Origin of the sequence: Pedobacter heparinus, from assembly GCF_032678725.1 — a bacterium.
In the GTDB taxonomy this organism is placed as follows: Bacteria; Bacteroidota; Bacteroidia; order Sphingobacteriales; family Sphingobacteriaceae; genus Pedobacter; species Pedobacter heparinus_A.
Window position 1 is genome coordinate 1 of sequence record NZ_JAVTSC010000020.1, and the last position, 57671, is coordinate 57671.

General features: G+C 42.3%; 42 protein-coding genes (1 of these 42 running past the window's edge). 27 read left to right on the top strand and 15 right to left on the bottom strand.

Features of this window, described 5'->3' with window-relative positions; translation table 11 throughout:
* Positions 1-21 precede the first annotated feature (21 nt).
* From R2Q85_RS22825 to R2Q85_RS22865, 9 genes are all read left to right on the top strand, one after another.
* Complete coding sequence (locus R2Q85_RS22825; protein WP_316814120.1) at positions 22-1875, top strand: RagB/SusD family nutrient uptake outer membrane protein; 1854 nt, start codon at positions 22-24, stop codon at positions 1873-1875.
* Positions 1876-2176: 301 nt separating this feature from the next.
* On the top strand, positions 2177-3157 hold the full coding sequence (locus tag R2Q85_RS22830; RefSeq protein ID WP_316814121.1) for an amidohydrolase family protein: 981 nt from the start codon (positions 2177-2179) through the stop codon (positions 3155-3157).
* A 57-nt stretch (positions 3158-3214) separates the two neighbouring features.
* The gene (locus R2Q85_RS22835) at positions 3215-3937 is read left to right on the top strand and encodes a DUF1080 domain-containing protein (protein ID WP_316814122.1); all 723 of its coding nucleotides are present in this window, start codon (positions 3215-3217) and stop codon (positions 3935-3937) included.
* A gap of 12 nt (positions 3938-3949) precedes the next feature.
* A complete protein-coding gene (locus R2Q85_RS22840) occupies positions 3950-6703 on the top strand; it encodes an MGH1-like glycoside hydrolase domain-containing protein (protein WP_316814123.1) in 2754 nt (917 codons plus the stop codon).
* A 423-nt stretch (positions 6704-7126) separates the two neighbouring features.
* Positions 7127-9667: an ATP-dependent Clp protease ATP-binding subunit gene (locus R2Q85_RS22845; protein ID WP_316814124.1), complete on the top strand. Its 2541-nt coding sequence runs from the start codon at positions 7127-7129 to the stop codon at positions 9665-9667.
* Positions 9668-9887: 220 nt separating this feature from the next.
* A complete protein-coding gene (locus R2Q85_RS22850; RefSeq protein ID WP_316814125.1) occupies positions 9888-10853 on the top strand; it encodes a formylglycine-generating enzyme family protein in 966 nt (321 codons plus the stop codon).
* A gap of 32 nt (positions 10854-10885) precedes the next feature.
* Positions 10886-12214 carry a Gfo/Idh/MocA family oxidoreductase gene (locus R2Q85_RS22855; protein ID WP_316814126.1) on the top strand — a complete coding sequence of 443 codons (1329 nt, stop codon included), beginning with the start codon at positions 10886-10888 and terminating at the stop codon, positions 12212-12214.
* A 6-nt stretch (positions 12215-12220) separates the two neighbouring features.
* Positions 12221-13231 (top strand): FAD:protein FMN transferase, encoded by a 1011-nt coding sequence (locus R2Q85_RS22860; protein ID WP_316814127.1) that lies wholly within the window; start codon positions 12221-12223, stop codon positions 13229-13231.
* 32 nt (positions 13232-13263) lie between these two features.
* Entirely contained in the window at positions 13264-14202 is a 939-nt protein-coding gene (locus tag R2Q85_RS22865; RefSeq protein WP_316814128.1) for a hydroxypyruvate isomerase family protein, read from the top strand.
* Positions 14203-14210: 8 nt separating this feature from the next.
* Here the strand turns inward: R2Q85_RS22865 and R2Q85_RS22870 are convergent, their stop codons facing one another.
* The 9 genes from R2Q85_RS22870 to R2Q85_RS22910 all read right to left on the bottom strand — a co-directional run bounded on the left by R2Q85_RS22870 (position 14211) and on the right by R2Q85_RS22910 (position 23654).
* Complete coding sequence (locus R2Q85_RS22870; RefSeq protein WP_316814129.1) at positions 14211-15284, bottom strand: PA0069 family radical SAM protein; 1074 nt, start codon at positions 15282-15284, stop codon at positions 14211-14213.
* Positions 15285-15336: 52 nt separating this feature from the next.
* Positions 15337-16155: an enoyl-ACP reductase gene (locus tag R2Q85_RS22875; RefSeq protein WP_316814130.1), complete on the bottom strand. Its 819-nt coding sequence runs from the start codon at positions 16153-16155 to the stop codon at positions 15337-15339.
* Positions 16156-16212: 57 nt separating this feature from the next.
* A complete protein-coding gene (recN, locus tag R2Q85_RS22880) occupies positions 16213-17874 on the bottom strand; it encodes a DNA repair protein RecN (protein ID WP_316814131.1) in 1662 nt (553 codons plus the stop codon).
* Between the two features lie 92 nt (positions 17875-17966).
* Positions 17967-19766 (bottom strand): M56 family metallopeptidase, encoded by a 1800-nt coding sequence (locus R2Q85_RS22885; RefSeq protein WP_316814132.1) that lies wholly within the window; start codon positions 19764-19766, stop codon positions 17967-17969.
* Position 19767: 1 nt separating this feature from the next.
* Complete coding sequence (locus tag R2Q85_RS22890) at positions 19768-20151, bottom strand: BlaI/MecI/CopY family transcriptional regulator (RefSeq protein ID WP_316814133.1); 384 nt, start codon at positions 20149-20151, stop codon at positions 19768-19770.
* 97 nt (positions 20152-20248) lie between these two features.
* Positions 20249-21157 (bottom strand): DUF4835 family protein, encoded by a 909-nt coding sequence (locus tag R2Q85_RS22895; protein WP_316814134.1) that lies wholly within the window; start codon positions 21155-21157, stop codon positions 20249-20251.
* Complete coding sequence (coaBC, locus tag R2Q85_RS22900; protein ID WP_316814135.1) at positions 21154-22353, bottom strand: bifunctional phosphopantothenoylcysteine decarboxylase/phosphopantothenate--cysteine ligase CoaBC; 1200 nt, start codon at positions 22351-22353, stop codon at positions 21154-21156. The genes R2Q85_RS22895 and coaBC overlap by 4 nt, the downstream gene beginning before the upstream one ends.
* Before the next feature lie 45 nt (positions 22354-22398).
* Entirely contained in the window at positions 22399-22728 is a 330-nt protein-coding gene (locus tag R2Q85_RS22905) for a DNA-directed RNA polymerase subunit omega (protein WP_410478908.1), read from the bottom strand.
* Positions 22725-23654, bottom strand: a complete 930-nt coding sequence (locus R2Q85_RS22910; protein WP_316814136.1) for an outer membrane protein assembly factor BamD — start codon at positions 23652-23654, stop codon at positions 22725-22727. Before R2Q85_RS22910 ends, R2Q85_RS22905 begins: the two co-directional genes overlap by 4 nt.
* 311 nt (positions 23655-23965) lie before the next feature.
* Here R2Q85_RS22910 and R2Q85_RS22915 point away from each other — a divergent pair, with 311 nt between their 5' ends.
* Complete coding sequence (locus tag R2Q85_RS22915) at positions 23966-25078, top strand: sialidase family protein (RefSeq protein ID WP_316814137.1); 1113 nt, start codon at positions 23966-23968, stop codon at positions 25076-25078.
* Positions 25079-25466: 388 nt separating this feature from the next.
* Positions 25467-26363: a DUF4886 domain-containing protein gene (locus R2Q85_RS22920; protein WP_316814138.1), complete on the top strand. Its 897-nt coding sequence runs from the start codon at positions 25467-25469 to the stop codon at positions 26361-26363.
* Positions 26364-26392: 29 nt separating this feature from the next.
* Here the strand turns inward: R2Q85_RS22920 and R2Q85_RS22925 are convergent, their stop codons facing one another.
* On the bottom strand, positions 26393-27928 hold the full coding sequence (locus R2Q85_RS22925) for a chloride channel protein (protein ID WP_316814139.1): 1536 nt from the start codon (positions 27926-27928) through the stop codon (positions 26393-26395).
* Between the two features lie 398 nt (positions 27929-28326).
* The gene (locus tag R2Q85_RS22930; RefSeq protein ID WP_316814140.1) at positions 28327-28821 is read right to left on the bottom strand and encodes an SRPBCC domain-containing protein; all 495 of its coding nucleotides are present in this window, start codon (positions 28819-28821) and stop codon (positions 28327-28329) included.
* A 203-nt stretch (positions 28822-29024) separates the two neighbouring features.
* Here R2Q85_RS22930 and R2Q85_RS22935 point away from each other — a divergent pair, with 203 nt between their 5' ends.
* Positions 29025-29417, top strand: a complete 393-nt coding sequence (locus tag R2Q85_RS22935) for a hypothetical protein (protein WP_316814141.1) — start codon at positions 29025-29027, stop codon at positions 29415-29417.
* A 253-nt stretch (positions 29418-29670) separates the two neighbouring features.
* On the opposite strand, the gene R2Q85_RS22940 is transcribed toward R2Q85_RS22935, so the two are convergent.
* Positions 29671-29913 carry a hypothetical protein gene (locus R2Q85_RS22940; RefSeq protein WP_316814142.1) on the bottom strand — a complete coding sequence of 81 codons (243 nt, stop codon included), beginning with the start codon at positions 29911-29913 and terminating at the stop codon, positions 29671-29673.
* A gap of 282 nt (positions 29914-30195) precedes the next feature.
* Here R2Q85_RS22940 and R2Q85_RS22945 point away from each other — a divergent pair, with 282 nt between their 5' ends.
* The 4 genes from R2Q85_RS22945 to R2Q85_RS22960 all read left to right on the top strand — a co-directional run bounded on the left by R2Q85_RS22945 (position 30196) and on the right by R2Q85_RS22960 (position 37758).
* Complete coding sequence (locus R2Q85_RS22945; protein ID WP_316814143.1) at positions 30196-33255, top strand: TonB-dependent receptor; 3060 nt, start codon at positions 30196-30198, stop codon at positions 33253-33255.
* A 25-nt stretch (positions 33256-33280) separates the two neighbouring features.
* Complete coding sequence (locus tag R2Q85_RS22950; protein ID WP_316814144.1) at positions 33281-34804, top strand: RagB/SusD family nutrient uptake outer membrane protein; 1524 nt, start codon at positions 33281-33283, stop codon at positions 34802-34804.
* Between the two features lie 26 nt (positions 34805-34830).
* The gene (locus tag R2Q85_RS22955) at positions 34831-37155 is read left to right on the top strand and encodes an arylsulfatase (RefSeq protein WP_316814145.1); all 2325 of its coding nucleotides are present in this window, start codon (positions 34831-34833) and stop codon (positions 37153-37155) included.
* A 147-nt stretch (positions 37156-37302) separates the two neighbouring features.
* A complete protein-coding gene (locus R2Q85_RS22960) occupies positions 37303-37758 on the top strand; it encodes a hypothetical protein (RefSeq protein ID WP_316814146.1) in 456 nt (151 codons plus the stop codon).
* Between the two features lie 67 nt (positions 37759-37825).
* On the opposite strand, the gene R2Q85_RS22965 is transcribed toward R2Q85_RS22960, so the two are convergent.
* Both R2Q85_RS22965 and R2Q85_RS22970 read right to left on the bottom strand, forming a co-directional pair.
* Entirely contained in the window at positions 37826-38548 is a 723-nt protein-coding gene (locus tag R2Q85_RS22965; RefSeq protein ID WP_316814147.1) for a hypothetical protein, read from the bottom strand.
* Between the two features lie 163 nt (positions 38549-38711).
* Positions 38712-39722, bottom strand: coding sequence for a LacI family DNA-binding transcriptional regulator (locus R2Q85_RS22970; RefSeq protein ID WP_316814148.1), 1011 nt, complete (start codon positions 39720-39722; stop codon positions 38712-38714).
* A 113-nt stretch (positions 39723-39835) separates the two neighbouring features.
* On the opposite strand from R2Q85_RS22970, the gene R2Q85_RS22975 reads away from it, so the two are divergent.
* Both R2Q85_RS22975 and R2Q85_RS22980 read left to right on the top strand, forming a co-directional pair.
* The gene (locus R2Q85_RS22975) at positions 39836-40852 is read left to right on the top strand and encodes a pectinesterase family protein (RefSeq protein ID WP_316814149.1); all 1017 of its coding nucleotides are present in this window, start codon (positions 39836-39838) and stop codon (positions 40850-40852) included.
* A 12-nt stretch (positions 40853-40864) separates the two neighbouring features.
* On the top strand, positions 40865-42538 hold the full coding sequence (locus tag R2Q85_RS22980) for a glycoside hydrolase 43 family protein (RefSeq protein ID WP_316814150.1): 1674 nt from the start codon (positions 40865-40867) through the stop codon (positions 42536-42538).
* On the opposite strand, the gene R2Q85_RS22985 is transcribed toward R2Q85_RS22980, so the two are convergent.
* Positions 42530-43567 carry a LacI family DNA-binding transcriptional regulator gene (locus R2Q85_RS22985; RefSeq protein WP_316814151.1) on the bottom strand — a complete coding sequence of 346 codons (1038 nt, stop codon included), beginning with the start codon at positions 43565-43567 and terminating at the stop codon, positions 42530-42532. The two genes, R2Q85_RS22980 and R2Q85_RS22985, sit on opposite strands and share 9 nt — an antisense overlap.
* A gap of 243 nt (positions 43568-43810) precedes the next feature.
* Between R2Q85_RS22985 and R2Q85_RS22990 the strand changes: the two genes are divergently transcribed.
* The 9 genes from R2Q85_RS22990 to R2Q85_RS23030 form a co-directional block, all read left to right on the top strand.
* Complete coding sequence (locus R2Q85_RS22990) at positions 43811-45499, top strand: sodium/sugar symporter (protein WP_316814152.1); 1689 nt, start codon at positions 43811-43813, stop codon at positions 45497-45499.
* Between the two features lie 327 nt (positions 45500-45826).
* Positions 45827-49078 carry a TonB-dependent receptor gene (locus R2Q85_RS22995; RefSeq protein ID WP_316814153.1) on the top strand — a complete coding sequence of 1084 codons (3252 nt, stop codon included), beginning with the start codon at positions 45827-45829 and terminating at the stop codon, positions 49076-49078.
* A 10-nt stretch (positions 49079-49088) separates the two neighbouring features.
* Positions 49089-50918: a RagB/SusD family nutrient uptake outer membrane protein gene (locus tag R2Q85_RS23000; RefSeq protein ID WP_316814154.1), complete on the top strand. Its 1830-nt coding sequence runs from the start codon at positions 49089-49091 to the stop codon at positions 50916-50918.
* Positions 50919-50928: 10 nt separating this feature from the next.
* Positions 50929-52512, top strand: coding sequence for a DUF5123 domain-containing protein (locus R2Q85_RS23005; RefSeq protein ID WP_316814155.1), 1584 nt, complete (start codon positions 50929-50931; stop codon positions 52510-52512).
* Between the two features lie 5 nt (positions 52513-52517).
* Positions 52518-54008 (top strand): pectate lyase, encoded by a 1491-nt coding sequence (locus R2Q85_RS23010; RefSeq protein ID WP_316814156.1) that lies wholly within the window; start codon positions 52518-52520, stop codon positions 54006-54008.
* Between the two features lie 29 nt (positions 54009-54037).
* Positions 54038-54796, top strand: coding sequence for a rhamnogalacturonan acetylesterase (locus R2Q85_RS23015; protein ID WP_316814157.1), 759 nt, complete (start codon positions 54038-54040; stop codon positions 54794-54796).
* A gap of 1 nt (position 54797) precedes the next feature.
* Positions 54798-55565, top strand: coding sequence for a rhamnogalacturonan acetylesterase (locus R2Q85_RS23020; protein WP_316814158.1), 768 nt, complete (start codon positions 54798-54800; stop codon positions 55563-55565).
* Positions 55565-56518: a pectinesterase family protein gene (locus R2Q85_RS23025; RefSeq protein ID WP_316814159.1), complete on the top strand. Its 954-nt coding sequence runs from the start codon at positions 55565-55567 to the stop codon at positions 56516-56518. The genes R2Q85_RS23020 and R2Q85_RS23025 overlap by 1 nt, the downstream gene beginning before the upstream one ends.
* Before the next feature lie 115 nt (positions 56519-56633).
* Positions 56634-57671, top strand: partial view of a glycoside hydrolase family 28 protein gene (locus R2Q85_RS23030; RefSeq protein ID WP_316814160.1) — the 5' portion only. Its footprint extends 636 nt past the window's final position; 1038 of the gene's 1674 nt are visible here — the first part of the coding sequence; its start codon is at positions 56634-56636; its stop codon lies beyond the right edge, outside the window.

Below are 57671 nucleotides of genomic sequence, written 5' to 3' on the forward strand. Positions count from 1 at the left end.
GTAATAATTAGTAGAAATTATATGAAAAAGATATATTTAATCATAAGCATTCTGATTGCTTTTTGTACATCCTGCAAAGACGCAGAAGATTTCCTGGACCCAGCGGGCAGCACAGGATTAAACAAGGAAATTGTTTTTGGCAATGCCCGCAATTCTGAAGCATTTTTAATGGATGTTTACCGCCAGATACTGCCTGTATTAATGCGGACTGATAATGCAGGATCACGCTGGAGAAACCAATTGCTTTTGGAAACCGGGACAGAGAATGGTACGTCCAACAACCCTGCCGCTGGCCTGAATGTTCGTGATTTTAATTCAGGCTCATTTACACCCGGTAGTACAGGTATGTTCTGGCAGTCTGACTGGAGAGAATATTATGCAGGTATCCGTGCATGCAATATGTACTTGGAAAATGTTGACAACATCCCAGATGATTCGACAATTCCGTTTACGGCAGCTACACGGAAAGTCCGCAAAGCGGAAGCTAAATGGATAATGGCCTTTTTCTATGCAGAACTTGCCAAACAATTTGGTGGGATGCCCATTGTCACAAGGGTAATAGATGCATCAGAGAATGTGGAGGTTGCAAGAAGTACCTTTGATGAAACGATTGCATTTATTGTTAAACTCTGTGATGAGGCTGCAGTTGATCTCCCTGTACAACCACTTGTGGATCCTACTCCTGATCCTGACTTAGGCAGAGTAACTAAAGGCGCTGCCCTGGCTTTAAAGGCACGTATGTTATTATATGCTGCCAGCCCTTTGTGGAACGATCCGGCAAACCCTGTTGCTTCACATGAAAACGGTAAATACGATGAAAATAAATGGCAGCTTGCTGCGCAAGCTGCCCAAGATGTAATAGCTTTAAATAGATATAGCCTTCATCCAGATATTTCAACACTGTTTAATACGCGTACCAATAATGAGATTATTTTTTCCCGTATGCAAGAGCCCATGGCTTATTTTACTTCTACTCACGTTCCATTTAAATTGTTTGTAAATAGCACACCCTATGTTATTGGTGGAAATAACCAGGTAACATATAATATGGTCAAACAGTATGAAATACTCAATGGAGGTGTTGCGTATACTGTTGACGATCCGACATCATTATCCGGCTATAATGATCAGGATCCGTTTAAAAGGCGGGATCCGAGATTTTATCGCGACAATATATATAATGGTGCTAAGTTAAGATTAGCGAACACGGACCGGGTAGCTGAATTTGGTCGTGTGGCCGCCGGGGTTGCCAAATCTCCGGCTCATAATACGCTGGAAAGTCCATACGATAGCTTTGTGTATAGCGTGAAATTCTGCGACCTTACGCTTAATATTACCACTGATGCGCGTAACCCAAGCGCAAATGGGAAAACAAATCAGAATTATCCATACCTTAGGTATGCTGAGGTTTTGTTGAACTATGCAGAAGCCGTGAATGAAGCATACGGACCGGACATTGTTCCACCCATTGCCGGGGCTACAAAAACCGCCAGAGCTGCGCTGAATGAAGTACGTGTAAGAGCACAATATCCAGCAAATACAGCTACATCTAAAGTAGAATATATGGGTTATACTGGTGGTATGCCCCCTATTGTAGGAGGCACCGACAAAGTTTCTTTCAGAACGAAGTTACAGCACGAGCGCCGGGTTGAATTTTGTTATGAAGAACATTGGTTCTGGGATTTTCGTCGTTGGAAACTTACTCCGGAGACAGTTATTAAAGTGCAGATACCGGTTTGGACATCACCGACTACGGTGAGATACGATATTAATACTATAGAGACCCGCTTTTGGAATCCTAAGATGTATCGTATGCCAATACCAGAATCCGAAGTATTGGCAAATCCTAAGATGGTTCAAAATTCGGGCTGGTGATGATATTTCGATCAATTTTCGGCTGGTCATCATTATTTGTAGAACAAACATTAATGTTTAAAGTTAAAATATCATTTTATGAAAAAGATCTTTTTGAGCACAGTTTTACTGATTGTTGAGTTGTTGGTAGCTATGTGATAATAATATCAATTCCAATTGTCTGGTTCCAACTATATTACTTGGATCAGACAATTGGATTTTCAATTTGATAATACAATTCATCGAAATTAACAAGAAATGATGCAATGGCCTATAGCTAATATGATCTTGAATTCAGATCTTTATAATAAACAGGTTTAAAATGAAGAATAATGAACTAACAGGCGAAAATGCCCATAAGGGAAGCTCACGCCGCAATTTTATAATAGGATCGGGCCTGCTTTTTGCGGGCTCGGTTTTAAAGGTTAATGGTGCAGGGTTGCTGGATGTTCCTGAACCTATCATTGACATTCACCAGCATACTGATTTCAGTGGACGTACTCAGGAGCAATTAATTGCGCACCAAAGAAAGATGGGCATAACTACAACTATTCTCTTGCCTGCGGGGAGACCTTTAAATTATGGTTCTACCTATTACGGTGTTGCCAACGGTCTGCAGGTAAAAGCTACCGGCAACGAAGTCTGTTATAAACTGGCACAGCAATATCCAAAAGAATACAGGTTTGGGGCAAATGAGGTGCCAGATTTTCCTGACGCAATCCAGGAAATTGAGAAATATCTGAAACTAGGCGCTCCGGTGATTGGTGAACTGAAATTTGGCGTGGAATGTGATTCTCCGGGAATGCAAAAGATCTATCAGCTTGCCCAGGCTTACGATGTTCCTGTGCTGATGCACTGGCAATACAATATGTTTAACAGGGGATTTGAACGCTTCTACAAAATGCTGGAAAAATACCCTAAAGTAAATTTTCTTGCACACTCACAAACCTGGTGGGCTAATATTGGCAAAGAACATAAAGACGAAAACATTCTTTATCCAAAGGGTAAGGTAGTTCCAGGAGGGTTAACTGATCAGTTATTGAGAAATTATCCAAATGTATATGGTGATCTTTCAGGTTTTTCTGGTCTGTATGCGATGACGAGGGATGAAGACCATGCTCGTGGATTTTTAGAAAGACATCAGGACAAGCTGCTCTATGGCAGTGATTGTTCGGATATATTTGGTAGCGGAGAGGGATGTACAGGTGCCCAGGCCATTGCTGCTATCCGGAAATTTTCGGCAACAAAGGAGATAGAAAGGAAAATACTATTTAATAATGCTAAAAAATTATTACGATTGTAAACGCTGATTAATCGTTTAATTTATATATTCGTGTACGTTAACGAAAATATAATCAAGATGAAAAGAATTGTCTTCTTTACTGTTGCTATAAATATAATCGGCAGTATGGCGTTTGGAATGCCCGGGTACCTTGCTAAAGTTATTCCTCCGGCCAGAAAGGCCGGATGGATAGTGTTGTTTGATGGGAAAAGCTTGACGGGCTGGCATTTGTTTAACAAAACCGGCGAAATTGAGAACTGGAAAGTAGAAGACGGCGCTTTAGTATGCCACGGATTTAAAGGCCCAAGTGGTGCAGGCGACCTGGTGTCGGACCAGCAATTTGAAAATTTTGAACTGAGCTGGGAATGGAAAGTAGATAAAGGAAGCAATAGTGGTGTCTTTTACCACATTTTGGAAGGACCGAAATTCAAACGGGCCTCGGAAACTGCTCCTGAATACCAGATCATTGATGATGTTGGATTTCCGGCAAAACTGGAAGAATGGCAAAAAACTGGTGCAGATTATGCGATGAATGTGCCTAACGACAAAAAGAGATTAAAACCAACAGGAGAATGGAATACCGGTAAAATCGTATTCAATAAGGGCCATGTTGAACATTGGCTGAATGGAAAGAAGATCCTGGAATTCGATGCCTGGACAGAGGACTGGAACAAGCAAAAAAAAGAAGGAAAATGGAAGGATTATCCTGACTATGGGAGCGGAAAAACAGGGGCCGTTGGTTTTCAGGACCATGGAAATAAAGCCTATTTCAAAAACATAAAGATCAGGCAAATAAAATAACACGAAGTATTTATGAGGAATAGTCTGATGATATGGTGTCTGTTGATACCGGCAATGCTTGTTGCACAGAAAAAGAAGCCGGGAAAATTTGAGCAGTTAAATGATACACACGATATGCTGCTTTCTCCCTGGGGGCCGTATTCAAAAAAGTATGCAGGTATATCACATATTCCTGAATTTAAGTCAGGGATTCGCTTTGATTTTTCGGTGTTCCCTGGCTTATACAGGTATAAGCCATCGGTGCCGCATGTGCTGCTGCAGTCGGACTATTTCCCCTGGGAATCGAATAACGATTTAACAAAATATACCTTCAGGAACGAACTGTTGTGGAAGGACGAGGCGTATTCGGACGTAACTTACCAGGTGATAGATTCATCAACCGTGTTGGTTGCGGTGCGCTGTGTAAACAATACAGCGCTACCCCAATATATGGATGTGAACCTGATGTCTTATCTGGATTATCCGGAGAATTATCCTTTAAACACAATGCACCTGGGCGGAAGGTCGATATGGAAAAATGCAGTTGATTACCAATTGCTCAATTTTGCAAAAAAAGGTCCGAGGGACAACCTGGTAGTTGATGGATGGATTGCAGGTGAAGTGAGGAATGCAGATTATATTGATGGAAGAGCTATAGGGCCTGTATTTGGAAACACAAAAGGAAATAAGCTTACCTATCAGCTCAGCTTAAAGCATGACCAGCTACAGGGCAGTATAAACGTGCTGTACAAAATGAAAGCTGGCAGCAGCCAGGTATTTTATACAAGCGGTTTGAGCGCTGAGCCACTCAGGTTAAAAGGCAGTGGTAAATTTGAGCAGGTAAGTATTCCGTACCGCGCGGTTAAAGCGGGTACACAGTTGTTGTCATTCGAATCCGAAGGTGGTGATGCTGTAGAATTGAATGGCTTTTCTGTAGTTCCTGAGGGGGAAGTGCTACCTGCGGTTGTCACCATGGAAAAGAAATTTAAGCCTGAGGTAACAGAAAATCCGGGGGCAAAAAATATAATCCTGAAATACAAGGAAATTGCCGGTTATTACGGCGTCAGCTGGGAAGATGAACATGCTGTTGTCAGGGAGTTCCGTAGTGACGAGTTGGATTATTTTTTTAAAAGGCACGTGAACAACCAGACGCATAAAACATTTATCAATAATGACAAAGGGAACTTCGCCAACGTGTACATCAGACCGGTAGAACTGGACGCTCATGATGAAAAAACCATTTATGCGCTGATATGCACAGGCAGCTACGAAAATGTTAAAAAAAGGCTGGGTGATTTAGGAGAAGTAAAACGCAGAGCGCTGAATGCCGAAACTAAGTCTGCACCTGCAGCTGCTGTACTTCCTGAAGGAGAAAAATATGAATTTAGCCAGAAGATACTGAAGGCAACCTTGCTCACCAATATCATGTACCCGGTATATACTTCTAATAGTTATATCAGGCATTTTACACCAGGAAAATGGTATAATTCCTTGTACACCTGGGATTCAGGTTTTATTGCGGTAGGTTTAAATGAGATCAGCGCTGACCTGGCAGCAGAATGTATCAATGTATATACTACTCCTGAAGGGGACAGAAATGCCTTTATCCAGCATGGCACCCCATATCCTGTACAGATCTATGCATTTTTTGACTTGTGGAACAAAACCCAGTCAAAGGATGCTTTAGCATATTTTTATCCCCGGCTGAAGAAGTACTATGAGTTTATGGCCGGGCGATATGGAAGTTCTACTACAAGACGGCTGAAATCAAATATGCTAACCTCATGGGATTATTTTTACAATTCAGGTGGCTGGGATGACTATCCGCCACAGGTAACCGTGCATGAACAAAAGCTTACTAAAACTGTAGCTGCAGTGGCTAATAATTCTTATAGCATCCGTATTGCTAAAATGCTGAGGATGGCAGCCAGTGCCCTGAAAAAAGAAGAAGATGTACTGGCTTACGATAAAGACATTAAACTCTTTACTGATGCTTTACAAAAATATTCCTGGAACGACACCGCAGGTTATTTCAGCTATGTTGTACATGATGATCAGGGTAATCCAACCGGTCATTTTAAAGATCCGCTAAGTGGTAAAGACCATAATATGGGCCTGGACGGCGCTTATCCTTTGCTTGCTGGCATTTGTACACCTGAACAGGAAGAAAAACTGATAGAGAAAATCTTCTCACCACAACACATGTGGACACCTTCAGGGATTTGTGTGGTCGATCAGTCTGCCCCTTATTTTAAACCCGTAGGTTATTGGAACGGCTCGGTATGGATGCCCCATCAATGGTTTGTGTGGAAAGCGATGCTGGACCTGGGAAGGACAGATCTGGCCAGAAAGATTGCATTAAAGGCCCTTGATATTTTTAAGAATGAGGTAGATAACTCCTATGCTACTTTTGAATATTTTTCAGCAAAAACTGGCAGAGGTGCTGGCTGGCACCAGTTTGGCGGACTCTCTGCACCTGTGCTTTCCTGGTTCTCGGCATACTTTAAGCCGGGTACAGTTACTGCAGGATTCGAAATCTGGATAAAAGACCAGACTTTTAATCCTGAGCAATCTGAATACAAGGCCAGTCTTTCTTTAGATCAGGCTACTGCGGCCCGCCAAAGAAGCCTGCTGGTCTGCATGAATCCTGCCTATAAGTACCAGGTGAGGTTAAATGGTAAAAATATCGATGCAGATTCACCGTATCCGGGCCTGCTCCAAATCACCTTGCCAGCTTCAAATAAGGATGTTTCTCTAAACATCATACCATTAAAAGAAGCGAAATGATATTATTTTAATTAGTAGCTTTATTAGGAGATAACAAAGATATTACCTTTAAGAAAAACTAAACAGGTTTAAGACACGTTTGTTTATTAAAGATTTTCTGCCATTTTGCTAGGTCTGCTTAGGATTAAACACCATTTTTGACAGGTAGAAAAAAGGAGACATAATGATTACAATTTGGGGACAATTCAAATTCAATATCATTGCAGGCTATTTTAAACTGGGCCTAGAGGTTTTAAAATCTTTTTGTTTTAAAGGCGTTTCCGCAAATAGCGTCAAAACATAGTAAGTTTTCTGAAATAATGGCAGTTACAACATCTATTTCCACTGCTGTGGCGTAATTGTTGATAAAATAATAAAAATGTGGGTGCTCATTTATAAAACAAATTTTATAGTTTAGAGCATTCCCGATTTAGAAAGGTATATATGGAAGCTAAATTTTCTCCACAAGTAAAAGACGTGATATCTTTTAGCAGGGAAGAAGCCCTGAGATTAGGTCACGATTACATAGGCGCAGAACATCTTTTGTTAGGCCTTATTCGCGAAGGCGATGGTATGGCCATTAAGATATTAAAATCACTAGGTGTTGATACTTCAAAACTTCGTCGTTCGATAGAAGATTCGGTTAGAGGTACGTCTAGTGTAACGGTTAACCTGGGAAATATCCCTTTGACCAAACAAGCAGAAAAAGTTTTAAAGATCACTTATCTTGAAGCAAAGATTTTCAAAAGCGATTTGATCGGTACAGAGCACTTGCTGCTTTCTATCCTTCGCGATGACGATAACATTGCCTCACAGATCTTATTACAGTTTAACATCAATTACGAGATATTTAAACAGGAGGTTGAAGTGAATAAGAACGGTTTTAGAGACGAAACGCAGAACAGTGCATCAACAGGTGGAGATGATGACTATCGCGAAGAAGAATCATTCAGCAGCCCTAAAAAGGTATCCGATATTAAATCTAAAACCCCGGTTCTGGATAATTTTGGAAGAGACCTCACCAAGGCAGCAGAAGAGGGCCGTTTAGACCCAATTGTTGGCCGTGAGAAAGAAATTGAGCGTGTGTCTCAGATCTTATCCCGTCGTAAAAAGAACAACCCGATCCTCATTGGTGAACCTGGTGTTGGTAAATCTGCTATTGCTGAAGGGTTGGCATTGCGTATTGTGCAGCGTAAAGTTTCGAGGGTGCTTTTCAATAAACGTGTGGTTACTTTAGATCTGGCTTCGCTGGTTGCCGGTACGAAGTATCGCGGACAGTTTGAAGAGCGTATGAAAGCCGTGATGAACGAGCTGGAAAAATCTACTGATGTGATCCTGTTTATTGATGAGATCCATACTATTGTGGGTGCAGGTGGAGCTTCAGGCTCCCTGGATGCATCAAATATGTTCAAACCGGCATTAGCCAGGGGCGAGATCCAGTGCATCGGGGCAACTACCCTGGATGAATACCGTCAGTACATTGAAAAGGATGGCGCACTGGACCGTCGTTTCCAAAAAGTAATGATCGAGCCTGCCTCACCGGATGAAACCATAGAAATCCTGAACCGTATCAAAGAGAAATACGAAGATCATCATGGGGTAACTTATACTGATGAGGCGATTCATGCCTGTGTGGCACTTACATCAAGGTACATTACTGACAGATTTTTACCGGATAAGGCGATTGATGCACTGGATGAAGCAGGTTCGAGGGTGCATCTAACAAATATTCATGTTCCTGATAATATCATTGCCATTGAGAATAAGATTGAAGAGATCAAGCTTGAAAAAAATAAGGTAGTAAAAAGTCAGAAATACGAAGAGGCGGCTAAATTGAGAGATACTGAAAAGAATCTTTTAGAGGAGCTGGATCGTGCGAAAGCGGAGTGGGAAGCTGAAACTAAGACCAAACGTTATACGGTTACCGAAGATAATGTAGCGGAAGTGGTTTCGATGATGACGGGTATTCCTTTGCAGCGTGTTGGACAAACAGACAGTATTAAACTGTTGAACATGTATGATACGGTTGCAACCAAAATTATTGGACAGGATGATGCGATTAAAAAGTTAACCAAAGCCATTCAGCGTACAAGAGCAGGATTGAAAGATCCTAAAAAACCGATTGGTTCATTTATTTTCTTAGGCCCAACCGGTGTGGGTAAAACCGAACTGGCCAAGGAACTTGCACGTTTCATGTTTGACAGTGACGATTCGCTGATCCAGATTGACATGAGTGAGTATATGGAGAAATTTGCGGTATCACGTTTAGTGGGTGCGCCTCCGGGATATGTGGGTTATGAAGAGGGTGGACAGCTGACCGAAAAAGTACGTAGAAAGCCTTATGCAGTAATTTTACTGGATGAGATCGAAAAAGCACACCCTGATGTATTTAATATCCTTTTACAGGTATTGGATGAGGGGCAGCTTACAGATAGCCTGGGTCGTAAGGTAGATTTTAGAAATACGATCATCATTATGACCTCTAATATTGGTGCACGTCAGCTTAAAGATTTTGGACAGGGTGTAGGTTTTTCTACCACTGCAAAAAGTAACCAGGCTGATGCCCATTCAAGAGGGGTGATAGAGAATGCTTTGAAACGTGCGTTTGCACCTGAGTTCCTGAACCGTGTGGATGATGTGGTTGTATTTAATTCATTAGGTAAAGACGAAATCTTCAAAATTATTGATATAGAATTGAAATCGTTATTCGGTCGTGTACATAATTTAGGTTACGAGGTTAAACTTACTGAAAAAGCAAAAGAGTTTATTGCCGATAAAGGTTTTGATTCTAATTTTGGTGCAAGGCCGCTTAAACGTGCGATCCAGAAATATCTGGAAGATCCTATTGCCGAAGAAATCCTTAAAGGAGAAATTCACGATGGGGATATCCTGGAGATCGATTACAATAAAGAGCTTAATGAAATAGTTGTGGAGAACAGAAGTCCAGGTAAGAAGAAGAAAAAAGAAGAAGGAAGTATAGAATAATACGCCGGAACAATGCATATAACCCCAGTTGGCTAAAACGCCAGCCGGGGTTTTTTTATGATACGATTTTGGCAGTATATGATGCGATATTTACACTTAGTGTGATTTTTACACATTTTAGGAAATTATATGGCTATAGATTTTGGTTTTAACATAAATGCCTCTATTTTAGATAGAAAATAGGTTAGTTTAAAATATCAATTGCATCAATACTTAAAAAATGGAGTCTAAATTATTAGCAGTGCTATTCTTTGTTTTTCTGGCCTTTCAGGTGCCGGCCCAGGAAAAACATGAAGCTTATACGCAGCAAATCAACGGAACTAAGCTGAGCTTTGAAATGAAAGCCATTCCTGCCGGAGAATTCTTAATGGGCAGTAAAAAGGGTAAGGCCGATGAACAGCCGGTACATTCTGTTAAGCTTGCTCCTTTCTGGATGAGTATTTTTGAAGTTACCTGGGATATATTTGAACCTTTTTTATATAAGGATTTTGAAAGCAACCACAGTACCGGCCCTATCCCAGCAAATGTAGATGCGGTAACCAGGCCAACAAAACCCTATCTGGACATGACTTTTGGTATGGGGAAAGAAGGTCAACCTGCTTTGGCCATGACACATTATAATGCCATTCAGTTTTGTAAATGGCTGTATGCCAGAACTGGGGTGTTTTACCGCTTGCCAACCGAAGCCGAATGGGAATATGCATGCCGTGCAGGTACTGCAACCGAGTATTCCTTTGGAGACGAAGCAGATAAACTTGGTGAATATGCCTGGTACAAAGATAATTCAGAAGGTAAAACACATAAGGTTGGTACCAAAAAGCCAAATGCCTGGGGTTTGCATGACATGTATGGCAATGTAGCGGAATGGACCTACGATCAGTACATCCCTGATTTTTATGCAAAAGTAAAAGGTGATAAAATGAATAATCCGGTAGCTGTGCCCGATAAATTATATGCACATGTGATCAGGGGCGGATCTTATGAGGATGTTGCTAAGGATTCCCGCTCGGCTTCCAGGTTACCTTCTGATCCTGTTTGGAAGCAGCTGGATCCTCAGATACCAAAAAGCAACTGGTGGTTTCCTGAAGCGCCTTTTATAGGCATGCGCTTGGTTAGGCCTGTTAATGTGCCTGAAAAAGAAGCAATTGACGCATATTACAATACTGCGCCTTTAAAAGACTATTAAAAACACAATAAGAACCATATAACCTAAATTAAATGAACAATGAAGAAATGCGTGGCCAGCGTCGCGAATTTTTAATAACTTCGGCATTTGTTGCCGGAGGTGTAATGCTAAACGGAGTTGCCTTTGCTGTTGGCGGCGCCCATTCATCTGTTGACGATACCATTAAAATTGCGCTCATTGGTTGCGGTGGGCGTGGCGCAGGTGCTGCAAGTCAGGCGCTAAGCACCAAACAGAATATAAAACTGGTGGCTATGGCCGATGCTTTTCAGGATAGGCTTGATGAAACGTATCAGACCCTGTCTGCAAAATTTGCAGCTAAAGTTGATGTACCGCAGGATCGCAGATTTGTTGGGTTTGATGCTTATAAAAAAGCCATAGCCTTAGCCGATGTAGTATTGCTGGCTACGCCTCCGGGTTTCAGGCCTATGCATTTTGAGGAAGCCATAAACAAAAATAAACATGTGTTTATGGAAAAGCCTGTAGCAGTTGATTCTCCGGGTATCCGTAAGGTCCTTGAAATTGCTGAGCTTGCCAAACAAAAGAAACTAAATGTGGTGGTTGGTTTGCAACGCAGGTACCAGGCGAATTACAGGGAAGCCCTCAAGCGCATTCAGGATGGTGCCATTGGCGAAATTACTGGTGGACAGGTATACTGGAACAGTGGCGGCGTTTGGGTTAAACCACGCAAGGCTGGCCAAACCGAAATGGAATACCAAATGCGTAACTGGTATTATTTTAACTGGCTTTGCGGAGATCATATCGTGGAACAGCATGTGCACAACATTGATGTGGCAAACTGGGCGAAAAATGCTTACCCGGTTTCTATACAGGGAACAGGCAGCAGGGCCTGGAGAACTGGAAAAGATTATGGTGAGATCTATGACAATCACGCTGTAGAGTTAACCTATGCAGATGGTGCTGTAATTTATAGCCAGTGCCGTCATTTTGAGGGTACTGCTAATCGGGTAGATGAAACTTTTCAAGGTACCAAAGGCCGTACTTATCTGGCTGCTGGTGGTAACAAGGCTGTCTTGTGGGACCATAACGGTAAAGAAATATACAATCATCCTACAAAAGACAATCCTAACCCTTACCAAATAGAACATGACGAATTGTTTGCTGCAATTGCAAAAGGCGAATTTAAATTTGCTGATGCAGAACGTGGTGCAAAAAGTTGTCTTACTGCCATTATCGGCAGGTATGCCACTTACTCCGGACAGGTCATCAAATGGGATGCGGCCTTGAAAGCGGACAATAATTTATTTCCTGAGCAATTGAGCTGGGATGCAAAGCCGAGGTTAATGCCTGATGCAAATGGTTTGTACCCTATTCCTACTCCAGGACAAACCAAAGTGATTTAACCCGCCGTGTTTGCTGCAGGTAAGTATATCGTTTTATTTTTGCTCCCGCTGGTCTGTTTCTTCTTTGGAAAGCCTGATTTGCGGGAGTATACCATTAAGGGTTATGCCCAGGGAACAGATTACACTATTAAGTATTTTGCTGCAGACAGCATCGTTACCAAGGGAGCTGTTGATCGTATCCTGAGCGTGATAGATTCTTCCATGTCGCTTTACAAGCCTTATTCCTTAATCTGCAGATTTAATGCAGCTGACGATGGTTTACAGCTGGATCCGCACTTTGTTAAAGTGATGCGCAGGTCATTCGAGATCTATAAAGATACCCGGGGTAAGTTTGACGCTACAGTACAACCACTGGTGCAAGCCTGGGGATTTGGGGCTAAGTCAATCACTAAGTTTCCCGACAGTGCCGAAGTTAAACAGCTGTTGGCCTGTGTTGGCATGCATCACCTGAGTTTAAAAGGTAACTATCTGAAAAAAAGTAAATCTTGTATTAAAGTAGATTTGAATGGGATAGCGCAGGGCTACAGTGTGGATGTTATTGCGGATTACCTGAACAGTAAAGGAATAAAGTCTTATGTGGTAGAAATAGGAGGGGAACTGAGAATGAAAGGTCCAAAACCTGATGGAACTTCACTGCGTATTGGCATTGAAGGCCCCGCAATCTCGGCAGATGCTGAACCGGTGATCAGACATGTGATCAGCATCAATAATGGCGCAATAACCACTGCTGGCAATTATCGGAAATACCTGCAAAAGGGGGCAAAAAAGATCGCGCACCTCATAGATCCTAAAACCGGCTATCCTTTGGATAATGCTTTGATCAGCGTAACTATTTATGCAAAGGATGCGATTACAGCTGATGGCTATGATAGCCCGATCATGGCGATGGGGCTTGAAGAAGCCCTGGATTTTGTAAATGCGAAGAAGGGAATGGAAGCCTATATCATTTATCATAAAAAAGATGGTAGTGTGGCAGATACCTTAACCAATGGTTTCAGGAAAATGATTGTGAACTGATCTTATTAATTTATATACCAAATAACCAACATATGAACAGAATAGATTTTATAAAAAACAGTTTGGCAGCAGCAGGAGCGATTGTTGCGGGCAGCGCTATTCCTGCAATTGCAGCTGAAAGGACGGTGCTTAAAGATAGCTCAGCATTAGCCGGTAAAACATTTAACCTCGACTATGCACCGCACCAGGGAACGTTTAAACAAAATGCCGGTGATAATTTTCTTGACCAGATCAGGTTTATGCATGATCAGGGCTTTCGTTCCATCGAGGACAATGGCTATTTAAAAAGAAGTACTGACGAGCAAACGAAGATAGGTGAACTGCTGGCTAAGCTAGGAATGAGAATGGGGGTATTTGTAGTGGATGGTGGCGACAATTGGAAAACCTCCTTAACAACAGGAAAGAAAGAATTTAAAGACAAATTTGTAGAAACATGTAAGCTTTCTATTGAGGCCGCTAAAAGATGTAATGCGAAATGGCTAACAGTTGTACCTGGCTTTTATGAGCGGAAATTACCTTATGGCAACCAGTTTGCAAACGTTGTGGATGCCATGCGTGCGGGAGCAGAACTATTTGAACCCCATGGCCTGATCATGGTACTGGAAACGCTAAGTGATACCCCAGAATTGTTTTTACAGCAAACGCATGAAACCTATGCCGTATGCAAAGCTGTCAGAAGCCCGTCCTGCAAAATTCTTTACGATATATACCACATGCAGAAAACGGAAGGACAGCTGATGGTGAATATGGACCGATGCTGGGAGGAGATTGCCTACATACAAATAGGTGATAATCCGGGTAGGAAAGAGCCTACAACCGGGGAGATCAATTATAAAAACCTGTTTAAGCACATTTATGAAAAAGGTTACAAAGGGGTAATGGGAATGGAGCATGGCAATTCCAAACCAGGCAAAGAAGGAGAGCTGAGGGTGATACAGGCCTATAGGGAATGCGATAACTTTCTTTCCTGATCATGGAGTTAAAATAAATCCAGCTGGACTTTAGGTACTTTAAAAAGACCGGAGTCCAGTGTTGGTTTGACCTCATTGAGGTGGTTAAGGCGGCAATGGAGTTTAAAATTATCTTTAATCAATTTAGCGATATTTCCATCTCCTCTCATCCTGTCGCCAAACCTGCTGTCATTTACGTTTCCCCCATGACAAGATTGGATCGCATGCCATACTTTTTCAAAGCGGTCCGGGTAGTTTTTCCGTAGCCAGTCTTCAAATATACCGCCTATCGCACCGTTTAGCCTTACTACCGTATAGCCTGCAGCTATCGCCCCGCAACCCGCTATGGTTTTTAGAATGACAGGAATCTCATGGTCACTTAAGCCCGGAATCAATGGGGCAACCATTACACCCATAGGGATACCCGCACTACTCAGTTGTTCTACAATTTTAAGGCGTTGTTTTGCCGTGGTTGTCCGGGGTTCCATTTTCTCGCGCAATTTTTCATTCAAACTATTGATCGATACGTACACCATGCAAAGGTTCAGTCTGGCCATTTCCGTAAGCAGGTCTATGTCTCTCAATATCAGTGCGTTTTTGGTAATCATGCCAATGGGTTGCCGGTACTCCAATGCAATTTCCAGCAGTTGCCGGGTAATACGGAATTTTCTTTCGGCGGGTTGGTAGCAATCAGTATTGCCTGATAAGGAGATAACAGAAGCATCCCAGCCTTTGCGCTCAAGGAATTTTCTAAACAGTGCAGGTGCATCTGTTTTCACAATGATCTTGCGTTCAAAATCCAGCCCTGCACTAAAACCCCAGTACTCATGTGCATTGCGCGCATAGCAATAGGTACAGCCATGTTCACATCCCTGATAAGGATTAAGAGAATAGGCCATACCCACATCCGGGCTATCCACTTTATTGACTATGGATTTTGATTTGCCAAAAATGAAAGTCGTTTTCTTGTCTTCTTCTTCCCATTCGTCAATACCTTCATCATGTTCTTTCACATAGTCATTTTTTGCAAAACGGTTATGCGGATTGAACTGTGCACCTCGGCCTTTGACGTAACTATCGGGTATTTCGTTGTCTAATATCATTAGTTAAAATTGCTAATAATATTAGTAATTTGCAATAGTTGTTCTAAAGATATTATTTTTCCTCAATCCCCATTTTCTGCATCACTACATCACTTACCCCAGTTGAAGAGTAACCTCCATCATGGAAAAGATTTTGCATGGTAACCATACGCGTAAGGTCAGAAAATAGCGTAATACAGTAGTCTGCGCAGGATGCTGCATCTGCATTACCCAGGGGGGCAATGGCGTCTGCATAATCGTAAAAATCGCCAAAGCCCGTAATTCCTGTGCCGGCAGTTGTTTTTGTTGGTGACTGAGAAACGGTATTGATGCGTACTTTTTTCTCCAATCCATAATAGTAACCAAAGCTGCGGGCAATGGATTCCAGCATCGCTTTAATATCGGCCATATCCGTATAAAAAGGATAAGTACGTTGCGCGGCCATGTAGCTTAAAGCCACTACACTACCACCTTCGCTGATGGCATCAAGTTTTTTGGCTACCGCAAGCATTTTATGAAAAGACAAGGCAGAAACGTCAATACCTTTCATAAAATAGTCATAATTTGACTCCGTATACGGGATTTTTTTACGGATGTTTACACTCATTCCTATAGAGTGCAGTACAAAATCTATTTTACCACCTAATATTTCTTGTGATTGAGTAAACAGGTTGGTCAGGTCTTCAGCGCTTGTTGCATCAGCCGGAACAATCTGTGCATTCGTTTTTTCTGCCAAAACATTGATCTCTCCCATACGCATGGCAATCGGGGCATTAGTCAGCACAAAAGTTGCCCCCTCTTCGTGTGCTTTTTCAGCAACTTTCCACGCGATTGAATTCTGGTCTAAAGCGCCAGTGATGATACCGCGTTTACCTTTTAATAAGTTATACATAGTATATTCTGTTTAAAACGGCGCGAAGTTAAGGAATTTTTGAGGTAGCGTCTGCATTTAGTTTTTATAGTCCAACAGCTCCCGGGCATTTTCCATGGCAGATGCACCGGGTTTTTTGCCACTCAACAGTTCTGCAATAACGTTTACACGCTCCGTAGAGTTCAGCTTTCGGATGCCGGTTGTAGTACGTTCCGTTTCTTCGTTTTTATAAACAAAATAGTGCGCGTCTCCCTTGGCTGCAATTTGTGGAAGGTGTGTAATGCAGATCACCTGCATGTTTTTCTCCAGTTCACCAATTACTTTTCCGACACGCAAAGCGGTTTCTCCCGAAATGCCTGTATCTATCTCATCAAATATTAAGGTAGGCAATGAGGTATGTTTAGCCATAATGGATTTGATGGCCAGCATTAATCGGGAAAGCTCGCCTCCCGAAGCAATTTTTCCCACGGGTGCCGGCGCCTGACCGCTGTTGGCCGAGAACAGCAGGTTGATGAGGTCTTTTCCATCCTTGTTCAATTCCGCACTTTGATGTTGTTCCAGTTTAATCTTAGCATTGGGCATACCTACCTGTTGTAAAATTTTGCCCACCTGATTTTCCGTACTCATGATCGATTGACTGCGGTTTTCAGATAGCTTTGAAGCCATTTGCTCTAATTCAGCATAGCGTGTTTCCTGGGCTTTGACCAAGCGTTCAATCTCTTCATCGCCACTCAATAAACTGGCCAGGTTATCAGACAACTGTCTTTGTATCACGATCAGTTCATCAATACTATTTACCCTGTGCTTTTGCTGCAGCGTATAAATAAGGTCCAGACGGTCATTGATCTCTTCTATCCTTGATGGATTGAAAACAATATTTTCTTCCAGTCCTGAGGTTTCTCCGGCAATATCTTTAAGTTCTATCAATGCTGAGCGTAAACGATCGTTAAGTATACTGTACGCAGGGTTAAATTGCTCCACGCTTTGCAGCTGGTTAACTACCTCTTTCAGGATAGGAAGTACAGCCGTTTCCTGTTCACTCAATAAGTGATACGCAGTTAACAGGCTTCGCTTGATGCTTTCCGCATTGTTCAACATTTGCAGTTCTGTTTCCAGTTTTTCCTGTTCATCAGCCTGCAGATTTGCATTTTCCAGTTCATTGAACAGAAACTGTTCGTAATCCTGCTTATTGCGGGCCTCAATGATCTTAGCCTGCAACACGTCCAGCTGTCTTTGCTGTTGTTTGTATAACTTAAACTGTTTTCGGTAATCACTAAGCAAAGACTGATGTCCTGCCAGGGTATCCACTACAGATAGCTGGAACTCCGGATCATTAACTTCCAATGTCGCATGCTGCGAATGGATATCGATCAGCCCTTCTCCGATCTGTTTCATTACCGTCAGGGTTACCGGCGTATCGTTGACAAAAGCCCTGGATTTTCCATCTGTCGAAATCTCTCGCCTTAAAATACTTTCCTTGTGAAAGTCAAGATCATTTTCTTCAAACAGGGGTTGGAGCTGAGTATTGCTCAATAGAAACTGTCCCTCAATGATGCATTTCTTATCCTGGTTAAAAAAATACCTGGTTTCGGCTCTTTGACCTAGTATTAAAGATAATGCACCAAGCATGATTGACTTACCGGCGCCGGTTTCACCAGTGATGATGTTTAAACCTTTGTCAGGTTCCAGCTCAACACTGTCTATCAAAGCATAATTACGGATGGAAAGTTTTTGTAGCATATACATTGCTAAATTAGGAAAACTTAGCGATGAACAACAAAAAAGGCAGAAGATTATCTACTGCCTTTTTGAGGTACGGTTTGTTGGCTGTGTTATAATGATGTACTGTCTGTTTTAAGCGTTTTTTTCTTTAGCGTTTCCACGTCTTCATCAAACTTTTTTTTCAGCTCCTGGTATTCCTTAGAACGCTCCAGCGTTTTTGCGGCTTCTATTTTCTTTTTAAGATCAGGAGCAATGTAATGAAGACGGATCTTCTGTTCCAGTGATTTAGCGTTGTCGGGTTTTGTTTTAAACTCAGGTGAACTAAATGCCAATTCAATTTCTTTAATGTGGTTAGCCATCTGTTTCCGCTCTTCTTTCCATTCATCCGACTTGAAATATTGCGTTGCTTTTTCTGCATTCTTTTTAATGTCAGCTTCCTGTTTTTTCCAGTCTTTTGAATTGAAGAGAGCCCTTACTTTCTCCGCATTTTTCCGAAGCGCTGTTTCATTTTTTTTCCATTCCACAGCATTGAATTGTCTGTGCAGGTTTTCAGACATTTTTTTGAAATCCGAATGCCATTCTGGAGATAGCTTTAAGGTTAGGGCCTTGTTTATCGTTGAGTCAATTTTGAAGTTGAAATCAAAATTGTCTCTGCTAACAAAAGTATCTTTGATCACTTCCTTTCTCAAGCTGTCCGGCATTTCTTTTACCGAATTGTATTCCTGTTTGCGACCATTGGCATCAATAGTCACAATTTTAAACTTGTGTTTTTTTCTGGTAGTGTCTTGTCTTAAAACAGGTAACGGCGCAGCGGGTGGAGCTGGTAAAATAATTGCATTTGGGCTTTTGGGTGCCAGGGGTACCAAAGTCTCCTGCTGATGCACCAACCTTTGTTTTACTGTTACTGGTTGAGTTTTCTCCGGGCTGATCCAGGCCAGTGAAGCAACAGTGACAATAGTTAAAGTAATGGCAAAGATTTGCTGTTTTACATTCCTGTAATTTGTTTTCATATCTGTAATTCTTTTGATGCGCTGGTACAAGTGCTGATTGTTTCCATTTGCTGCCATAGATAAGGCAGGTGTTGTTTTGTCTTTAAGGATTTCTAATTTCAATAATGCGTGCGCATAGGTAAGCGGTGTTCCGGTAAGCTTAAGCACCAGGTCGTCACAGGCATGCTCACGTTCTATATTGATGAATCTGCTGCTCAACCAGATGAAAGGGTTAAAGAACATCAGGGTTTCAATTGCAGTTTTAATCAGGTTTAGCAGGTAATCGTTTCTGCGGATATGCGAAAGTTCATGGATCAGTATGGCTTCGACCTGTTTGATGTCAAGTTGTGCGACTAGCGCAACCGGAAACAGCACTACGGGTTTAAAGTAGCCGATAACGAGTGGTACATTTACTTGATCAGAAAGGAAGAAGCTGATGGGCTGCTTAAGCTCAATCTTTGTTAAAATGGCAGCGAAAATCTTTTTCCAGGCAGATGGTACCTGTATTTTGTCCGATTCCTTGAGTCTTTGTAGTTTTTTATAGCCTACAGCCAGGATCAGGAGCTGACACAACAGGCCAATGGCGTAAACATTTACAAGGTAGGGGAACAGCTGTTCCGCTTTTTGCTGGATACCATCAGGAAAGCTCGATGCGTATTGCAGCAATACCATTTCTTTATCATCAGCATTAAGTGGCAAACCATCATTTGGGAGTTTAAAAATAGAGAAAAAGGTAATGCTGAATCCTGCAAACATAAGGCATATGGCTCCGTATGCCAGATTGTGCTTCAGTTTCGCTGTCATCTTTGGAAAAACTGCTACCAGGAGGAGCAATACACCATAAATAATTGCAGCTTGCCATAAGGAATGAAAAATACTCCAGCCTATGGCTTTGATCAGGTTGTTTACAATTGCTTCCATTTTATTGATTACTTAATTCATCCAAATATTTTTTTATCGAATTGATTTCATCTTTACTGGCTGTATGGTTACCCAAGGCTTGCATTATCAGGCGTGCGGCAGATCCATTAAAAACATTATCGATCATTTTATTGACCAAATGTTGCTGGGTTTTCTCCTGATTTACCAATGCCCGGTAAATGTGTGTTTTAGCAGATGCATCGCGGGCTACTAAACCTTTCTCCAGCATGATCTGCATCAGTTTCAATGTAGTCGTATAACCAGCGTCCTTGTTCTTTTCTAAAACTTCATGCACATCCCTTACAGTGCAATTCCCTTTTTTCCATAGAATTTGCAAAATTTCAAGTTCACTTTCTGTTGGTTTTAAATTTGCTGCCCCTGTCATTATATCTTTGTACGAATTGTTTCGTAATCAAATATACGAATCTATTCGTAGATGCAAAATATTTTAACAAAAAAATTAAAGGGAGATTGATCAGCGTTTAACGGGTAGTTCTTAAGGCTTCATATTTGTTGATGTTTGCCGGATCAACTTCCGCTAATAAGTTATAGGCTTTAATTTTATCTTGCGGATCAGGAAGTGTGGAGATCACATTTACCAGCTCGTCGGCTTTAGTGGCCAGATACATATTCGGAAAAATAGAACCTAGTTTTTGTTTGTCCATTTGTTTTAAGCCTGAAAGGAGGCTAATGATTTTTTTGGCACCTTTAGCCGGATCTTCCTGCATCTGGTCTAGCCCGGTATAATGGTATTCGTAGATGAACTGTCTCAGTTCTTCAAAGCCTTTGTTCTGTAAGTTCTCATTTAACCAGTACCTGTTGCGCAGGCCATCAAAAGCTTTCCATCCTTTGTTTCCCGATACCTGGGCAACATTTAAGATGTTCTGCGCTTTATTATAAAAAATAGTGCCACCGAGTTTGCTAAAGCTGTCCTTGTCCAGGCCAATAATAGTATAAGCATAAAAACTCAATAGGGAGCTCAGGTTAGAGATGAAGTTCTGATCAGAAAAATCCAGCGATTGCCCTTCATTATAATTAAAATCAAAGTCCTTATCACTGATATTTAATAAAGTACTGCTGTAAGCGGTATTGTAAACCGGTCTGCTCGATTGGATCTGTGCTTCGGCTTTATAGGCTGAACTTCCATCCCAGGCTGTTATCGTGATCACGAAATTGCATTCGATACGTTCTGCCGGCGTATAAGTTTCGTTACTCCATTTATTGTTGTTTAAAAATTCCCTGACGGTATTTTGTAAAACCTCCAAATTCCTTTTGTTGATATTTGGAACGGTTGGGGCCATCAGTTGCACCCTGGTGTTTAATTCCTGGGCAAAAATAGCAGAGCAGCAGAAAAACAATAAGACAAAGGTAAAAGAGCAGCGTTGCTTCATACATTAATCAGCTTTAGTATTTCATTACAAATATCTTTAGCTACTTCAGTTTTTGACTTCATCTCAAAAACGCTTTTTTCAGCAGTTTTGTTAAAGATAGTGATTTTATTGGTATCCTTTTTAAAGCCCGCACCCTTATCGTTTAAAGAATTGAGTACAATGAGGTCCAGGTTCTTTTTAATCAGCTTTTCTTTTGCATATGCTTCCTCATTTTGCGTTTCAAGTGCAAAACCCACCAGTATTTGTTGTGTTGTTTTATGCTTGCCCAGGCTGGCCAGAATATCTGTTGTTTTTTTGAGTTCCAGGCTAAATTCGCTGCTCGTTTTTTTGATCTTTTGATCGGCCCTGGTTACAGGTGTGTAATCGGCCACTGCTGCACTCATTATGGTAATGTCTGCTTCCTCAAAATTGGCTGTACATGCCTTCAGCATGTCGGCTGCGCTTACTACATCAATGCGTTTCATTTCGTAGCTGCTTTTTTCGGCAGTAGGACCGGTAATCAGGGTTACTTCGGCGCCCAATGCCGCTAGCTGGTCTGCAATGGCAAAACCCATCTTACCGGAAGAATGGTTGCCTATAAAACGAACGGGATCTATTGCCTCGTAAGTCGGGCCTGCAGTAACCATGGCTCTTTTACCCAGCAAGGGCAAGGATAACCGAAGCTTCTCCTTAAAAAAAGCAACAATTTCTTCGGGTTCCGCCATGCGGCCTTCACCAAATAGACCGCTGGCCAGTTCTCCGCTGCCAGGCTGGATTACCTGGTTACCATAGGATTGTATTTTGTCAATATTCGTTCTTGTACTTTCATGTTTCCACATGTCCAGATCCATTGCAGGCGCAACATACACAGGGCATTTGGCCGACAGATACACAGCAGTAAGCAGGTTATCGCATAAGCCGGTTGCCATTTTGGCCAGCGTATTGGCGCTTAGGGGTGCAATTATCATAAAATCAGCCCAAAGGCCTAATTCAACGTGATTGCTCCAAACACCAGTCTCTTCTTCGAAATACTGGGTGTAAACTGGATTTTTAGAGAGGGTAGCCAGGGTAAGCGGCGTAATGAAGTTGGCCGCATCTGCCGTAAGAACTACTTTGACGTTTGCGCCAGCCTTTACCAGTAGCCTTATCAGTATAGCTGATTTGTATGCTGCAATGCTGCCGCAAACGCCAAGAATGATCTTTTTATTTTTAAGCATGGTTTTAAGGAATGCAAGGATGCAATTTAATACCTATGCGCAGTTTTATTGTTGCTCTTTAGCAGGATTTCTGTAATAGATCTTATCGTTCAGAAACTCATCAATAGCGATTAAGCTAGGCTTAGGCAAACGCTCGTAATGCTTGCTGATTTCAATTTGTTCCCTGTTTTCGAAAATCTCTTCCAGGTTGTCGTTAGAAGAAGCAAACTCGGCCAATTTACCGTGTAACTCTTCTTTCATATTGTTAGAGATCTGATTGGCCCTTTTAGAAATAATTACCAAAGATTCGTAGATGTTTTGTGTTTTTTGATCTAAATCATTCACATTTCTAGTAACCGTAGTATTCGGTACAGCGGGTTTATTCGTGTTCATCATTTGATGGGGGTTTTTATGGTAGTTGAGGTACTGTCTGATCTGGCGTCCTTTGCCATTAACGCTTTATATTTTTCCTGGTTTTTAGCCACTTCAGCCAAAAAGCGTTTTGCATTTTCAATGCCTTGTTCACTGTCTTTTTTTAATCCGTTTGCATCTGCAACCAATTTGCTTTGCGGATGAGCTTCTATAAATTCGTTTGCATAGGTAATCGCTTCATTATAGCGGTCTTCCTGGCGTGTCTCCAAACTGTTTTTTGCGTAGGCAAACTGAGATTTGATGATCAGGAAATCCATTTCTTCCGCATATTTAATATCAGGGAAATCAATCTGGGCATTTTTAAGTGCTATAACGGCTGCTTTATAATTGGTTACGTCATAACCGCCAAGATCATAATATAGCCTTGCATTGTTATAGGCTTTATCTTCCAGTTTAGTACGTAAAAGCCCAATGTATTTGGCGGCATCTTTTGCACGTTCACTTTTAGGATAAAAGTTGATGAACAATTGCAAAGCATCAATTGCCTTGTAAGTGTTTTCCTGGTCAAGACTTGCTGCCGGCGAATCCAGGTAATAGCAGTAAGCACCCATGTACCTGCATTCTTCCGCATATTTACTGGTCGGGTAGGTGTCGGCAAATGATTTAAACTGGTATCTTGCAGTAGTGTAATCCCTTAATTTATATAAAGTTAAAGCATAGTGATAGTTTAATTCTTCAGCTTCAGCCCTTCCCCTGTATTTTTGGGATAGATCTTCAAATAAGATTAATGCTTTAGCGTAATTTTTCTTGTTATATAAACGCATAGCCTCCTGGTATTTTTTGGCTACATCATTGCTCAGTCTGATTTTTTCAAACTGGCTTTTGCAGCCCGCAATGGTCAGGGCTATAATGGTGAAACTTAGTAAGAGTACGTGTTTAATTTTAAACATTCTGCAAAGATAAGGTAATAATACGATAACGTCAATTAAAAATAATAGGATGCTAAACTATGTAAAGGCTTTGATGTAGGCAAGGAGTTAACATAATTTAACATAATAGCTAAAATTATCTGCTCTGAAGAGGCTGCATAATCGTGTCAGCGTTCTTGGCCTCTTCGTTGGTGAAAATCGGGGGCGGGCGTATTGCAGAATGAAGGGACAAATGGAAATAAAGTTGAATCATTTATATATTCGTAGTACATAATGATTTATTTTGTATAAATAGCTGTTTTTATAAGTAACTGATTGAATAAAATATTACAATGATGGTAAGGTATCATAAATTCAAAATAATAATCGCATTGCTGCTAGCCTGCTTTTCTACCAAAGGGCAGGATACTGTAAACAGGACGATATTATGGAAAGCCAATGAGGATGGGGTTTTCGCTCATTTTGTATATGGGTTAACTGTTACTCAAAGAGGAACTATTCTTGCTTTTGCCGAAGCGCGGATTAATGACGGTACTGACGAAGGAGCGCATCATATTGTTTTAAAACGGAGTGTTGACAAAGGCGATAGCTTTTCAGCCTCAACAATTATAGTAAAAAGTGAAAATGGGCAATGCTGGGCTAACCCGACTGCTGTTCAGGATCGTAAAACTGGAAGGCTATTTCTTTTTTATGCATTAAACCAACGTAATGCAGGCACAGCTGTTTTTTATAAATGCAGCAATGATGATGGTGTTTCCTGGTCAGAAGCCACAGCTGTGACTTTTTTGTTCGACAACAACCCTTATAATTGGACCTTTCATTTACCTGGTCCTGGTCACGGCATTCAATTGAAAAATAAGCGGCTAATGGTTTCGATTTGGCATAGAAGGTCTATTTCCTTCAGCGTTGCTGAACGACAGTATGGTGTTAACTGTATATATAGTGATGATCAGGGTAAAACCTGGAAATCTGGTGGGTATACCCCGGTCGGAGAACTTAATGAGTCACAGATTGTAGAGCAGGCCAATGGCAATATTTTCTTAATTGGAAGAACAGTAACCGGCGTTTCTGGTTCGCGGCAGGCTAAGGTTTGGAGTAAAGATAAGGGCGAAAGCTGGACACAGGAGCTGGATTATGATAGTGCATTAAAAGGCAGTGCATGCGACATAGGACTGGTCCGTTATAGTTCAAAGCCCAATGTTATCTTGCTTTCGCAGCCAGCAGGTCTTAAAAAAAGAAACGACCTGACCATCAGGATGAGCAAAGATGAAGGTAGAACCTGGCCCATAAGTAAGTTGTTGCAGGAAGGAGGGGCTACCTATTCAGATCTTGCTGTGTTACCCGATAAAAGTATCATTTGCCTTTACGGACACGGAGGATCCAAACACATGCCTGAAGCCGTTTCGTTGGCCCGTTTCAGGTTAAAGTGGTTGCTGGAGCGTTAACAGAGTATGGGAAAAGGTAACATTACAGACTGAGATTCTAGTGTTTTTATTAATGGTTCGCGTAAGATATTATTGCTTTCACGTAATAAAATTGGGTGAAAGCCAGGTTTTAAATACGTTTGAAATGTAACGGTAAATATCCCTATTCGTAGCTTGATAAATGGATGTTTTCAAGTATCCCTTTTACCGTTAATCTATTAAATGCCCTGCTTTAGCAGGGCATTCTTTTTGATATGTATAAGAACAGCGTTATGCCGAAAGAATTTGTATTTTACCCGCTTGTAAATTTTAAGCGAAATAGGTTTTTTCGAACTTATTGAGTAATATTAGCCCGGATAATCCAGCAGGTTGTCTTATCCCCATTGAGCATAAAATTATAATGACTAAAATGAAAATGTTAATTAAAACAAAACTTGTTGTAGTACTGATATTGACGATGTGTTTGCAACTGAGTGCCCAGCAGGCCGGCAAGACTTTAAGGGTATTGATGATTGGCAATAGTTTTTCACAGAATGCTTCACGTTATCTGCCTCAAATGGCTGAAGAAGTGAAGGTAAATCTTGTTTTAGGTAGGGCAGAAATGGGCGGCTGCTCTTTAAAACGTCATTGGGATTCGGTTCTGGTAAATGACATAGATACCAATAGGGGTAAAGCTTACAAAGGCAAATCTTTAAGGCAACTGTTGTCATCTCAAAAATGGGATATCGTTACCATGCAGCAATACTCTCTATTGTCAGGTGATGAAACCACGTACCAGCCCTATGCTAAAAATATTTACGATTTGGTTAAAAGTTACCAGCCAGATGCCCAGATATTTGTTCATCAAACATGGGCCTACCGTGCAGATGCTGTGAACTGGGGAAAGATAGAAGGCGAAAAACGGGCAAAAAATAATCAGGAAATGTGGGAAAAATCAAGGGCTGCCTATCACCACCTGGCAAAGAGCCTTGGTAATTTACCAATCATCCCATCTGGCGATGCATTTTATCAGGTTGCTACCGATAAAAAGTGGGGATTTAAAAAAGATACTGCATTTGATTATGTAAACGCAGTTTATCCCGCTTTACCTTCTCAGGAAAACTCAATAAATGCAGGATACAGCTGGGGAACAGACAAGAAGTTAAAGTTCGACCCCAATCATGCAAATGAAGCCGGATGCTACCTGGCAGGTTTGGTATGGTACAGCCATTTGTTTAAGGGGAATCCGACTCAATTAAAGTTCAAGCCAGAATCCGTATCGGATGAATTTGCCGGGTTTCTGAAAGAAACCGCTTTGAGGAATTAAAACACAGCGCAATATTTCACATTCGTGAATTAAGAATACTCTTTTAGGAGTTGCCTGTAATTCATTAAAACTGCTGATTTTGATATGAATCCAATAAATTCATCCCGATCATTTATAACCGGTAGGTGCCATGCACCCGTCTCATCAAAAGTTTTAATAATTGCAGGCATTTGATCGTTGGGATGAATTACTGCTACTGGTGGTCTAATGATTTTTGATACATCTAACGAAGCTTGTAAGTCGGTGGCAAAAAGAAATGGACGCATATCATCCAGGGTAAGTATCCCAACCAGATGCCTTTCAGCATCCAGAACGGCAAACATATTTTTCTTTCCATTTTTTATGACTTCCAATAGGTCAATTAAGGGGGCGCCTTTTTGGACTATCTGTGGGTTTCTGTCAATCAGGTCTTGGGTATGAAGTAGCGTAAGGAGGTTTTTGTCATGTTCCCTGGTGAAAATTTTTCCGTCATCAGCCATTTTTTTCAATTCTGGTGAAACAGGGGAGAACCATTTTGCGATGAGATAGGCAATAACCGATACAATCATAAGTGGAATAAACAGGTCATAACCTGAGCTGGATTCTGCAATTAAGAATATGGCTGTTAAAGGTGCATATAATACCCCACTCATTACGCCGGCCATGCCCACCAATACCAGGTTGGTAACTGGAACCTCAGGTAGCCCAAGGTAGGAACAGACCGTGGCAAATAAAAATCCCAGCGTACCACCGGCAAATAATGCCGGGGCAAAGTTCCCACCGTTACCACCACTGAAAATGGTGACAGAGGTTGCAAAAGCTTTTAGCATGCAGATCAATCCAAGAAATATGATAACCGACCATTCCTTAAAATCCAGATATCTGAATAAGCTATTGTGAAGAATTTTTTCGGCATTTCCGTTAGTGAAAGATTTAACAGTTTCATATCCTTCTCCAAATAAAGGTGGAAAAAGTACGCACAGCAGTGATAAAATAAGGCCACCAATGGCAGCTTTTTGCAACCTGGAAAACTTTAGTTTATGAAAAAAATGTTCTACCCGTTGAGAAACCACAACAAAATACCGGGCATACAATCCGGTAAGTAATCCTAATAACAGGTAGTATATGATGTTATGGTAATTGAATGCCTCACGGGCCTGAAAACGAAACAGCACATCTTCCTGAAGTGCAATTCTGGAAATTAAACTCCCGCAAACTGCCGCTACAACAAGTGGAATAAAGTCTGAAAATACAACCCCGGTAAGAAGGATCTCAAACGCAAACATCATTCCTGCGATTGGTGCATTAAATGCCGAAGCAATACCTGCAGTAGCGCCTGCAGCCAACAGCAGGGTGCGTTCCCTGTAATCCAGTTTATAGGTTTGTGCGAAATTAGACCCGATAGCAGACCCTGTTACTGCAATCGGACTTTCTAAGCCCGCCGATCCCCCCAGGCCCACTGTAACGGCACTTTGTATAATTTGGGAATACATCTTTACAGATGATACAATACTTGAATTGCGTGCGATCTCATGTAATATAGCACCAATGCCTTTGCGGTCCTGGCCTTTAAATACGGAGAGCACGATACTTGTAGTAAGAACAATACCCAGGAAAGGAAATACAATATAAAAGAGAATTTGATATTCAAAATGTACTTTGCTGGTAATTATATAGTTTATATAGTGGACAAGTGATTTTAGCAACACCCCTGCTAATCCAGCTGTACAACCGACCAGGATGCCTGATAAAATTAGAAATTGATTGCGGCTAAGCCTGCTTTTTAGCCAGTGTAAAATGATTTCATAACTTCTTACTTTTTTTAGGCTATATTTTTGAAAATCTCTTTTGTATTTGAGAAAACTATGATATTTTTTTCTGTTGCTGATTCTCACGCTTTTGTTCTGGATAGAAGGTTGTGCTAAATATAGAAAATTTCAGTTCGTCTTCAATTTTTTCCATACGGTAACAGCAGATTAGGCCTTTAATTATTGATCATAACGTGTAATTGCTCATCTTTATTTCTCAAATCTAATCCACCTTCGTAAACAGACTTTAAATTGATCAGATAGAAGGTCCAGCCTGATGCACAACCCAATCGGATATACTGTTTAGATTCATCGTCTGTCGGGATGTTTTTATGGGTGAGTTCGATCAATGTATAGTCACGATCTGTTGTCAGCTTTACCTCTACAATACATTCCCCCTCAAAAGTAAATTGGAAAAAGTCCTTTCCGTTGGCTTCTAATATTTTACCCTTCATGATATCATCATAAAGATGCCATCTCCATTTATAGGTAAAATCGTTTTCTGCAGGGACCTGTTTACCTGTTAAATTACCGTCCCTGTCATAAAATTTTACTTCCTCCAAAAACCACCGCTCCAATTCTTCAGCTGTGGTCCAGGCAGCATAAATTGAATGAAGTGGTGCTTTTATAGCTATCTTTTTGGTATAACGTGTCCAGTCGAAATTCTTCATATTCAAATTAATATTTGGTGATGTAATTTAAGCAAATTATTTTTCTCCGAAAGGCCAGATGTCAAAAATTTGATTTGCCTGAGTAGGTAGTGGTTGTGTAAATCCTCTACATTTATATTTATAAAGATCCTTACTTTTTCACCCTTTATTCATCAAAAAATTGTAAAATAGCACAACAAATTATTTTGACGAGCATAAAAAAGATGGATAATAGAGAAAGTCCGGTGGTGAAAAATTATTTGGTGCGTATTGGTGTGCTGTTAATGGACATGAAGCGGGCGTTGGATTTCGAGGTTGATAATGACCAGCTTGTTTTTCTGGAAGGGGAATTTGAGCGGATACAGACTGCAATTGCAGAGATTTGGGCCGATAAGCCAATAGGATTAGCTTACTTTCTTGAATTCCATTTGGCAGAAGCCAGGCGATTGAAAGGTCAGATCAATCTGAAGGCGCTGATTAAAGAGGTAGATAAAATGACCGATGCGGATATTTTCAGGATCAATATTTACACGCTGTTAAAATACAACCTGAACGATTTGATTACCTTGTTAAACAAATTGATAAAGGGCGAAGGGATAAATATAACAATACCCTAAATTACTTTTATCTGTTTTGATTGCATTTAGACCCTGGCTTTGAGTAGCTGGTAGAAAGCAAAAACGCGCAAGGTTCTGTCATTCCCTAAGTCTTTTCATTCCCCATGAAATAGTTTTTTATATTAAAAACTATTTTATCTACCAATTTAATAGAATTTATTATATCTTCGCTTTATATTTTAACAAAAACATGAACAGTCGTCTCATTAACAGGTTTTTATCGCTCTCCTATTTGTCGCGTGCAACCTTCAGCCTAGCTTGTTGCTGTTGTTGTAACAGGCAATAATCTCTCTATAATTAAAAATACGATTATATAAATTCTGTTTTTACCCAGTGGTACATTTCTCATGATGAAATCAAGTTTCAAAAAGATGGCGGTCTTTTTTTTGGTTATCGGTATAGCTTTTATGTTTTTTAATTTCAAAAAAAGAAACAAATCAGCTGTAAAACCTGCACCGGTTAAAACTGCCGTTGCCTTTTGCTGTTCTGCCAGCATACCAAACAGGTTTGGTATCAAAACCAGTACTTGTTCTGGCTACAGGGTTTCGCGTAGAATGAAAACATCGGAAGACAGCAGTCTTGAACATCTGGGATTCAGGTGTGTGAAAGATAAATAACAAAAGTTTAATAATTAACTAAAATATAAAACATGATCTGTAAAAAATGACAAAAAAACAGGGAGAAACAATTGTCCCTCCCTAAGCATTAAATTATCAAAACAGGTTCTCAATGTGGCGTTGGCACCTGAATCAATTGCAACTTAATCCTTAACAAAATTATGCAAAATTTCTATGAAGTTGGTGCTATAGGTACTGCTTTGAAAAGAATAACATGGAAATATTACAGTTTAATATTTTTATCCTTCCTGTTTGTGCAGCATATCCAGGCACAAACTACACCCCTGATTAATTCTACTCTTACGGGTACCATCCGGGATGCAAAAACCAATGAAACCCTGCCGGGTGTTAATGTGCGCATTAATGGCACCACCCATGCTGCGCTAACCGACAACAATGGTATTTTTAAATTTGTCACCGGTCAGAAATTTCCCTATACCCTAACCATTAGCTTTGTAGGCTACAAAACCATACAGGTGGTTGCTGAAGGCAGCCCGATCGAGCTAAAACTGGAAGAATCGGTTAACAACCTGAACAGCATAGTGGTTGTGGGATATGGCACGCAGAAAAAAAGTGATTTTACAGGTTCGCTTTCTTCTGTTCCCACAGAATTAAAAGGGTTGCCTGTTTCTTCCCCTGACAGACTGATACAAGGTGCAGTGGCTGGTGCCCAGGTTACCCAATCCAGCGGTCAGCCGGGTGGTGGAGTTTCTATCCGTGTAAGGGGCGGAACTTCTATCAATGCAGGTAATGAACCGCTATATGTAATTGACGGTTTCCCAATATACAATGGTGATGCCTCTGTTGATGCAGGTATTACCAACGGCCCTGCCATCAATCCGCTTTCAGGAATCAATCCTGGGGATATTGAATCAATTGATGTGCTTAAAGATGCATCTGCTACGGCGATTTATGGTTCAAGAGGTGCGAATGGGGTAATTTTGATTACCACAAAACGCGGTACCAAAAATAATTTTTCAATTAACTATAATGGTTATTACGGCACACAGCAGGTGGCCAAAAGAATTGAGCTGCTCAATGCCGAACAATGGGGCTCCTTAAAAAATGATGCACTAAAAGATGCTGGTAAAGCACCATTTTATACCCAGGATGAACTGAACCAGCTGGGTGAAGGTACCGATTGGCAGGCAGCCGCTTTCCGAAAAGCATCCATTCAAAACCATAGCCTTTCGATTTCATCAGGAACAGAAAAGACGAGTATCTTATTTTCAGGAAACTACTTTAAGCAGGAGGGAGTGGTCATCAACACAGGTTTTGACAGGTATGCGGGAAGGTTAAATCTGAACCATGAAGTGAACACTAAATTTAAGATCGGTGTTTATTTAAACGGAAGTGTGACCAGTGCTGTGGTAGCCCCAGGTGGGGTTGTTGCCAATATCCTGTCCATGGTACCAGTGCTGCCGATACGTGATGAAAATGGAAACTATACAGCCAACAGCAGTTTTGGCTCAACAGTAGCCAATCCCATTGCTACCCTCGCTTTGCAGACCAATCAAACCAAGACCACAAGGTTTCTGTTCAACAGCTTTGGGGAATACCAGATCATTGAGGGGCTGACGGCAAAAGTATCTTTAGGTACAGATATCATCAACAATAAGCAAAACAGGTATTTACCATCCACACTTTATGAAAGTGCACCCGGAGGAACGGCATCAATTGGTGCATTGTCTACCTTGAATTGGTTAAATGAAAATACCCTTAACTACAAAAAGACCTTTGGTGAAAAACATAGCCTGGATATACTTATCGGAAATACCCAGCAAAAATCGAATACAGAAACGGTGACAGCGGGCGCTTCAAATTTTGTCAGTGATGCCTTCACGTATAACAATATCGGATCGGGAACGGTGCTGCTGATCCCATCCTCATCTAATGTGGAATGGACACTTCAATCTTACCTGGCCAGGTTTAACTATGGTTATGATAACCGCTATCTGCTCACACTGACAGCCCGTGCAGACGGCTCTTCAAGGTTTGGTAAAAACAACAAGTGGGGCACATTTCCGTCCGCGGCGGTGGCCTGGAACGTATCCAACGAAGGTTTTCTGAAAAATGTGAAACAGATCAGCGCCTTAAAGCTTCGCTTCAGTGCCGGGGTAACCGGTAACCAGGAAATTGATCCTTACCGTTCGCTTTCCAGATTGTTCAGTTACCGTTATTCATTTGGAAATACTTTGGTAAACGGCCTGGCAACCGGCAGTTTTGCAAACCCAGACCTGACCTGGGAAAAAACAGCACAGTATAACTTTGGTATAGACCTGGATTTGTTTACCAACAGGATACAGCTCACCTCAGATATCTATTATAAGAAGACCTCGGATCTGTTACTGGAAGTCCCGGTACCTTTTTCTTCCAGTTTAACCAGTGCTTTTCAAAACCTGGGTGTGGTTAGGAACAGGGGAGTGGAACTGGGGCTAAAAACTTTAAACCTGACTGGTGAATTTAGCTGGAGCAGTAACCTCCTGTTTTCAGCAAATAGGAACAAGATATTGGACCTGGGCGGTGCCGGTTATTTTTTTGTAACCGATCCTGCGAGCCCGACCACATTACCTACCCAGATCATTAAAGTAGGCGAATCGGTAGGGGCATTTTATATGTATGAAGCGGATGGGGTAGACCCGGCTACGGGCTTGCAGAAGTACAAAGACCTTAACGGAGACGGGGCGATTACGCAGGATGCTGACCGGAAAATAGTGGGCAGCTCACAGCCTAAATTCCTAGGCAGTTTTACCAATACCTTTAAATACAAAAATGTGGATGTATCCATTTTCCTGAACGCTTCGTATGGCAATAAGATCTTTAACTGGACACGGGCCAACCTGGAAACGGGTACGGGTTATACCGGTGCTGTTGCAACATTACTGAATCGATGGACACCAGCAAATACAATTACCGATGTGCATAAAGCCATAGAAAATCCGGCGGTAACGATCTCCGACCGCTTTGTTGAGGATGGCTCTTTTGTGCGGCTGAAAAACGTTTCGATAGGCTATACCATACCAAACAGCCTGCTCTCAAAACTGAAGTTGAGTGCGGTAAGGATTTATGTTTCCGGCTCGAACCTGCTTACCTGGACCAACTATACCGGTTTTGACCCTGAAGTAAATACCAACGGACAAAATTCCATCAGTACCGGAATGGACCGTGCGGCGTATCCGAATGCCAGATCCATCCAGGCTGGCATCAGTTTAACCTTATAGTTTCTGTCAATTAGATTTTATGACTATGCAAAAAATATATATTATCCTCGCTGTAATGCTTATTGGCTTGTCCGCCTGTGTTAAATTGGACGAGAAGCCAACCTCTTTTATTTCGCCGGAGGAGTTTTACAAAACCGCAAATGATGCCGTTTCGGCGGTGAACGCGATCTATTATCCGCTTGTTGATAATAGTACAGGTGCGCAGCCCATTTATAACAGGTTGTTTTATACCGGACTTGATTTTTTAACGGATGACCTGGATGCAGGTCCGGGGTCGCCAAATGCCGAAGTAAGGGCGCTGGCAAAGTTAACCCATGCTTCCACCAATTTGCGCATCCAACAGATTTGGACGGAACACTACGAAGGCATTAACAAAGCCAATATCGCCCTGGAAAGAATTCCGGCAATAACCATGGACACAAAATTAAAGAACCGCCTATTGGGCGAAGCGAGCTTTTTAAGGGCCTTTTATTATTTTAACCTGGTCCGTTTGTATGGGGATGTACCTTTATTGCTGGCAGATCAGACCCGTTTGAGCCTTGCAGAGCTGCAGGTGCCAAGAACACCTAAGGAAGCTGTTTATACACAGATCATCAAAGACTTTGCAGATGCTGCGGGCTTGTTCAAAAATGGTTCGGCGGGTGATGCCGGACGTGCTGCGGAAGGTGCGGCAGTGGCCTTACTTTCTAAAGTATACCTGACCAGGAGAGATTGGGGCAATTCGGTAAAATATGCTGAGGATGTAATCAATGGTCCCTACGGTTATGGGCTTTTTGACGATTACTCGCAGGTATTTTTGCCAGCATTTAAAAATGGCAAAGAACATATCTTTTCGGCCCAGATAAAAGGCAGCATCATCAGCACCGGACATCTGATCACCTCCAGTGATATTCGTTCTGGTGTTCCCGGACTAAAGGGGTCCTATGGTAACCAGCTGACTTTTTACAAAGTAGGCAACGATAATTTTTTTAGCCTTTATAAGCTCTATTCCAATAAAGACAAAAGGAAAAGGGTGTCCTTTACTACCTTCTACATCAGCCCTACAGATGGCAAAAAATATGCAACCATCAATGTTCCCGGAGATTCGGTCCCATTTATCAACAAAAACTGGGACCCAAATTATGCGGCAACCGGACAATCGGATGCCAATATGAACGTATTGCGTTTTGCCGAGGTATTGTTAATTCATGCGGAAGCGGAAAATGAACTGAACGGACCAACTCCAAAAGCTTACGGATCCTTAAACAAGATCAGAAAAAGGGCCGGTCTTGATGAGCTGACAACAGGACTTACAAAAGATCAGTTCCGCGATTCTGTATACCTGGACAGAAGGTTGGAACTGGTAGCGGAATGCCACAGGTTTTTTGACCTGATCCGCCAAACCGGCACCGAAGTTACCGGTGTAGGTCCTGAAGGCAAGGGCATTTTGCTTAAAAACCTGAAACTGGTGGGGAAAACCAATGTAGCCCCAAGGCATTATTTATACGCCATACCACAGGGCGAAATAGATCGTAATCCAAAACTTACCCAAAACCCCGGATGGGAATAAACAATCAAAAACCAATAAATAAACAGATGAAAAGAATATCTTTTTTAACAGGAAGCATGGCCGTTCTGGCCACTTCCTTATTGATGAACGCCTATGGCCAGCAGCCAGGGCAGTTAACCTCTGATAAAAACTTTAAAGGAAAAGTAGGCCGTACGGTTGCAGAATCCGTTCCCTATATTCCTGAAAGAAAAACAGCCCCTGCAGGAGCCCCCAATGTGGTGGTATTTTTAATTGATGATGCAGGTTATGGCACATCCAGCGCATTCGGCGGATTGATGGAAACCCCGGTGCTGGATAGTCTGGCCAATAACGGACTGCGCTATACCAATTTTCACTCTACGGGTGTTTGCTCGCCTACCCGTGCGGCACTGCTAACCGGTCGCAATCACCATTCGGTACATATGGGAACCCTGAACTATAGTTCGAGCGGTTATCCGGGCTATGATGCCATTATGCCCGCAGATAAGGCAACTATTGCCGAAGTGTTGCACGAAAATAATTACAACAGTTTTGCGGTAGGCAAGTATCACGTAGCACCCCTTGATGAAATAACGGCAAATGGCCCGTTTGACAGATGGGCAGTAGGCCGTGGTTTTGATCATTTTTATGGTTTTCAGCTTGGCCATACCGATCAGTATCATCCAAATTTGTATGAGGATACTAAAGTGATCGATATTGAACCCAATAATAAGCATTTAAGTACTTTATTGGCCGATAAAGCCATCAGTTACATCTCCAATCAGAAATCAATTGCACCGGAAAAACCATTCTTTCTCTATTTTGCCACGGGAGCCATTCATTCGCCACACCAGGTTGATAAAAAATGGAGCGATCTCTATAAAGGGAAATTCGACAAAGGTTGGGACTGGTATCGTGAAGAGGTATTTGCCCGCCAGAAAAAACTGGGTGTAATACCGGCAAATGCAGTTTTGCCAGATCGCGACCCCACTGTTAAAGCCTGGGACAGCCTGACTCCTGAGCAGAAAAAGGTATATGCCCGGTTTATGGAGGTTTATGCTGGTTTCATGACCCATGCAGATTATGAATTTGGTCGTATTGTAAACTACCTTAAAGAAATCGGACAAGCAGAAAATACGGTGATTTTGGTAAGTATTGGTGATAATGGTTCTAGTCATAGCCCTCAAAACGGTAGTTTAAATGGTTACATCAGTGCTTTAGATGAAGAAAAGCAGGTGGCCGAGCTGTATAAAAACATTGATAAACTGGGTACTGAGCATTCTTTCTCTGATGCCCCGGCGGGTTGGACACAAGCCAGCAATACGCCATTCCGTTTATGGAAAGCCGATCCGAACAGTGAAGGAGGCACACATCAGCCTTTGATCGTTTATTATCCGAAAGGAGGACTAGACAAAGGTGGCATTCGTGGACAGTATGGCCATGTGATAGATATTGCCCCAACGATTTATGAGCTGGTTGGCGCTAAAGTTCCGGAGGTCATAAAAGGACATAAGCAGGAACCTATTGAAGGTACCAGCCTGGTTTATTCATTAAAGGATGCAAAAGCAGCCAACCGCCATACCGTACAATACTATGAGCTTTTTGGCAAAAGGGCAATTGTTAAAGATGGCTGGAAGGCTTCTGTTTTTCATCAGCCAGGTACAGATTTTTCAAAAGACGTATGGGAGTTGTATAACCTGAACGAGGATTTTAATGAGCGCATCAACCTGGCTGCTAAACTTCCTGAAAAGGTAAAAGAGCTGCAGGCCGTATTTGATGAGGAGGCGATAAAATACAATGTATTTCCACTGGCTGACCGTGCTATAGGACATAGTGCAGGCGGCAGAGAAAGAAGTCCCTTTGGCTTGAAAAATAAGGTTGTCCTGTATCCGGGGATTGATCAGTTCCTTACCTATAGCGGGCCACAATTTCAGGATGATCCCTTTACCATTACTGCCGATGTGGAACTGAAATCAACTGCAGATGAAGGCGTGCTTTTTGCCGCAGGTTCTGAATTTGATGGGTTAAGCCTGTTTGTTAAACAGGGCAAATTTGTGGTTGCCCACAATACAGGAAGTATCGTTAAGCACCTTGAATCTAATATCTCAGTGCCTTCAGGCAAGTCCAAACTGAAATTTGAGTTCAATTACATTGCGCCGGCAAAAGGTAAGGATGGAAAAATAAACAGAAATGCCCCGGCTGGAACGGAATCGATCTATATCAACGACCAAAAAGTAGGAGAGCGGACAATCGTTGCGGCAGAAGGTAGAATTGCGATATATAAAGATGGCATTGATGTAGGAGCAGACCGGAATTCCCCGGTATCAGCTCAATACAAAGCTCCGTTTAATTTTACAGGAAAGCTAAATCACATCACGATTGATTATAAATAATAGATTTAAAAAAGCTGGCAGATTAATCTGCCAGCTTTTTTAAATCTATTATTCCTGCAGTTCGTCTACTAATTTTCTACTTCTTGTCTGGTTCCCTTAACATTGTGATGAGCAATTGATTAAATCTTTTCACTTAAAATTAAAGTCATGAAACACATCACATTCTATTCTGCGTTTATTAGGTTATTTACGCTGATTACATTATGCTTCGCTGGATTTAGTTTCGGCAATAATTTAGGATTGGACAGTTACGAGGTATACCTCAATAACAAGCTTATCCTGAAACAGTCGGTAAACCAGCCATTGAATTTAAGGGTACTGCAATTAGGTAAGGCAAATGATAAAGACCAGTTGCGCATCAATTACATGCACTGCGATGTAAAAGGGGCCGGTACTGAAAGGAGTATTGTGTTGAAAGATGAGCAGGGAAATATATTAAAAAAATGGGGCTTTGCAAATCCCTCTACTTCCAATTTAAGCATGGAAATATCGGTAAAAGAGCTGCTGCAGTTGGAAAAAGCCAATGCGAATCATAAACTGAGCCTATATTATATCGCAAATGGGCTGCCAAAGGGCGAAATGCTTGGCTTGCTCCGGTTTTAATTCAAAAAAAATAAAGAGACAGGCCATAATCATTCGATATGGCATGCCTCTTCTATTTAAGCATTAACTATTTAGTAATATCCAGTATGTTTGTGGCCGCATAATAAACGGACTTATATTCTTTATTGTTCAATGTGCCTGGCGTTTTGGCCCTGTAAACAGCTTCAATAAAATAGGTTCCTTTATCCAGGGCGGTGAATTCTGCCTTTCCATTGGCATCTGGTTTTACATCCAGTTTCCAGCCAGAAGGGCTAAAAATACTGATCACCACTTTAGAAAGATCGATTTCCTGATGTTCAACAGCTACAGCAACAGGCTGGTGTGCAGTTACACCTTTAGCAAAAACATTGAGTTTATACCCACCTGTTTCAGCTACAGCATTTTCAGTTCCTACCTGTATAAGCGCACTTGCATAAAACTCTATTCTCAGCGAGCCTGAAGGATATTCGAAAACGTCTATGGCATCATTTTGTAAGATAATGCGATATTGTCCATTTTGTTCAGGAGTGAAACTGGCCTTATAATGATCTTTTGCAGCAGTGGTTTGCAGTTTGATCTTTTCTTTTCCAGGTATCAACAGCCATACAGAGAAGTTTTTTACATTGGCCACTTCCTTGCTGTCCAGCAGTTCTGGTTTTTCAGCAGGTTCTGCATAAAATATCTGTACTTCGTGTGCCTTTCCTTTTTTTCCGGAAGGATTCGTTTTAAGCCAAAAAGCATGCGCAAAAGCACTGTTTACACCAATGGTCATGAGGATGAGCAGGGCCCATATTTTTAAATTTGTGATCATATTATATTAAAGTTTGTAAGTAAAATTCAGCAATAGTCGGCTTGTTATTTAGACTGTATCTTAATAAGTGGTAAAGCTAATATTTTATTACAAGTTTTAATAAGAATTATTCTAAATAATTTATGTGACCTAGTTTAATCTGATTTGAGCCCGGAAGGAAGAATCAGCGAATAAAAAGTTTGGTATCGATCACCTTATTCTCAAATTCTGTTACCGGTCTTTTACTTTCTATCAGTTGCAGCAGCATGGTTGTGGCAATCTGTCCCATTTCAAATGCGGGCTGTCGTACAGAAGTAAGTGGGTATTTGAGTAAATCTAACATATCTGAATTGCTGAACCCTGCAATGGCGAGTTCGTCCAGGGCATCCGCACTTAATCCTTTAAAAACAGTGAGACAGCCCATAGACAACCGGTCACCCGCGACAAAAATGGCATCTGGTTTTTCTTTAAGGTTAAGTAGTTCTAAAACAGCTTTTTCCGTTTCTTCCTGAAACATTCCACCATGCGGGCAATTTTTAATATAATCAGGGTTAAGGGCAATTCCATATTGGTTAAGGGCAGCTGTATAGCCGCGCAGGCGTTCTATGCTGATCGATAAATGCGCAGAACTGCTCAAATGTGCAATTTTTCTATAGCCAGCGTTGATCAGGTGTGCGGTTGCCTCAAAGGCCCCCCTTTCATTATTTGCACTAATTTTATGGGTATCTATCTCTTTAGCCACCCGGTCAAAAAAAACGATGGGCAGGCCCTTGTCATGTAAAGCCTGCAGATGACTGGTGTCTTTGGTTTCAGCTGATAAAGAAACAAGCAGGCCATCCACACCTCTGGAAGCTAAATGTTGCGTATTGATCATTTCCCTTTCGTACGATTCATGCGTTTGGGTGATGATGACATGATAACCTTTATCATAAGCAATGGATTCAATCCCGTTAATGGCCTGAGAAAAATACTGGTTGGCCACCTCGCTTACAATAACACCAATAGATTTGGTTCTGCGCTCTTTTAAGCTCTGCGCAATAGGATTAGGACGATAATTGATTTTCTCCGCATATTCCAGTACCAGTTTTTTCGTCTTAGGGCTAATTTCATAGGTATCCCTTAAGGCCCTGGAAACGGTAGAAGTTGACAATCCTAATGCAATGGCGATATCTTTTAAAGTAGCAGGCTCAAACATAACAGTAAAGCGTTATTGACAAGTAATTCCGAGAACGATTGCATAAATATAATGAATTTGATCGACATGTTATTTAACCGAAATTCGTATGATTGCCAGACCAAATAGTAAATATGAAGAATTTTGGCTGTATGTTGTTTATTTTCTTGGCTGTACCTCTTATTGTTCAGGCCAGGCAAAAATATCCGTCTACACTTACGGTAGCACAGGATGGCAGCGGAGATTTTAAAACCATACAGGAAGCCGTCAATTCGGTCAGAGACCTTGGGCAGCTTACCGTAACGATCAGGATCAAAAAGGGTGTTTATCATGAAAAACTGGTGATCCCTTCCTGGAAAAAGCACATTTCATTGATAGGTGAGGATGCTGCAGCAACGATTATTACCAATGCAGATTATTCAGGAATGCGCTATAGATCTGGTACTGATGCTTACGGGAAAGATAAATTTGGCACTTTTAACTCCTATACCGTACTGGTACAGGGGAGCGATTTTACGGCCGAGAACCTGACCATAGCCAATACTGCCGGTCGTGTCGGCCAGGGAGTTGCCCTGCACGTAGAGGCCGATAGGGTAGTGATCAAAAATTGCAGGCTTTTGGGCAACCAGGATACCTTATATACGGCAAGCCAGGACAGCAGGCAATATTATGTAGATTGTTATATAGAAGGAACTACCGATTTTATATTTGGAGAGGCCACTGCAGTATTCCAGAGCTGCACCATTAACAGTTTAAGCAACTCTTATATTACTGCCGCCGCTACCAGTCCGGGCCAGCAATATGGTTACGTATTTTTTGATTGTAAACTAACAGCTGCCGCAGAAGTTAAAAAAGTTTTTCTCGGCAGACCATGGCGTCCTTATGCAAAAACTGTTTTTATCCGCACGGCAATGGGTAATCATATCACACCAGAAGGCTGGAACCCCTGGCCGGGCGACGGCATGTTTCCCAATAAAGAGAAAACGGCATTTTATGCCGAGTACGAAAGTACCGGTGAAGGAAGCAGTCCCGCTAAACGTGTAACTTGGGCTAAGCAACTCCCTGCCAAAGCAGTCAGACAGTATACCCTTAAAAATATATTTTCAGGTAAAAATGCCTGGATACCTGTTACCAGTTCATCAGCATTTTAAGATCCAGTAATTATGAAGCATTCTTTCCGAATTTTATCTTTTGTTTTTATTTGCCTGTTTTATAGCTGCAGTTCTTTCGCCCAGCAAAAGAAGGCAGCAGCGGCCCATCCTGCCCCATCCGGCTATGTTTCAAAAGTATGGGTTTCGGATCAGGGGGATGGCACCTATAAAAATCCGGTACTGAATGCCGATTATTCTGATCCTGATGCCATTCGCGTAGGGGATGACTTTTACCTGATCGCTTCCAGTTTTGATGCCATTCCAGGCTTACCCATTCTGCACTCCAAAGATCTGGTAAACTGGAAAATTATCGGGCATGCCTTAAAAAGGCAATTGCCTCTGGAACATTTCCAGAAAACACAGCATGGAAATGGGGTATGGGCTCCTGCTATCCGTTACACTAAGGATGAGTTTTATATTTATTACCCTGATCCGGATTTTGGCATTTACCTTACTAAAGCTAAATCGATCAGCGGTCCCTGGACTGAACCGGTATTGGTTGCCCCAGGCAAAGGCCTGATAGATCCCTGTCCGCTTTGGGATGCCGATGGAAAGGTATATCTGGTCTATGCCTTTGCCGGAAGCCGTGCAGGTATAAAAAGCATAATTGCCGTAAAACAGCTCAATGCCGCAGGTGATAAAACCTTAGATGAGGGCACGATTGTATATGATGGCCATGAAGTTGACCCAACCATAGAGGGACCGAAGTTTTATAAACGCAATGGTTATTACTATATTTTTGCACCTTCAGGCGGCGTGGCTACTGGCTGGCAACTGGTACTGCGGGCTAAAAATGTTTACGGGCCTTACGAACGCAAAATAGTGATGGCCCAGGGCAAGAGCCCGGTAAACGGACCCCATCAGGGTGCCTGGGTAAATACACAAAGCGGTGAAGACTGGTTCCTGCATTTTCAGGATAAAGATGCTTATGGGCGGGTGGTACATCTGCAGCCCATGAAATGGGTAAATGACTGGCCGGTAATCGGTACGGATGCAGATGGTGATGGCAACGGAGATCCGGTTATGCATTATAAAAAGCCTTCAGTTGGCAAAGTCTACCCTATAAATACCCCTGTAGAAAGCGACGAATTTAACGATGTCCGCTTAGGATTGCAATGGCAGTGGCAGGCCAATCCCCTGGCTACCTATGCTTTTGCCGATGCAGCCAAAGGCAGCCTTAAATTATATACCCATGAAGTACCTGCTGATGCCAAAAACTTATGGGATGTGCCCAACGTATTGCTGCAAAAATTTCCTGCAGATGAATTTATGGCCACCACAAAGCTTACTTTTAGCCCAAATCCGAAGCTGGAAAATGAAAAAGCGGGGCTGGTCGTAATGGGTTTAACCTATGCCAATATTGGCATCAGGAATAAAAAGGATGGTTTGCACCTGGTTACAGGGATCTGCGAGAAGGCCGACAAGGGAAGTGCAGAAAAGGAAACGCTGATTACCAGGTTAAAAATACCTACCGTCTATTTGCGGTTAACCGTGCAAAATGGGGCCAGGTGCAAGTTTAGTTATAGCCTGGACGGAGAAAAATTTACAGATTCTGGACTGAGCTTTGAGGCTACACCAGGCAAATGGATTGGCGCTAAAATGGGCATCTTTTCCACAAGAGAAAATCAGATCAATGATTCAGGATATGCAGATTACGACTGGTTCCGGGTAGAGACATTAAAGTGATCCTGTCCTTAAAGTAGATTTGCGTATAATCAGTTCAGGCTGAATGTTCACTACTTTATGCTTACCCACCCTAGTGGTAACATCCAATTCCTGGAAGTACAGTTGGGCGATGGTTTTGCCCATTAAGGTACTATGCTGATCAATGGTGGTCAGTGTTGGGGTAGTAATTTCCGTAAAAGATTCATTAGAGTAACCGCAAATGCCCAATTGCCCGGGTACACTGATGTTCATTTCGTTGGCTACTGCCAATACCCCCAGAGCGGCAAAGTCGGAAGTAGAGGCAAATATCGCATCAGGTGGGTTTGGTAATTCGAGCAGATTTTTTGTAGCCACAGCTCCTAGTTCCTTTGTCCAGGCATTTTCAACAATCAGTTCAGGAATTACAGGCATGCCATTTTTACGCAGCGCCTTCAGGTAACCCGCTTTACGCTGTCTGAAAATATTTAAATTCTGAGGCCCTTCCAGAAAAGCAATGCGTTGATAACCTTCCGCTATTAAGTGTTCTACTGCTGCCAGGGAAGTACTTTCATTGTCATTGGTAACTTTAAAAGTATCCAGCTCATCTGCTACACGATCAAACTGGATCAGTGAAATGCCCTGTTCCTTGATGTTCCTTAAATGATCATCAGCCTCAAAATCTGCACTTACAGAAATGATGATGCAGCTTACATCCTGATTGACCAGCGTATTGATGCATTTGATTTCGCGTGCTGCTGATTCATTCGACTGGCAGATGATCAGGTTATAGCCTTTCTGATAAGTTACCTCTTCAATACCGGCAATGACATTGGCAAAAAAATTCTGGTTAATTCTGGGTACCACCACACCAATGGTACGGTTATGGCCTTTTCGCAAATTAGAAGCCATACTATTGGCTTTATAATTCAATTCTTCAGCAGTTTTTAAGATCAGCTCCCTGGTGGTGATACTGATGGTACTGCTGTTGTTCAATGCCCTTGAAACCGATGATGGATTTAAATTAAGCTTTTTGGCAATGTCATATATCGTTGCCCTTTTTGGCTGTTTCATGGTGGTATCCTGTTATTTTAAGCCCCTGTATAATAATGGGTAAATATGCTAAAATTATTTTTAAGCAATCGATTGCATTTCCTGTAATCTTTACTTATTTTCGCTCAACCAAATTAAATGCCGTGACCAGATAATCGATGAACCTTCCAATCCATTTTTGCTTCAGGAAATAGAAATGTTGCAATTTAAATTAAAATGCCAGATTAATAGATATATTTAAACTTAAACCAATAAACAAAATTTATGAAAACTCTCGGAACACTCGACTATGCCGTTTTTCTGATTTATTTTCTCATCGTAGCCTTTTATGGCTGGTGGGTTTATCGGCAGAAGAATGCCCATAAGGAAAACTCGAAAGATTTTTTCCTTGCAAAGGACTCCCTTACCTGGTGGGCAATAGGTGCCTCCCTGATCGCATCTAATATCTCTGCTGAGCAATTTATAGGGATGAGTGGTTCCGGATTTAAAATGGGGCTGGCCATTGCAACTTATGAGTGGATGGCAGCGGCAACCCTATTGATCGTAGCCATTTTCTTCATCCCTGTATACCTTAAAAATAAGATTTACACCATGCCGCAGTTCCTGCATCAGCGGTATAACGGAACAGTAGCTATGATCATGGCGGTATTCTGGTTGTTATTATATGTAGTGGTTAATCTTACTTCTATACTTTACCTGGGCGCATTGGCCATACATAGTATCTCTGGTATAAACTTAACAGCCTGTATGTACCTGCTTGCCATTTTTTCCATTATCATTACGCTGGGGGGCATGAAGGTTATCGGATATACAGATGTGATCCAGGTGTTTTTCCTGATACTGGGCGGTCTGGCCACTACTTACCTGGCATTAGATCTGGTGGCTACCCATTTTGGTTCTAGTGGTGTACTCAAAGGCTTTAATTTATTAACCACACATGCGGAGGAACATTTTCATATGATCCTTAAAAAGGACAATGAAAATTACCTTGATCTGCCCGGGCTTACTGTACTGATCGGCGGAATGTGGATTGTAAACCTGAATTACTGGGGTTGTAACCAGTACATCACCCAACGTGCCCTGGGAGCCGACCTGAAAACGGCCCGTTCCGGAATTCTCTTTGCGGCCTTCCTTAAATTGCTGATGCCAGTAATTGTAGTACTGCCAGGTATAGCCGCTTATGTACTTTATAAAGAGGGTTATGGTGATTTTAAAACCAGCATGACCCAGGGTGGTGAAGTTTCGCCCGATACAGCCTATCCGGTATTGTTAAACCTTTTGCCAGTAGGATTAAAAGGACTTTCCTTTGCTGCACTTACAGCTGCGGTTGTAGCCTCACTTGCAGGTAAAGCAAACAGCATCGCCACCATATTTACCCTTGATATTTATAAAAAGGTGATCAATAAAGACGCGCACGAAGACAAACAGGTGATTATAGGCCGCTGGACTGTTGTGCTGGCCATGCTTGTTGCCATCATCATTGCGCCATTGCTGGGCATAGATAAAAAAGGTGGTTTTCAATTTATACAGGAGTATACAGGTTTTTTCTCTCCTGGTATCTTTGCCATGTTTATTTTAGGTTTTTTCTGGAAAAAGACAACTTCCAATGCGGCATTGTTTGCCACAGTAGGGGGCTTTGTACTTTCAGTATTTTTTAAATTTTTGCCTTTCCTGGCAAACCTGGAATTCCTGAGCAGTTCGGGCTTTTCAAAACTGGTTAAGCAGAAAGGCGGTACCATGCTGTATGAAATCCCATTTTTAGACCGTATGGGTTTTGTTTTTGTGATCTGTGTTGTGGTGATGTACCTGATCAGTGTTTACGAAACCAGCAAAGGTGTAGTTACCAAAGGCCTTGAAATAGATAGCGGAATGTTCAAAACCAACAGAGGTTTTGCCATTGGCGCTATCATTGTTTGCGGTTTGCTGCTTGCCTTGTATACCATTTACTGGTAGCCGTTCTGATATCAATTCCGGCAATAATCCAACGAAAGTCCAGGTTAATTCCATGTTTCACCGGAATAACCTGGACTTTCGTTTTATTTCCTTTCTTCCTCCTGCAGCCTTATATGGGATTATGGCTTCCAGTATCCTGCTTTGCCGCCATTTTCCGGCAACGATTGCACAGTTTTTTCTCTTCCTAATGTTCTTTTTTGGATAAAAACTAGTTAAACTTGTTCTAACCAAATATAACTGTATACCGAGGTTTCTAGTGTAAAGCAATCGATTGCTTTACTGGATTGTCCCAAATCTCAGTTTATGGTGAAAACCATTAATTTAAACATGATGAGAAAAAAACTTCTACTATTTTTGATCCTTTTAAAAGTATCAGCTGCCATTGGTTTTGCCCAGAGCAGGCAGATCTCTGGTAAAGTGATTGACCAGGAATCCGGCGAAACACTAATCGGCGTTTCCATTAAAGTAAAGGGGGCTAGTCTTGCCACTCAAAGTAACGGCGAAGGCGAATTTAAGTTAAGACTCCCTTCAGGCGATCAGGCCATTTTGCTGGTAAGCTATATCGGCTACACCACAAAAGAGGTGATCATCAATTCTCAAACATCGGTTACAGTAGCGTTGGCTAAGGCCATTTCCAGCCTGGATCAGGTGGTGGTTATTGGATACGGTACTTCAAGTAGGAAAGATCTTGCAGGAGCTGTGGGCTCAATTAAAGGTACGGAAATCGAAAAGACCCCTGTCACCAATATCGCTGAGGCTTTAACAGGGAGGATTGCCGGTGTGCAGGTAACTACCTTGGATGGTGCTCCTGGTGCAGAGGTCGTGATCCGGGTACGGGGCGGAGGGTCCATTACACAGGACAATTCACCACTTTATATTGTGGATGGTTTTATTGTCGATAATATCAATAACATTGCTCCTACGGATATAGAATCTATAGATGTACTGAAAGACGCCTCCTCAACGGCTATTTATGGGGCAAGGGGAGCGAACGGGGTAGTAATTGTAACTACCAAATCCCCTAAAGCAGGACAAACTACCGTTACTTATAATGGTTACTGGCAAACAAAGAACTTTCCGCGTAAACTGGATGTACTCTCGCCTTATGAATTTACGCTTGCACAATATGAATATGCTGCATTAAGGGGCCTAACCTCTTCAGACTTTACCAGTTTCACGAAGTATTTTGGAAATTATGAAGATTTAGAGCTTTACAAATATCAAAAAGGAACAGACTGGCAGGAGGAGCTTTTTGGCCGTCCGGTATTGTCCCAGCAGCACAACCTAAGCCTCACCGGCGGAACGGACAAAACCAAGATGAGTTTTAATTCTACTTACAACAAAGATGATGGTTTAATGCTGGGTTCGGGTGTGGAGCGTTTCTATTTCAATTTTAAAATGGACCACAACATTTCAGATAAATTAAAACTGAATCTGGCTGCAAGATACGCTAACAATGTAGTAGATGGTGCAGGTACATCAGGAGGCTCCAGCGTCAGGGTATCTGATGGTATACAGACCCGCCCTGTAAATGGACTGGCCGATCAGATCGAGATCGATCCGAACAATGTGAACGCAGGAGATGACGATTACGATGAATTTTTAAGAAGTTTAATCAACCCAATCGACTTAACTGCTCAGGATTACCGCAAAAGGATAAACAAAGACCTGAGCTTAAATGCGGCGTTAAACTGGAACCTGAATAAAGCGCTTTCTTTCCGTTCAGAACTGGCGGTTACTTTAAGGAATTCGGAAAGCAAAAGGTATTGGGGGCCATTAACAGGCGAATCCAGGAATGTCGGTAACAACCAGCCTTTAGGGGAGAAAACTTTAGGGGAAAGCAATACTTACCGCTGGACCAATACCGCCAATTACAAACTTAAACAAACTAAAAACAGTAACCTTAGCCTGTTACTTGGTCAGGAAATCAATACCACATCCGGATCTGCTACATTTAACCGGGCAAAGAATTTTGACGTAACCCTGAACCCGGAAAAGCTTTTTGCCAATATGGCCTTGGGTACCTCAGAAAGATTAGAGACCACCGAAAGCCGGGGTGAAGATATTCTATCCTTTTTTGGAAGGGCAAATTACATTTTCAAAGAAAAATACATTTTGTATGCAACACTCAGGGCTGATGGTTCCAGTAAGTTCGGACCCAGCAACAGGTGGGGGTATTTTCCGGCAGCTTCGGTAGCCTGGAGGATTTCTGATGAGGAATTTATTAAAGATGTAAAGGTAATCTCAGATCTTAAGCTCAGATTGAGCTATGGAGAGGCTGGCAATAACCGCGTGCAAAATGATGTATGGCGATTTTTATTCCGTCCAACGGCTAACCGGCCTTATGGCGCGGGTGACCTCAATCAAACCTATTACAATGTGGTAAACGGATCGCTGCCAAATCCGAATCTGAAATGGGAAACGACAGTTTCCCGCAACCTGGGTTTAGATTTTGGCTTGTTTAAAGGACGGATATCAGGAACGATAGATGCCTATAAAAATACAACCAAAGACTTAATTGTAGACAATGAAATTCCACCACAAACCGGTTTCCCAACCCAAAACATCAATATCGGGCAAACGTCCAATACCGGGATAGAGCTTTCCCTGAACGGTACGATCTTAGAACGTAAAAATTTCCGCCTGACCGGTTCTTTTAACATTGGCAGGAACATCCCTAAAATTGATAAGTTGGATGGAAATGATGTCAGGGCCGTCAATTCCAACTGGGCGGGTACGGATTTAAAAACAGCCGATGATTACCGGCTGATCACTGGTAAAACCATAGGTTTAATGTACGGATATGTAAGCGATGGTTTTTATACCTCAGCTGATTTTGAGTCTTACAACCCGGCAACCAGAACCTATGTGCTGAAAGCAGGCGTTCCAAATTCAGGTACGCTACTGGGTGGTATCATTGGCATCAGGCCAGGTACCATGAAACTGAAAGACCTGGATGGCGATGGCTTTGTAACGGCAGATAATGACAGGCAAATTATAGGAAGTGCCATTCCAACACATAGCGGCGGGTTTGGTTTAAATGCAGTTTACAAATCATTCGACCTCTCTACCTTCTTTAACTGGGTATACGGAAATCAGATTTATAATACCGGCAGGATCCAGTACAATATGTTATACAGAACAACCTTTGGCAATATGGCCAATACTGTTAATTATGACAACAGGTTTAAATACATTGATGCAAACGGAGCAGTAGTAACGGGGCTGGATGAACTGGCTGCTTTAAATCAAAATGCCACCATCTGGTCTCCTTTTTCAATGGGTAACGCTTCTCCTGTTTTTAGTGATGACGCAGTAGAAGACGGATCATTTCTCAGGATGACTTATGTAACGCTGGGCTATACCCTGCCTAAAACCTTAACCTCAAGAATTGGGATTTCATCTTTAAGGCTATATGCCACTGCATACAATGTCTTTTTATTGACCAGTTATTCAGGTTACGATCCGGAAGTGACCACAACCAGGAGCGGATCATATGCTGCTTTAACACCTGGTGTGGATTACTCTTCCTATCCAAAAAGCAGAACCTTCACTTTTGGATTAAATGTTAACTTTTAAGCTAAGAACCATGAAATACATAAAACTTTTAGGCCTTTTAGTCATGATGATCATGTTGTGGTCGTGTAAAAAATTTTTAGATACAGATTCTCCTTCAAATTTTACGCAGGAGTATATTTTTGCTACTGAGGCAGATGCCAGCAAAGCGGTTTACAGCGTATATGCACTGTTTAACCAGGATGCATTTACGTCCAGGCTGTCCAATAATTTCGCCGCAAACACCGACGTAGAAGTGGGAGGGGTAGGTGCCGCGCCCGACAATTCCAGAAGGGATATCTGGTCTTTTGAAACCTCTGATGCCAACGGTGATCTGAGAACCGTTTGGAACAATGCTTACACCGCAATCAACCGGGCAAATATCTGTGAAGAAGGCATACAGGAATCTGCCATCTCTGCAAATGCAGAAATGAAGCAAATGCTGGGAGAAACCAAAGCCTTGCGGGCTTTATGGTATTACTGGCTGATCAACCATTGGGGGGATGTGCCATTGAGTATGAAACCTACCCGCGGAGGAGATAATTTTTACCAGCCCAGGGTTGGAAGGGACACCATTCTTACGACCTTGATTAACGACCTGATGGCCATAGAACCAGCCATGAAGCCTGCGAACCAGATTACCTATGGTATAGAAAGGATCAGCAGGGAATTTGTAATGGGGCTGATCTCCCGGCTGGCTTTGATGCGTGGCGGGTATTGGTTGTACCCGGATATGGTCATGCGCCGTAAAGATGATTATAAAGATTATTATAAGATTGCCAGAGACTACAGTGATAAGTTGATGAAAACTTACGACAGGCCCCTGAACCCCAGTTTTGCCAAAGTTTTTGAAAATGAGAGCAAATGGATCGTTGCGCAAAACGATGACGTCTTATTTGAAGTCGCTTTTCAGCCCGGCTTTGGCGATGTTGGCTGGTGTAATGGGGTAAGGGTAGATGCAGGAACACATCCTTATGGTTCCGGCTCCAATTATTTAAGCTTTTCTCCATCGTACTACCATTCCTTTGATACCCTTGATACCCGTTTGCCTGCAACCTGTGCCATTGTTTTTTATGATAAAGACTTGCAGCAAACACCGGTAGCTGTTACGGCCATCGCGCCAAATAAATGGAACAGGATCCTTATGCCAGTACCTGCTGGTCCGCAATCTGCAAAAGGAACAGGGATCAACTGGCCAATTATGCGGTATTCGGATGTCTTGCTGATGTTTGCAGAAAGTGAGAACGAACTGAACAATACACCCACTGCAGACGCGGTTAATGCCTTGAGAAGGGTAAGACAAAGGGCTTTTCCTGCAAATTTATGGGCAACAAAAGTTGAGGCTTACCTCGCAACAGCATCTGCTGGTAAAGATGCCTTTTTTAAAGCCATTGTAAATGAACGTGCCTGGGAGTTTGGTGGGGAATGCATCAGGAAGTACGATCTGGAACGCTGGAATTTATACGGAGAAAAAGTTGCTGGCGCCAGAAATACGGTAAATGCGATGGGTGCGGATGCCAATGCCGGCGTGGGCCAGTACTCGGAGTTGCCACCAGTAGTTTATTATAAATTGAATACTGACAAAACCGTAACTTTTTATAACAAATATAAACGTGCTGCAGTGATCCCACCCATTAAAGATTCCCCGGTTAAGGGAGATAATCCCAATGGATATACGGCGATGAACTGGTTAAAGGGGCTTTACAATACCACCACCCAGGGGCCAGCTGATTTCAATTTAAGAACCTGGAGGGGCTACGGCGATAATACCGGGCAGCAGCCGGTCCGTTACATTTTACCCCTGCACGCTTCCACAATCAGCAGCAGCATGGGCACGCTAAATAATAAGGGTTATGGATATTAATCAGCTATTTATGAAAACATTTAAATTAAATCATGCATCAGGCCTGATTACAGCCGTACTGCTCTTCATGGTCGCCTTTTGTTCCTGCAATAAAGAAGAAGAGCTGGGTGAAGCCCCACGCTTGTTCAGGCCAACGGTAAAGGGCGAACTGATCTCTACCGGTAACTTCATCGAAGCCTCCTGGCAAAAAGTAAAAAGCGCCAGTTCGTATACCGTTCAGATTAGCCGGGATACTTTCAAAACCATTGACCGCTCCATCAATGTAGATTCTGCATCCTTATTAATTGAGGAATTAAAGTGGGACCAATTGTACCAGTTGCAGGTAAGGGCCAACGCGCCGGATTCTGCAAAGAATTCTAAATTCGGAACGCTGGGTGCAGTTAAAACACCAAAATTCCCTACCATTGTAAAGGCCGCTACCATTAATGATGTTACCGAAAGTTCCGCAATTATGAGATGGGAAAACACCGGAGCTGCAGTAACACAAATTAAAGTGTTTTCCGAACCAACCAGGGCCCTGATCACAACAATAAGCTTAACGTCAACAGATGTAAGCAATCAGTATAAAATCATTACGGGTGTAACCAGTGGCACCAGTTATTACATTGAGCTGTACAGTGGTACAACCCTAAGGGGCTATAACACCTATACCACAAAAGCACCTTTTGCTGGTGAGGTGATCGATTTGAGAGCCATTACAGATAACCCCTTAATTTTACAGGAACGGATTCTGGATGCGCCATCGGGTAGTGTGATCATTCTTAAAAAAGGGCTTACCTATAACATTACCAATGCCATTAGTTTAAGTAAAACGGTTACCATTACCAGTGGAGACGACCTGCTGGTTACAGAACCTGCAAACATTTATTTTACCGGTAATTTTAATTTTGCCGCCGGAAGTACAATAGATTCCATCTCTTTTGTGAATGTAAACCTGAAAAGCAGCGATTATGCCGGTAAATATCTGTTTAACACCACGGGCAGTGCAACAGTCGGAAAAATTAAACTGCAGAACTGCAAAGCAGAAATATTCAGGGGCCTGGTCAGGTTGCAGTCGGGAACCACTACTTTAAACAATTATGAAATTAACAATTGTTTAATTGACAGCATTTCAGGATACGGGCTGATCACGGTTGACAATGCGACCTGTAAGGCGCAGAACATTTCTATAAAGAACAGTACGATATCCAGGGCGGAAGTGATCATTGCGAGCTCTAAACAGTCTTCCAATTCAATTACCATAGAAAATTGCACCTTTTACAGGGCACCAAGAGGTGGAAGTTACCTGATAGACTACAATACTTTTGCGGTTACAGCTGGTGTAAAAGTGAGCAATTGCATTTTTAGTATCGGTAAAAACAATGCAGGCAATACCTCAGCAAGGGGTATCCGGATCAATGGCGGAGCAGTGGATGCAAGCGGTAATTATGCAACTTCAGATTATGTAAACGGGGGTAATCCCATACCTAACCTCATTCCGTACACCAGGCCGTCAACAGATGTATTTACAGATCCTTTATTGAATAATTTTAAAATCAAAGATGCTGGTTTCCCTGGAAGAAGTACCTCCGGCGATCCCAGATGGAGACTTTAAAGACGATGCAAAACTATATTAAAGTATATGGCATGGCCATGCTGCTGCTTGTCATCAGCATGGCCTGTAAAAAAAAACAGGTTAACGAAGATACCAGCCCGGTAGTAACGCTGCCGGTAAGTAATCCTCCCGTCCAGGAAACTGCCTATGCATTTCCTGGTGCCGAGGGCTTCGGCCGGAATGTAAGCGGCGGACGTGGAGGGCAGGTAATCAAAGTGACCAATCTGAATGATGCTGGTGCAGGTAGTTTACGTGCTGCAATTACTGCCTCAGGAGCAAGGATCATTGTATTTGAGGTTTCAGGGACGATAACCTTAAACAGCGCTTTAACCCTGGCCAATGGCAACATTACTATTGCAGGCCAGACAGCGCGGGGAGATGGCATTACGCTGAGAAAGTATCCTTTAAATGTAAGGGCCAATAATGTAATTATCCGTTACCTGCGCTTCAGGATGGGCGATGAAGCCAAAGAAGAGGCCGATGCAGTTGGTGGCTTTGAATGGAAAGACATCATCGTAGACCATTGCTCCATGAGCTGGTCTACCGATGAATGTGTCTCTTTTTACAACAACGACAATTTCACCTTGCAATGGTGTATCATTTCCGAAAGCTTAAGGGTATCTACCCACGATAAGGGTGCACATGGTTATGGAGGGATATGGGGCGGTAAAAATGCCTCCTTTCACCATAACCTGATGGCCCATCACGACAGCCGGAACCCCAGGTTTGGGGAACGGGCGGGCAGTGCTTACGCTTTAACCGATCTTGTCGATGTGCGCAATAACGTCATTTACAACTGGGGTAATAACAGCGCTTATGGCGGCGAGGCGATGAACATCAACCTCATCAACAATTACTATAAGCCCGGACCGGCAACAAGTAACAGCGACAGGATCTTTTCCATCGACAAAAATAAAATACCCGGAACAGCTGTTTATGACCTATGGGGTAAATTTTACATCCATGGAAACGTGGTTGATGGCCGGAGTAATCCTACCAGTGACAACTGGACTTACGGCGTATACAACCAGTTCCACAGTAGTTATGGTACGGTATCCCAGGCTGATAAAGATGCCATGAAACTGGCGGTACCATTGTCAACAGGAGACAATGTCACTACACATTCGGCCGAACTTGCCTATCAGCGGGTACTGGATTATGCCGGTGCTTCCCTAAAAAGAGATGCCGTAGACCTCAGGATCCTGGACAATGTAAAAAACAGAACATTTAACGCCAATGGTTCAAGTGGCGAAGCAAACAGCAGGAACGGGATCATAGACAATGCCAATGATGTAGGTGGCTGGCCGGTTTTAAATGCTGCTGCAGCCCCTGTGGATACAGACGGGGATGGTATGCCTGATAACTGGGAAACGGAAAAAGGTTTAGATCCGAAAAAGGCAAACGCTAATGGTAAAAACCTCAGTACAGCCTATGATAACATAGAAGTATATATCAATAGCCTGGTCAATGCCATTACAGTAAATCAATCGAAATAAAGCTTAAATTTAAATTCTGATACCTCAATATGTTAAAAACATCGCTAAAATTTGTCGCCGTTGCCGGGATTGTACTCCTGATGTCCTTTGTTGTTCCCCCGAAAAAGATTAAGGTTTACCTGATCGGTGATTCTACCATGTCCATAAAGAATAAAAGATACTATCCTGAAACAGGTTGGGGCATGCCCTTTGTTAACTTTTTTGACGAAGAAGTCATCGTAGACAACAGGGCACAGAACGGGCGGAGCACCAAAAGCTTTCTGGCAGAAAACCGCTGGCAATCGATTCTGGACAGCTTAACAGCAGGCGATTATGTGTTTATCCAGTTTGGCCATAATGATGAAGTGGAAACAAAAAAGAACCATACCAAACCAGAGGAGTTTAAAGCAAATTTGGTTAAGTTCATTACCGAAACCAAAGCCCGAAATGCTACCCCGGTGTTGTTAACCCCGGTTTCCAGAAGAAGATTTGATGCTGCAGGCAAGGCCGAGGAAACTCATCCTTATACTGCCCTGGTAAAAGAAGTAGCTGCGGCCCGGCAAATACCTTTTATTGATCTGGATGCAAAGAGCATCGCATTGTACCAGAAATTTGGTGCCGAAGCCTCTGCTTTATTGTTCAATCACCTGGAACCAGGCGTACATCCCAATTATCCCGAAGGCAAAGTAGACGATACGCATTTCAGCGAACTGGGTGCCCGTGAAATTGCGCAGCTGGTATTGCAGGAATTCAAGAAGCTCCATTTAAACCTGGCCGATCATATTGTTAAACCAACACCGAAAAAATAAGATGAAGCTATTGATTTTTAAAGGCCTGGCCCTGATGTCTGTGGCCATGCTGATCGCCTTCGGCCTGAAAGAAAAACCCATTAAAGTCTGGCTGATCGGGGATTCAACGATGTGTGCGTACGCAGCTTCAAGAGCACCGGTAACCGGCTGGGGAATGCCTTTTGCAGATTTTTTTGATGCCACAGTACAGGTTGAGAACAGGGCCAAAGGCGGCAGGAGTACCCGTACTTTTTTAAGCGAGCAGCGCTGGCAGGCAGTTGCAGATAGTCTGAGCAACGGCGACTACGTTTTCATGCAGTTTGGTCATAACGACGAAGCCAAAGAAGAAAGATACAAAGACCGCTATACCCCGGTGGCCGACTATAAAAAGAACCTGCTGCGTTTCATTACAGAAACCCGGAATAAAATGGCCCATCCCGTACTCGTTACCCCGGTTTCCAGGATGCGGTTTGATCAGAAAGGAAATGCCTTGGAAACCCATGCCGAATACAGCAATGCGGTGCATGAAGTGGCCAGGGAACAACAGGTACCGGTTGTCGACCTGGATAAGGAAAGCCGGGAGCTGTTTCAAAAACTTGGCCCGGAAAAAACCCGGTTATTGTTCATGCAGATCGAACCGGGCGTTAATCCCATTTACCCGGAAGGTCAAAAAGACAATACCCATTTTAATGAACTGGGTGCCCGGAAAATGGCAGAACTGGTGTTGAGACAAATGCGCATCAACCACCTGGACCTGATAAACAGAATTTTTAAACCAACAGTAAAATAATGAAAGGTATCCTTTTAACCCTGATCTGCCTGATTTCGGCAAGCTATAGTTACAGCCAGGACAAAAAGATCACTGTCGCCCAGGATGGCAGCGGTGATTATAAAACAGTACAGGAGGCTTTAAATGCCGTGCCTGACTTTAGAAATGCCCTTACTGTGATCTGGATCAAAAATGGCACCTATAAAGAAAAACTCAATCTCCCGCCCTCCAAACGCATGGTTAAACTGATCGGCGAAAATCCAGAGAAAACCATACTTACCTATGATGACTATGCGCAGAAGAAAAACAGTTTTGGAGAAAATATGGGAACTTCCGGATCGGCAAGTTTTTACCTGTATGGTGATGGCTTCCGTGCAGAAAATATCACTTTCGCCAACTCATCAGGCCCAGTTGGACAGGCCGTAGCAGTATGGATCGCCTCAGATAAAGCTGTATTCAGCAACTGTAGGTTCCTTGGCTTTCAGGATACACTATATACCTGGGGCAGGGGTAGCAGGCAGTATTATAAAAACTGTTACATCGAGGGGACAACAGATTTTATTTTTGGCTCCTCAACCGCGCTGTTTGAAGATTGTATCCTGTTCTGTAAAAAAGGAGGCGCTTACCTTACTGCCGCTTCCACACCAGATACCAGCAAATATGGTTATGTATTCAAAAATTGTAAAATAACCGGTGATGCACCGGAAAATTCTTTTGCACTGGGCCGCCCCTGGCGACCTTATGCCAAAACTGTTTTCATCAACTGCGAGCTTGGGAAAATGATCAAGGCAACAGGCTGGGACCATTGGGGCAAGGAAAGCAATAAAGCAACAGCGTACTATGCCGAATATCAAAACACAGGCCCTGGTTTTAAACCCGGTCAAAGAGTGGCATGGTCACACCAGCTCAGTGATGAAGCAGCTAAAACTTATACAACTGTACAGCTATTTAATGGATGGGACCCTGCAGAATAAATTTAAAACGGCAACGATTGCGCAGTTATTTTCCAGCTTTTAGTTCCAATCTTATTTAAAACTATGTAGACTTGCTTTATTCAATATAATCCAGATATAAATTCTAAATTCAAATATGAGAAAAATCATATCCTGTATAATTGCCCTTCCTTTATGGATCTCCTCATTCCAGCTAGCTGCACAAAGTAAAGCTCAAAAGGCCTATTCCTTTGATAACCTGCCCGTAATTGCAAAAACATCCTTTAAAAAGGATACCATCAGTATCCTTAAATACGGTGCAAAAAATGACGGCATCACTTTAAATACCAAAAGCATCAATCAGGCCATTGCAGATTGCAATAAACGTGGGGGAGGCGTGGTGGTTATCCCTGAGGGCCTATGGCTTACAGGGCCGGTAGAACTGAAAAGCAATGTTAACCTGCACCTTAAAAAGAATGCACTCCTGCAGTTTACCAGAGATTTCGACCAGTACCCATTGGTTGAAGGCAATTGGGAAGGCTTGCCACAGATGCGCAACCAATCCCCGATATGGGCCAATAACCAGCAAAATATCGCCATCACCGGTTACGGTATCATTGATGGAGGGGGCGATGCCTGGCGCATGGTAAAAAAAGACAAGCTGACCGAAAGCCAGTGGAAAAAACTGCTAGCTTCCGGAGGCGTACTCAATGAAGACAAAAAGGGCTGGTTCCCTTCAGAGAAAGCCCTGAAAGGATCGAAAATGAAAAATGCCGGTGTCATCTCTAAGGAAAAAAATGCTGCATTTTATGCAGAGATTAAGGATTTTCTGCGGCCAAACCTATTGGTATTGAACCGTTGCAAAAGGATATTGCTGGAAGGGGTAACTTTTCAGAATTCTCCGGCCTGGAACCTGCATCCCCTGATGTCCGAAGACATCACCGTAAGAAATGTATACGCCAAAAATCCATGGTACGCCCAGAACGGGGATGGTATAGATATTGAATCCTGCAAAAATGTACTGATTGAAGGCAGCACGTTTGACGTAGGTGACGATGGCATCTGCATCAAATCTGGACGCGATGAGGCCGGACGTAAACGCGCTATGCCAACCGAAAATGTAGTGATCCGTCACAGCACGGTTTACCATGCTCACGGCGGTTTTGTGATTGGCAGTGAAATGTCTGGCGGTGCA

Bases quoted from the DNA above. Each gene is read 5' to 3' on its own strand.
- R2Q85_RS22825 (WP_316814120.1), top strand. From the start codon at position 22: ATGAAAAAGATATATTTAATCATAAGCATTCTGATTGCTTTTTGTACA.
- R2Q85_RS22830 (WP_316814121.1), top strand. From the start codon at position 2,177: ATGAAGAATAATGAACTAACAGGCGAAAATGCCCATAAGGGAAGCTCA.
- R2Q85_RS22835 (WP_316814122.1), top strand. From the start codon at position 3,215: ATGAAAAGAATTGTCTTCTTTACTGTTGCTATAAATATAATCGGCAGT.
- R2Q85_RS22840 (WP_316814123.1), top strand. From the start codon at position 3,950: ATGAGGAATAGTCTGATGATATGGTGTCTGTTGATACCGGCAATGCTT.
- R2Q85_RS22845 (WP_316814124.1), top strand. From the start codon at position 7,127: ATGGAAGCTAAATTTTCTCCACAAGTAAAAGACGTGATATCTTTTAGC.
- R2Q85_RS22850 (WP_316814125.1), top strand. From the start codon at position 9,888: ATGGAGTCTAAATTATTAGCAGTGCTATTCTTTGTTTTTCTGGCCTTT.
- R2Q85_RS22855 (WP_316814126.1), top strand. From the start codon at position 10,886: ATGAACAATGAAGAAATGCGTGGCCAGCGTCGCGAATTTTTAATAACT.
- R2Q85_RS22865 (WP_316814128.1), top strand. From the start codon at position 13,264: ATGAACAGAATAGATTTTATAAAAAACAGTTTGGCAGCAGCAGGAGCG.
- R2Q85_RS22870 (WP_316814129.1), bottom strand. From the start codon at position 15,284: ATGATATTAGACAACGAAATACCCGATAGTTACGTCAAAGGCCGAGGT.
- R2Q85_RS22875 (WP_316814130.1), bottom strand. From the start codon at position 16,155: ATGTATAACTTATTAAAAGGTAAACGCGGTATCATCACTGGCGCTTTA.
- recN (WP_316814131.1), bottom strand. From the start codon at position 17,874: ATGCTACAAAAACTTTCCATCCGTAATTATGCTTTGATAGACAGTGTT.
- R2Q85_RS22885 (WP_316814132.1), bottom strand. From the start codon at position 19,766: ATGGAAGCAATTGTAAACAACCTGATCAAAGCCATAGGCTGGAGTATT.
- R2Q85_RS22890 (WP_316814133.1), bottom strand. From the start codon at position 20,151: ATGACAGGGGCAGCAAATTTAAAACCAACAGAAAGTGAACTTGAAATT.
- R2Q85_RS22895 (WP_316814134.1), bottom strand. From the start codon at position 21,157: ATGAAGCAACGCTGCTCTTTTACCTTTGTCTTATTGTTTTTCTGCTGC.
- coaBC (WP_316814135.1), bottom strand. From the start codon at position 22,353: ATGCTTAAAAATAAAAAGATCATTCTTGGCGTTTGCGGCAGCATTGCA.
- R2Q85_RS22905 (WP_410478908.1), bottom strand. From the start codon at position 22,728: ATGATGAACACGAATAAACCCGCTGTACCGAATACTACGGTTACTAGA.
- R2Q85_RS22910 (WP_316814136.1), bottom strand. From the start codon at position 23,654: ATGTTTAAAATTAAACACGTACTCTTACTAAGTTTCACCATTATAGCC.
- R2Q85_RS22915 (WP_316814137.1), top strand. From the start codon at position 23,966: ATGATGGTAAGGTATCATAAATTCAAAATAATAATCGCATTGCTGCTA.
- R2Q85_RS22920 (WP_316814138.1), top strand. From the start codon at position 25,467: ATGAAAATGTTAATTAAAACAAAACTTGTTGTAGTACTGATATTGACG.
- R2Q85_RS22930 (WP_316814140.1), bottom strand. From the start codon at position 28,821: ATGAAGAATTTCGACTGGACACGTTATACCAAAAAGATAGCTATAAAA.
- R2Q85_RS22935 (WP_316814141.1), top strand. From the start codon at position 29,025: ATGGATAATAGAGAAAGTCCGGTGGTGAAAAATTATTTGGTGCGTATT.
- R2Q85_RS22940 (WP_316814142.1), bottom strand. From the start codon at position 29,913: ATGCTGGCAGAACAGCAAAAGGCAACGGCAGTTTTAACCGGTGCAGGT.
- R2Q85_RS22945 (WP_316814143.1), top strand. From the start codon at position 30,196: ATGCAAAATTTCTATGAAGTTGGTGCTATAGGTACTGCTTTGAAAAGA.
- R2Q85_RS22950 (WP_316814144.1), top strand. From the start codon at position 33,281: ATGCAAAAAATATATATTATCCTCGCTGTAATGCTTATTGGCTTGTCC.
- R2Q85_RS22955 (WP_316814145.1), top strand. From the start codon at position 34,831: ATGAAAAGAATATCTTTTTTAACAGGAAGCATGGCCGTTCTGGCCACT.
- R2Q85_RS22960 (WP_316814146.1), top strand. From the start codon at position 37,303: ATGAAACACATCACATTCTATTCTGCGTTTATTAGGTTATTTACGCTG.
- R2Q85_RS22965 (WP_316814147.1), bottom strand. From the start codon at position 38,548: ATGATCACAAATTTAAAAATATGGGCCCTGCTCATCCTCATGACCATT.
- R2Q85_RS22970 (WP_316814148.1), bottom strand. From the start codon at position 39,722: ATGTTTGAGCCTGCTACTTTAAAAGATATCGCCATTGCATTAGGATTG.
- R2Q85_RS22975 (WP_316814149.1), top strand. From the start codon at position 39,836: ATGAAGAATTTTGGCTGTATGTTGTTTATTTTCTTGGCTGTACCTCTT.
- R2Q85_RS22980 (WP_316814150.1), top strand. From the start codon at position 40,865: ATGAAGCATTCTTTCCGAATTTTATCTTTTGTTTTTATTTGCCTGTTT.
- R2Q85_RS22985 (WP_316814151.1), bottom strand. From the start codon at position 43,567: ATGAAACAGCCAAAAAGGGCAACGATATATGACATTGCCAAAAAGCTT.
- R2Q85_RS22990 (WP_316814152.1), top strand. From the start codon at position 43,811: ATGAAAACTCTCGGAACACTCGACTATGCCGTTTTTCTGATTTATTTT.
- R2Q85_RS22995 (WP_316814153.1), top strand. From the start codon at position 45,827: ATGATGAGAAAAAAACTTCTACTATTTTTGATCCTTTTAAAAGTATCA.
- R2Q85_RS23000 (WP_316814154.1), top strand. From the start codon at position 49,089: ATGAAATACATAAAACTTTTAGGCCTTTTAGTCATGATGATCATGTTG.
- R2Q85_RS23005 (WP_316814155.1), top strand. From the start codon at position 50,929: ATGAAAACATTTAAATTAAATCATGCATCAGGCCTGATTACAGCCGTA.
- R2Q85_RS23010 (WP_316814156.1), top strand. From the start codon at position 52,518: ATGCAAAACTATATTAAAGTATATGGCATGGCCATGCTGCTGCTTGTC.
- R2Q85_RS23015 (WP_316814157.1), top strand. From the start codon at position 54,038: ATGTTAAAAACATCGCTAAAATTTGTCGCCGTTGCCGGGATTGTACTC.
- R2Q85_RS23020 (WP_316814158.1), top strand. From the start codon at position 54,798: ATGAAGCTATTGATTTTTAAAGGCCTGGCCCTGATGTCTGTGGCCATG.
- R2Q85_RS23025 (WP_316814159.1), top strand. From the start codon at position 55,565: ATGAAAGGTATCCTTTTAACCCTGATCTGCCTGATTTCGGCAAGCTAT.